Below are 57,671 nucleotides of genomic sequence, written 5' to 3'. Positions count from 1 at the left end.
TGGCGCATGTCTTCCGTAATGGTTTTATCGGCTTTAGGCTCTTTGAACAGTCCCTGCTTCATATCCGGGGTCATGGCCTGTTCCAGGTCAACATCCGGAACGTAAGCAACACCGTTTTTATAAGAAAAATACGGCTCCGAAACATCGGTTGCCCAACCTACGGAATAACCTTTCTTAATCGCGTTATCTACAATAGCTGTCAGATCTTTCATCGGTACATTCCAGTCAGAATCATGGCTCCAGTTATCCGGGATCGGCACTACGAATTTCTGGAAGTACGGATAATCTTTATACGATGACAATTCAACGTAATCTTCAGGATTAATGCCTACTACTTCCTTGGCAAAGGTTTTTGGCGTGTAAGATTTCCCTTCATATGTGAAGTTAGCGGGAACTTTTCCAAGGTATTCATCCAGGATCGCATCTACAGAAGACATCCAGTTGTCGGTAAGCTTGCCTTTCTGTGAAGCCTGAACGAGGCTGTCCAGTACCGGCTTCAGTTTTCCCTGCATTTCAGAGAAATTGTTCGTGGTCTGTCCGGATTTCAGTCCTGTATACGCTTCCTGAGGTACGGCGCCGTACTTTTTATACATATTGATTACGTCGTGAAGTTCACCGCCATCGCCCCAGTTGATGGCTCCGTTATTTAGGACGTACAGTTTTGCTTTGTCGTGGTAAGAATTCCTTGCCGTAAAGATTTCTGCCAGGTCCACCGGCTTCTTGCCCATACGCTGCATTTCAGATTCCAGGAAAGAGTTTCCGGAATAGCTCCAGCACGTGCCGGACGAGCCCTGGTTCTTCACCGAAGTGGCCCCTACATCCTTAAGGGTAGTAAACTGGAAATTGGCATTCTGGGATTGGTTGCTTTTCAGCTTGTTGATCAGGTCATCCTGTGCAAACATCATACTTCCTGCAGACAAAACAAAAAGTAATGAGATAAATTTAGTGTTTTTCATTACTGTAAAAAATTATATTATAAATAGTCGCTCATTTCTGAGATTCGTTACAGGCGGTAAAGTTAAATCTGTTCAGGTTGGATTTAAATGTTTTCATGCGTCATTGAGCTTCGGTATCATTTTTTTTGTGTTATTTTGAAAAAAAGTCAACCATGTTTCCAACCTTTCTGAAACAGTCTGCATCTATAGTAGTATAAGCCCCGATATATGGATAAAGAACTCCTGATGGAATGCAGGCGCAACAACCGGAATGCGCAGCGGCAGGTATATGAAAAACTTGCGGGAAAGCTGTATGCAGTCTGCAGGCGGTACCTTAAGAACGATGAAGATATCGAAGAAGTCCTTGCCGATACCTTTTTTAAAATATTTACGAAAATCAACCAGCTTCAGGATCTGGAAACCTTTGAGGCCTGGACGAAAAAAATTGCGGTGAACGAATGCCTTCAGAAACTCAGGGCGAATAAAAAACTGCATGTTTCCCTTGAGGAAAACCATATTATTGCTGACGAAGCTTATGAAGAAGCGTCTTTTGAAAAAGATATCCTGGGCCTGCTGCATTTTCTTCCGGAAGGCTGCAGGGCTATTTTCAACCTTTTTGCGATTGAAGGCTATCCGCATAAAGACATTGCGGTGATGCTCTCCATCAGCGAAGGGACCTCCAAATCACAGCTGAATTTCGCCAGGAAAAAATTACAGGAACTTTTAACCAGCAGGAACATTTAACTTTTACAACAATGGAAAACCAAAACGATATCGATACTACTTTCAGTGAAGCTTCCAAAGCTTCCGGAGAACCGGTTACTTTTCCGGGTTTTGAAAAAGTCTGGGATAAAGTGGACACGCAGCTCGATCAGCATCTTCATCCGGCACCAAAGAAAGTGCCGTCATGGATTCCGTACGGGATTGCAGCGAGCATCATTATCGGCAGCGGAATCTTTTTCCTGACCGGTAAAGACCAGGCAGATCATCAGTCGGTAACAAGCGTGACAGCGCAAAAACTGCCTCAGCCTTCAAAAATTGAAGCACAGGGTTCCCAGAATAGTCAGCTGGCAGATGTTACGGCTCCGGAAACTATTCAGAAAGAGAATTCCGGAAAGGCTTCTGAGAATATTGTAACAAGAAATATAGTCGTTCCTCCGCCTCTTTCAACATCGATGGGACAAAATGAAGCTGCAAGTACATCTGCCAGATCTTCTGTAGAGATTGATGATGATGACCATAGGTTCCGGCAATCCATAGCTGTTAATAGAAAAAAGAAGCAGGCATATGAAGAAGAACGAGAGGCCGATAAAGAAGTTATCGCAAAGAAGGTTTCAGGTGTTCAAATTACAACAGCGACTGCAAACTCTGGTATCAACAGCCTTTCAGCATCAGATAATGGTGTTTCCCGTAAAGGTTATCTTTCAGAAGTTGCACCGGCTTCCATAGCAGGCAACACGGAGGATCCGGATAAGCCGGCTTTCATCCAGATCTTATCTCCGGGGATCAGCATCAGGGTTGCTCCGGCTGAACAGGGAAATACACTCGCTATTCAGAGTTCAGATCCCGCATTTTCAGCAGAAGACTGCCTGTATATCATCAATAATGAATTGGCCGGCATCGGGAAGTTCAGGACTTTGAATGCCGGAAATATTAAATCCGTTACCGTCCTGACGGGCACAAAAGCTATTCTTCTGTATGGTAAAAAAGCTTCCCGCGGGATTGTCATCGCAGAAACCAGGGATTTTTCCTCAACAGAAGTAAAAAAGATCAGAAAAGCATTAAAAAAAGATTCTTTAGGAAACCCATAGACAACCTCTAATCCTAAACAAAACACTCCTTACAATTAAACTCTTCCAGGCGGAGAGCAGGATATCCTATGCCTCTATTTAAATCCAATAATTAAACCTTAACCACAATGAAAAAAGCCTGTATAACGCTTGCAGTCATGGCCTTTATGATCAGCTGCAAAACAAAAACACCTCCCTCAGCAGATGGGAAAACAAAAGTAAGCATCCGGAAAGACCACGATCAGGACGGCATCCCGAATAAAGATGACCAGTGTCCTGAAAAGCCCGGCCCTGTTGAGAACAACGGCTGCCCATGGCCGGATACGGATGGGGACGGAACCATTGATAAGGACGATGCATGCCCTGCTGTTGCCGGTCCGCCTGAAAATAACGGCTGTCCGTGGCCGGATACCGATGGCGACGGTATCCTGGATAAAGATGATTCCTGCCCGACCGTTCCCGGAATGCCGGAATACAACGGCTGCCCAAAACCCAAGGCGGTAACGGCTTCTGAAATATCCATTGGTGATGCAGCGGTCATGGGGTATGCACCTGGACTGAAGATTAGGGCTTCACAAAATACAGCATACATTAAAAAGGCTGCTGTGAAACACAAAGGAAAGCAACCGGTGAAAATCCAGCCGGACATTAATGATGAAGAATACAACAGGTTGGTGGAAAACCCGTTTGAGCTGACGAAAAACCAGCCGCTGTCCACTTTTTCCATTGATGTGGACAATGCTTCTTATTCCAATATCCGGAGGATGATCAATTACGGGTCTCCTGTGGATAAAGACGCCGTAAGGATTGAGGAAATGATCAATTATTTTAAATATGATTACCCTCAGCCTGAAGGAAACCGTCCTTTTTCAATAAGTACAGAATACAGCGATGCACCATGGAACCCAGGCAGTAAACTGTTGAAAATAGGACTTCAGGGGAAAAAGGTGCCGCTGGATAACCTCCCGGCCTCCAATATTACTTTCCTCATTGATGTTTCTGGTTCCATGAGCGATGAGAACAAGCTTCCTTTGCTCAAATCTTCTTTCAAAGTGTTACTGGACCAGCTGAGACCTCAGGATAAGGTAGGTATCGTGGTGTATGCAGGAAGCGCCGGAACAGTGTTGCCTCCAACCTCTGCCAAAGAAAAAGAAACGATCCTGCATGCACTGGAAAATCTTCAGGCCGGCGGAAGTACAGCCGGCGGCGAGGGGATAGAGCTGGCATATAAGCTGGCCGGGGAAAACTTTATCAAAGGCGGAAACAATAGGGTAGTGCTTGCTACGGACGGCGATTTCAACGTAGGCATTTCCTCAGAAAAGGGACTGGAACAACTGATCGAAGGGAAAAGGAAAACCGGCATTTTCCTTACCTGCCTGGGTTTCGGGATGGGAAATTACAAGGATAACCGCCTGGAAACCCTCGCCGACAAAGGCAACGGGAATTATGCATACATCGATAATCTTCAGGAAGCCAATAAATTCCTGGGAAAAGAGTTCGCCGGAAGCATGTATGCGATAGCCAAAGACGTAAAGATCCAGATTGAGTTCAATCCTAAGTTCGTCAAATCCTACCGGTTGATCGGATATGAAAACAGGAAGCTGAGAAATGAAGACTTTACCAATGATGCCATTGATGCCGGCGAATTAGGAAGCGGGCATACGGTAACGGCACTCTATGAAGTGATTCCAGTAGACGTCCATTCGGAATTCATTCCTAAAGAAAACATGCTGAAATATTCAGCATCGGTGAAAAACCCAAATTCAGGCAATGAACTGGCCACCATTAAATTCCGCTACAAAAAGCCGGACGGTGACAAGAGCCTTGAAATGATAAAAGTGATAAACAATGTACCGGTAAGCATAGAACAGTCAGGCCCTGATTTCAGGTTTGCATCTGCGGTAGCATGGTTCGGACTGATCCTCAGGGATTCTCAACTAATTAAAGACAAAGACCTCAAAGCGGTCGGGGCATTGGCCCGGGAAGGTAAAAACAGAGATGATGAAGGCTACAGATCGGAATTGATAAGGTTGGTGGATGTGTACAGGGGGATTCAGAAGTAGTGGTGGAGCTGCCTCCGGAAGGAGGCCGCTTTTTTGTCTGAAGAATGGTATTAGTTGAATTGTCCGGAAATCTGGATATCATATTTTTCTCAGCCGGTAAGCAAATTTGTGTATTTTTGAGTGCATTAAAAAACATATCATGAAAAACTTCTGTTATCCATTCAGGCTCATGCTGCTGTTATCCGTAACGGTAAGTACAGGACTTAGTGCGGGTACCCCTGAAAATGATCTGAAGATTTTCAGGAAACTTTCTGAAAAACTACAATCCGTAAAAACAATTTCCTATCATTATACAAGGGAATTTACTTATCCTGCGGAGGATTATCACAGCAAGTCAGAAGGTGAAATGTATGTGGATTTCAGTAAGGAAAATGATTTGGCAGGATTCCGGTATCAGTACAGAGATACAACAGGATTTTCTGTATTCAATAGTACTGAGCTTTTCGAAACTTCTGCAGAAGACAGGACAATTCAGATCAAAAATAAAGTTATGCCTTCAGATTTTGAAGGGCTTTCCGCGCTGTACAACTCAATCATCACGCTAAGGAATATTTTGCCGGCTGTTATCGGTGACCAAACCATTGTAAAGCAGGTTAAGGATACTTTGATCGGTAAGAAACCGTTCCATGTTCTGAATTTCCAAACCCAGGACCGGTATCCGGATTACCTTGGGAAAAGATTTACGGTAACCACAGAAAAGATAACGTTTTATAATAAAATAATCGTTGACAAAAAAAGTTTTCTGCCGGTAAGCTATATCCAGCTTAAAAAAGGAAGCAGGGATATTAACCGGACAGACTTCTCTCATATTGTTCTTAATCCCACAGAGCCTAAAGAAAACAGCTGGTATTACTCAACATACCTGAAAGAATACAAGGAGAAAAAAAGAGAATCGGTAAAACTGATTGATGCGGGTCAGGTCGCTCCTGATTTCAGTCTGGTACAAAATGAGACCGGCGAAAAAGTGAGTTTACAGCAGTTCCGAGGGCATCCCGTTTTGCTGGAATTCTGGATCAGGAACTGCAGTTACTGCATTAAAGCCGTTCCTGAACTCAATACATTGAATACCCGCTACGGAGTTTCCGGCTTAAAGATACTGGCCATCAATACCACGGACAGCCAACAGGCAATCCATCAGTTTGTAGCCCGGCATAAAGTTAATTATGATACCGTGAATGGAGATACATCGGTTAATGAAAACTACGGGGTCTCTGCATTCCCACAAATAATTCTTATTGATAAACAAGGCATTATATTATATTCCGGAGATCTGAATATCCCCGTTCTGGATGCAATGATCGGTAAAAATTTATAGCTGCCAGGACTGTTTAAGGACGGGAAATAAAAAAATATAATTGAACTTTCAATTATTATTGAAAGTTCAAGAAATATGATTATATTTGTAACAGGAATTGAAACTGATACCAACCGGATAGCGGCACGTTGACGTTCAAAAAGAAAAAGAAGACAATGAAACTTTCAGAAGCCAAAGAAAAATATATTCAGACCTGGGGAACCTTCGCCACCAACTGGGGGATCAACCGGACAATGGCCCAAGTGCATGCCCTGCTGATCTCTTCAGTAAAGCCGCTCTCCACCGATGAGGTGATGGAGCAATTGGAAATTTCAAGGGGAAATGCCAATATGAACCTACGCGCCCTCATGGACTGGGGAATCGTACGCAAGGAATTTGTAAAGGGCGACCGGAAAGAATATTTTGTGGCAGAGAAAGATATTTGGTTCCTGTTTAAACAAATTACCAAAGAAAGAAGGAAAAGGGAAATAGAGCCTGTGATTGCTTTCCTTGAAGAGCTGAAGGACATCGACGATAAGGATTCTGATGAAGCAAAAGAGTTCATCCGGCTGATGGATGATTTCAGTTCCGTAACGGGGAAGATCAACAATATTATGGACCTGGCGATCAAGAGCGACGACCACTGGCTGGTAGGGAAAATTACCAACCTGTTGAAATAGAAAGGATATCAGATCCTTTTTTATTTCAGTTTAATTTTCAAAAATTATTGAAAGTATAATATTTATAAGATGTTCAATATTATTTCTTATATCATTTTTCTGGCGGTAAGCTCATACATCACAGTGGATGTGGGAAGAAGGTGTTACCATGCCGGAATCTATTACCTGGACTATCTTATCCATGACCCGGAGCTTTGCCTCACCATCAACAGGATATTGCTGGGCTGTTACTACCTGATCAACCTGGGCTATATTGCCGTCAGCCTCACAACCTGGACGCCTATAAATTCCGCAGAACAGCTGCTGGCGGTAACAGCGGTACGCACCGGGAATATTCTCCTAATCCTCTGTGTCCTGCATTACATCAACCTGTTTACCCTTTATTTTTTAAGAAAAAAAATAATTCTAAAATAAAATATCATGACAGCAACTCTTTTAACCACCGCAACGTACAACTTTTCAGCGTACATGATTTACCTTCCGGTAGTGCTCATTCTCACCGTTACCGTTTCCCAGTTTCTGTTCAGGAACTCCAAAACATTCATGATGGACATTTTCCATCAGAAAGAGGATATTGCCATGGCCACCAATTCCCTGTTTAAAATCGGGTTTTACCTTCTGAACATCGGCTTCGCGCTCTGCATCATCGAACTGTACCGGATCGAAACGGTAGAAAGCCTGGTAGTAAGCCTGAGCGAAAAGATCGGTAAGTTTTCCATCTACCTCGGCATTATGATGTTCCTGAACCTTCTTTTATTCCTGAAAGGACGCAAACATGCCTCCCATAAAACCTACCCTTAAAAATGAAAAATATATTTTTTAAAGTCTGGATGTATTTTACATTTAAACTCCAGAACAAAAGAACCCGCGGGGATTTCCTGAATTTTTAAATCCCTGCCGGTATTAAAAGCAACGTTAAAAACATGCCGCTATGAAAAAGTTTATTGTTTTGGATTTCAATATCCAGTCGTACCTTATCCTGGCTTTTATTGCTATCCTCGTCATAGATATCGCCGTATTACATTCAGCCGCATCGGTGATGGTGTACTTCCTGATTGCCCTTGAGCACATAATCAGCTCCGCCAAAAGATTTTTTAATAAGCAATATGTTCGGCGTCCTGCCTTCAAAATCTATTACGGCATCAGCATGGTTTTTATGCTGTTGTTCCTGATCCTCATCATTGCCTGCAGTTTAAAACTTCAGGATTCAATAACCGGTTTTATGTTTGGTATGTTTGCGTTCGGTATATTCGGTACACCGGTTCTAGCCATCGCTTATTACCTGATTTGCTACCGGGATTACCGAAAGGTAAAGGAAACTGAAATGTTGAAGCGTAACCATAACTAAAAGCTATGCCTGCAATTATCCTCAAAACAAAGATCAATGCCGATATCCTTACCGTATTTGATCTGGCAAGGAATGTTGATGTTCACCGAAACTCAATGTCAGATACGGAAGAAATAGCCATTGCCGGCCGGACAACAGGACTGATTGAAACCGGTGAGACGGTTACCTGGAAAGCACGGCATCTGGGCATACAGCAGACACTCACTTCAAAAATCATCAGTATGGACAGACCATATGAATTTACCGATATCATGATTCAGGGTGTTTTCCGGTCTATGCACCACCAGCATATATTCAGATCTGAAGGAAAAGCAACAGTAATGACCGATATTTTTGATTTTGAATCCCCTTTCGGAATAATCGGCAAGGCCTTTAACGCACTTTATCTGACCCGTTATATGAGAAATATTCTGCTGGAGAGGAATCGTCACCTGAAACAATTCGCCGAAAGCATCCTGAAAACTCATGAAGGGTAGTTTATTATAGATTATAGATTATAGATTATAGATTATAGATTATAGATTATAGATTATAGATTATAGATTATAGATTATAGATTATAGATTATAGATTATAGATTATAGATTATAGATTATAGATTCATATTAAACACTATAAATTAATACATTATACATTAATACTCAACATATGAATTTCCTCAAAGCCGAATGGCGCAAATTAGTTATCTTTAATTACGAAATCGATCCAGAAATTTTAATCCCGTATCTGCCGGAAGGTACTGATCTGGATTTTTATCAGGGTACATGTTACGTTAGCCTCGTTGGATTTATGTTTTTGAATACCAGGCTGCTTGGAGTGTCTGTTCCTTTCCACCGCAACTTTGAAGAGGTCAACCTCCGGTTCTATGTAAAGAAAAAAGAAGGCAGCGATTGGAAGAGGGGGGTAGTGTTCATCAAAGAGATTGTGCCGAAGCCTGCTTTAAGCCTGGTCGCCAATTCCGTATATAAAGAACATTATCAGACGCTGCCCATGAACAACGCAATGAAGGCTAATGGAGATGAACTGCAGGTTCGGTACTCATGGAAGTACAGAAGCTGGCATTCGATGGAAGTGATTGCAGAAAACAGGGTATTGCCCATGGAATCAGACTCGGAATTTGAATTTATCACAGAACATTACTACGGGTTTTACGAAGATGAAAAACAGGACTTCGGAATATGAAGTATGCCATCCGAAATGGGACTGGTACAAGGTTAAAGACCATCAGCTTGACCTTGATTTCCAAAAGATGTACGGAACCGATTTTGCCTGCCTGAATGAGCAGCAGCCTGTTTCCGTTATGCTGGCAGAAGGCTCGCCGGTGGAAGTAAAGATCAAAAAATATGTCGCCTAGCGGATCCGGCTTGATTAATCATGGGGCATTAATGAATAGATCCCTAATAAGATCAACAGCATTGATCCATTCTTTACCTTTGATCAAACCCACCAATTGAACCTACCCTATACATTAATACATTGTACATTAATACAATATAATACATTATGAAAATTATCATTGCCGGCGGAACCGGATTTCTCGGAGACAGCTTAAAAAAGTTCTTTGCATCAAAAGGGCATAATGTACTCATTTTGACCCGTAAACCTGCACAGGAACATGAAATCTATTGGGATGCCCGCACCCTTGGAGATTGGAAAAATTACCTTGATGGTGCGGATGTACTGATCAACCTTACCGGAAAATCTGTCGACTGTCGGTATAACGAAAAGAACAGGCAGGAAATCTACGCTTCCAGGATTGAGAGCACAAGGATTTTACAGGAAGCTGTCGATCAATGCGTCCATCAGCCTAAAATATGGCTGAACGCAGCTTCTGCAACCATTTATGCCCATGCCGAGCAGCACCTGAATACGGAATCAAACGGTGTAATCGGGGATGATTTTTCCATGAACATCTGTAAAAGCTGGGAAGCTGAATTTTTCAATGCTGAAAATCAGGCCACCAGGAAAGCGGCTTTGAGGACTTCCATTGTGATGGGCAACAGCGGAGGCGCGTTTCCGAAACTGAAAACTGTTACAAAACTGTTCCTGGGCGGAAAGCAGGGTAGCGGTAGGCAGAAGGTAAGCTGGATCCATATTGATGATTTCTGTAGGGCGGTGGAATGGATCATTGATCATGAGGAGATGTCAGGCGCCATCAATGTTACTGCACCGCTGCCCCTGACGAATGCTGAAATGATGGACAAACTCAGAAATCGGATGAAAATACCTTTCGGACTAAATGCTGCAGTATGGCAACTGAAAATCGCTTCCTTCTTTTTACAGACTGAAACGGAACTTCTGCTGAAAAGCCGAAATGTATACCCTGAAAAGCTGTTGCAGAGTGGGTTCAGTTTTGCTTATCCGGATATGGAGATGGCTTTGAAGGATTTGATTAAATAGATTTGTTTGAGAATATATCAATGTATTAGTCGAATCCTAAAAACTTCAAGAAAGAAAAATGATTAAACAATTCCAGCTCGCCACCACATTCCAATCCCTACAGTTGTGAGATTATCGCAAGATGATTACTTTAGCGGAAAGTATTGTGTATGATCGGGAAGTGCAAAACGGCAGCCTTGTTTTTTTCTTTGTTGATGGGCTCTTCGGCCCTTTTTTCTCAGGCGCATAACGTGTCTGAAGGGTATCAGAAACCGGATGATCCGTTAGTGGTGCAGAACCTGGAACAGTGGCAGGACCTGAAGTTCGGACTGTTCATGCATTGGGGAACCTACAGTCAGTGGGGGATCGTTGAAAGCTGGAGCCTTTGTCCCGAAGATGAGTCTTGGACGCAGCGCAAACCGGAACATGGAGCAACCTACAATGAATATGTGGCGAATTATGAGCATCTCCAGGCCACCTTTAATCCGGTTCAGTTTAACCCGAAGAAATGGGCAGATGCAGCGAAAAAGGCAGGAATGAAGTATGTGGTATTTACCACCAAGCATCATGACGGCTTTGCGATGTTTGATACTGAGGAATCCGATTACAAAATTACTTCCCCGAAAACCCTGTTTTCCAAAAACCCGAAAGCGGATGTAACCAAAGAAATCTTCAATACATTCAGGGCGGACGGATTTAAGATCGGGGCCTACTTCTCTAAACCCGACTGGCATTCCGATGATTACTGGTGGCCGTATTTCCCGCCTAAAGACAGGAACGTGAATTACGACCCTAAAAAATATCCAGAACGCTGGGAAAACTTCAAAAAGTTTACGTTCAATCAGCTGAATGAGATCACTTCAAAATATGGGAAGATAGATATCCTGTGGCTGGACGGAGGCTGGGTACGACCTTTCAATACCATAGATCCTAAAGTGGAATGGCAGCGTACCATCAAAGTAGAGCAGGACATTGATATGGATAAAATAGGAACCATGGCACGCAGGAACCAGCCGGGAATCATCATCGTAGACCGGACTGTTCCAGGAAAATGGGAAAACTATGTGACACCCGAACAGGCTGTCCCGGAACATGCCCTTTCTATTCCGTGGGAAAGCTGCATCACGATGGGCGATTCCTTTTCCTATGTTCCGAACGACCGTTATAAATCTTCGCAGAAAATCATTGAAACCCTCATTAAAATCATCTCCAGGGGAGGGAATTACCTGATGAATATTGCTCCCGGTCCCAACGGGGATTATGATCCGGTGGTATATGAAAGGCTGAAGGAAATTGCCGGATGGATGGACGTGAACCAATCGGCCGTATTCGCTACCAGAAGCATTGCACCATACCATGATGGACAGGTGTATTATACGCGGAGCAAAGATGGCAAAACAGTGAATGTCTTCCATATCGATGAATCGTCGGATTATAAAGCTCCCTCAACCATCAGTTTTACCCTTCCTGAGCTATACAAGCCCAAAAAACTGAAAATATTGGGAACCTCCTCAAAAATCAGGTGGAGACAGTCCGGAAACCAAGTGGAAGTGACGGTTCCTAAAGATGCAAAATTTACCTATTCAACCGTAATTCAAATGACAGAATCATGAAGAGGTTCCGTTTTAAAGTAACAGGAGTTTTGATCCTCTTTCAGACCGTATTGGCCCAGGGGCAGAAGCCTTTATACAAAGATCCTAAGCAGCCGGTGGAAACCAGGGTCAAAGACCTGTTGAGCCGGATGACACCGGAGGAGAAGTTCTGGCAGTGTTTCATGATTCCCGGAGATCTGGACCATGTTCCTGAAGACCAGTATAGCCACGGCATTTTCGGATTGCAGGTAAGTGCTGCCAACATTGGTGGCGGTGCTGCCGGGCAGATGCTGAAATACAATGCCGATGAGAATGCGGAACGCCTGGCGGCCAAAATCAATGCGATTCAGAAATATTTTATAGAAAAATCAAGGCTGGGCATTCCTGTTATTCCTTTTGATGAAGCTTTACACGGACTGGTCAGGGAAGGAGCCACAGCTTTTCCGCAGGCGATCGCCCTTTCTGCCTCCTTTAATCCGGAATTGATGAAGGAAGTGGCTTCAGCTATTGCTCAGGAATCCCGGTTGAGGGGAATTCGCCAGATCCTGACCCCGGTGGTGAACTTAGCCAGTGACGTCCGATGGGGAAGGACTGAAGAGACCTATGGAGAAGATCCGTTTCTCACTTCGGTGATGGGAGTAAGTTTTGTCACTCCTTTTGAACAGGCCGGGATCATTACGACTCCAAAGCATTTTTTAGCCAATGTAGGTGAGGGAGGAAGGGGATTCTTACCCCATCCATTGGAGTAAAAGGTACCTGGAAGAAACCCATCTGGTTCCTTTTCATCAGGCTTTCAGCAAAGGAGGAAGCCGTTCGGTGATGACCGCATATAATCTCCTGGACGGAAGGCCTTCCACGGCAAATGAGTGGCTGCTGACACAAAAACTGAAAAAGGAATGGAACTTTAAAGGATTTGTGATCAGCGATGCCAGTGCGGTTGGAGGAGCTAATGTCCTGCATTTTACAGCCAAAGATTATGATGATGCCTCTGCACAGGCGATGAATGCCGGACTGGATGTAATCTTCCAGGCGGAGTACCAGCATTACAAACTCTTCATTCCGCCGTTTCTGGACGGAAGGATCAGTCAGCAACGGATCGATGATGCCGTTTCACGGGTTTTGAGAGCCAAATTCGAACTCGGATTATTTGAAAATCCGTATGTATCCGATAAAGAGATCAGGCAGCTGAAATTACTCGATCATAAGCCTGTTGCTGAAAAAGCGGCGATGGAATCTTTTGTCCTGCTGCAGAATAACAATCATACGCTTCCTGTTCCGGAAACGGTCAAACACATCCTGATCGTCGGTGCCGATGCAGAAGATGCAAGGCTGGGCGGGTATTCAGGTCCCGGAAACAGAAAAACAAGCATCCTGAACGGCATTAAAAAATTTACGGCAAACAAAAATATTACAATCGATTATTCCAGAGGAATTGATTGGGATGTCAAAACCCTGACTACCGTTCCGGCAGAATTCTTATCCGTTAATACCCTGAAAGGATTAAAAGGAAGTTATTTTGCAGATACGAATCTGAGCGGTGGTCCTGCTTTCGAGAGGCTGGACCAGCAGCTGAATTTCAAATGGACCCTCTATTCCCCAAATCCCGAAAAGCTTCAGCCTGACCAATACAGCGTACGCTGGAAAGGACAGCTCGAAGCACCGGCAACCGGTAAATACCTTGTAGGTCTTCGTGGAAACGACGGTTTCAGGATGTACCTTAACGGAAAGCTGATGATCGATCAATGGGAAAAGCTAAGCTATTCCATCAAAACCGTTGAAATTGATTTCGTAAAAGGCCAAAAGTATGATCTGACGGTTGAATTCCGTGAAGACCGAGGAGAAGCGAATATAGAACTGGTCTGGAATTACGGACTTAAAGACTATCAGAAAGATTTCAATGATGCTCTGAGGATGGCTCAGAATGCAGATTACATCATTATTGCGGCAGGCATTCATGAAGGGGAATTCCAGGATCGTTCGTCACTGAGCCTGCCAGGCAACCAGGAAGCATTCATCAGTGAAGTTTCCAAGCTGAATAAGCCGGTAACCGTAATATTAGTGGGAGGTTCAGCCATTAAGACAACCTCCTGGAAAGATAAGGCAGGAGCTATTTTAGATGTATGGTATCCCGGTGAAGAAGGTGGAAATGCAGTTGCCAAAGTCCTTTTCGGAGCGGAAAATCCTTCTGGTAAGCTTCCGCTGACCTTTCCGGTGGAAGAAGGCCAGCTCCCGCTAAGCTATAACCATCATCCCACCGGTAGAGGAAACGATTACTATGACCTGAGCGGAGAACCCTTGTATCCGTTCGGTTTCGGACTAAGCTATACAACATTTGAGATCTCAGACCTGAAACTCAACCGGTCAGATTATTCTCCGGCTGAAACCATAAAGGCGCAGGTGACGGTAAAAAATACGGGACTAAAAGCCGGCAGCGAAGTTGTGCAGCTGTATGTTAAAGACCTTCTGGCTTCGGTTTCAAGACCCGTTATTGAGCTGAAGGGCTTTCAGAAAGTCTATTTACAACCCGGAGAATCCAAACAGGTAACGATAGAGCTTCCTGTGCAGCAGCTTCAGTTCCTTGATGAAAAGATGAACTGGACCGTGGAGAAAGGGACGTATCGGATTATGGTAGGAAATTCGTCCAAAAACCTGCCGCTGAAACAAAACATTACTGTAACCAACTGATGAGGACTTTCATTTCATTTTTAGGATGTATTTTGTTGATTTCCTGTAAAAATTACCAGCCTGTCCTGGTATCCAGGGAAAAAATATTTACGGAAAACACAGCAGGATTCCGGCAGTGCCATGCGTCCACATTAACTGAAACAGAAAACGGTAATATTATTTGTTCATGGTTCGGTGGTGAACATGAAGGTGACCGTTCGGTAAAAATATGGCTGTCTGAATGGAATCATCAGAACTGGTCTGTTCCCAAAGCCGTTGCAGATGGAAAAGGATCCGGAAATACTGACTACCCTGCATGGAACCCGGTTTTATATACCCTTCCGAAAACAGATTCGGTATTTATGTTTTATAAAGCAGGTCCCAATCCGAGGGAATGGAGCTGCTGGTTAAAAACTTCCGCTGATGGCGGTAAAAATTGGTCACAGCCTGAAGAACTGAAAAGCCTTATAGGACCTGTAAAAAACCGTCCGCTGATGCTTCGGAACGGAGATCTTGTTTCACCTTCCAGCAAGGAATTCACGGAAAAAAACTGGAAAGTCCACCTGGAATGGAGTACTGACCGTGGAAAGACCTGGAAAGTTATTCCAGTTAACTATCAGCAAAAAGATGTACAGGTGATACAGCCCAGCATCATTGAGCACAAAAACGGTGTGCTTCAGCTCCTGGCACGGAGCCAACAGAACAAGGTGATGACTTCATTTTCCCATGACCATGGAAAGCAGTGGACTCTTTGGGAAGAAACGAACCTTGCCAATCCTAATTCAGGCACCGATGCCATCCGTCTGAAGAATAACTGGCTGCTTATGGTATATAATCCTGAAATCAGCGGGAAAAACTGGTGGGAAGGACGTACAAAGCTCAACGCAGCCATTTCGAAAGACGGTAAACAATGGAAAGATGTCCTGGTCCTGGAAAATGGCAAGGATGGCGATGAATATTCTTACCCCTCCGTTATCCAGGCTTCTGACGGGAAAGTCCATATTTCATACACCTGGAACAGGAAAAGTATCGTACATGCAGTTATCGAATGATATATCAAAGAATGAATGGTGAATGGATCAATTTACGTTGCCTTAGAAAGAGAATTTTTATTTTATATTGGTCAATCCTTTCTTAGCTATATCTTTTTCCTTTTTCATATTCTTTCTTTATTCCCTTTTTTACTTCTCTGTTTTTCATTATTTTGCTCAAAACAGGGAATGATTTTTGCAACATAGATAACGAAATAAAATATAATACTGTATTTTATCCATAAATCAAAATTATGCATCTATGAGAAAATACATTCTACCTTCTGTTATTGTAATTCTTGCAAGCTGTAAAGACCAGAAAAAGCAGGATGTTACAACCAAAAGTGAAGTGGCTACACAGACCGATACCTTAAAACTTCCGGCTCCGGATGAGAAAGGCGCTAAGAATAAGTTCAGCAATGTGATCGGCTGGCCGGCAGGAAAGGCTCCTACAGCTCCTGAAGGATTCACCGTTACCCGCTTTGCAGAAGATATCAAGAGTCCCCGGAATATGATCCAGGCGCCCAATGGCGATGTCTTCGTAGTGCTTTCCAATTCTGAGCGTTCCGCTACCGAAAAAGTTAAAAACGATATCAGCGGAAAGAGCAATGCGGAAGTAGGCGGTAAATCGGCCAACAGGATATTGGTATACAGGGATGCTAATAAAGATGGCATTCCGGAAACATCCTCCGTTTTTATTGACAACCTGAACCAGCCTTACGGAATGCTGATCATCAAAGATCAGTTCTATGTGGCCAATACAGATGGACTATGGGTATACCCCTATAAGCAGGGAGACCTGAAAATATCAGGTCCCGGAAAGAAAATGCTTAACCTTCCGGCTGGAGGCTACAACAATCACTGGACAAGAAATTTAATTGCGAATAAAGACCAGTCGAAAATATATGTTTCCGTAGGTTCCGGCAGTAATGTAGGGGAAAACGGAATGGAAAATGAAGTAAGAAGAGCCAATATACTGGAAATAAATCCTGATGGAAGCGGAGAGATTATATTTGCTTCGGGACTTAGGAATCCGGTTGGAATGAGTTGGAATCCGGTCACCGGAGCGTTGTGGACCGTAGTGAATGAACGGGATGAGCTGGGGGACGAACTGGTTCCGGATTACCTGACCAGTGTGAAGAAAGGTGCATTTTACGGCTGGCCGTATGCTTATTTCGGAAAGCATGAAGATCCCCGAAGAAAAGGAGAACGGCCTGACCTGGTTGCTAAGACCATCGTTCCTGATGTACCCCTCGGTTCCCATACGGCATCGCTGGGACTGGACTTTTATAAAGGAGCACAGTTTCCGCAAAAATATAAGAATGGGGCATTCATCGGACAGCATGGTTCCTGGAACCGCTCTTCGTTGGTAGGGTATCAGGTCGCATTTGTTCCGTTTGCCAATGGAAAAGCTTCAGGAACTTATGAACCATTTTTATCGGGATTTATTGCAGATAAAGAAAAAGGGGATGTATATGGCCGTCCTGTAGGGGTTTTGCAGCTCGCCGACGGATCTTTACTGGTAGCGGATGACGTAGGCGGAATTGTCTGGCGGGTATCCTACAGCAAAAAATAATTTAAAAATACAGAAGCAGCCTTACAGGTTGCTTTTTCGTTTCTTATCCGATATTTTTTCCTTAAATTCGCATAAAAATTTTATACTAATGAACTACGATATTATTGTCATCGGAAGTGGTCCTGGTGGATACGTTACAGCGATCAGAGCAGCACAGCTGGGTTTCAAAACTGCGATCATTGAAAAAGAAAACCTGGGAGGGATCTGCCTGAACTGGGGATGTATTCCTACTAAGGCTTTGCTGAAATCCGCTCAGGTATTTCATTACATCAATCATGCTGAAGATTACGGACTGAATAAGGTGGAAGGCAGCTTTGAATTCCCGAACGTTATTCAGAGAAGCCGTGGCGTAGCCAACAAAATGAGCAAAGGGATTGAATTCCTGATGAAGAAAAATAAGATCGATGTCATTCTGGGAACTGCAAAAGTTCAGAAAGGCAAAAAAGTTTCTGTAACGGATCAAGAAGGTAAGGTAACCGAATATACCGGTACCCATATCATCATCGCGACAGGAGCCCGTTCCAGAGAATTGCCGAACCTGCCTCAGGACGGTAAAAAAGTAATCGGATACAGACAGGCATTGTCTTTACCTGAGCAACCGAAATCTATGATCGTGGTAGGTTCCGGAGCCATCGGGGTGGAGTTTGCTGATTTCTATAATACGATGGGAACTAAAGTAACTGTTGTTGAATTCATGCCGAATATCGTTCCTGTAGAAGATGAGGAGATCTCTAAACATTTAGAGAAATCGCTTAAAAAGACCGGAATAGAGATCATGACCAATGCATCTGTAGAAAGTGTGGATACAAGCGGAGAAGGCGTAAAAGCTACTGTAAAAACAGCCAAAGGAAACATCACTCTTGAAGCGGATATCTTATTGTCTGCAGTAGGAATTGCTGCGAATATCGAGAATATCGGTCTTGAAGATGTCGGCATCCAGACAGATAAAGGAAGAGTATTGGTGAACGAATGGTATGAAACTTCAGTACCAGGATATTATGCGATTGGAGATATTATCCCTACCCAGGCTCTGGCGCACGTAGCGTCCGCAGAAGGAATTACCTGTGTGGAAAAGATCAAGGGAATGCACGTAGAGAAAATCGACTACGGCAATATTCCTGGATGTACATATTGCCATCCGGAAGTAGCTTCTGTAGGGCTTACTGAAAAACAGGCTAAAGAAAAGGGATATGAAATCAAAGTAGGGAAATTCCCGCTTTCTGCCAGCGGAAAAGCAACGGCTAACGGAAATACCGATGGATTCATCAAAGTGATTTTTGATGCCAAATACGGAGAATGGTTGGGTTGCCATATGATTGGTGACGGTGTTACCGATATGGTAGCAGAAGCTGTAGTAGCCAGAAAACTGGAGACTACAGGACATGAAATCATCAAATCCATCCACCCGCACCCAACGGTTTCCGAAGCGATCATGGAAGCTGCTGCTGCTGCTTACGGGGAGGTGATCCATATTTAAGCTTATATACTTAATATTACATATAAAGCCCGGATTTTTCCGGGCTTTTTTGTTGGTATGCACAAAACGCAGAATCAATGTCTGACAAACAGTGCGGTCACGTCAGTTCGAGTGTTTTTTCGTAGTGAAACGAAGAAAAATGTATCGAGAACCAGTGATTATCAAACAAAAGAAGGTTACCGCTTACACTAGTTTCTCGATACGCTCCATTTCATTTCGCACTCGAACAGACGGCGAATCGATTGTCTGACAATAATTGCAGCCCCAGTCAGTTCGAGTGTTTTTCGCAGCAAAACGAAGAAAAATGTATCGAGAACTGATGATTAACAAACAAAAGAACGTTATCACTTACACTAAGTTCTCCACACGCTACATTTCATGGTACACTCGAACAGACAGTCATAAACTTTTAACATAAATTTAGAAACCTTAAACCCCGTATCCAGGGATGTTTTCATACATTTATACCATGAATTTTGAAAAAACCGGACTTGTTTTATCCGGCGGAGGTACCAAAGGAATTGCCCATGCAGGAGTTCTGAAATTCTTACGCGAGAAAAACATAGAAATAGATATCCTTTCCTGCTGCAGTGCCGGTTCTATTGTTGGCTGCCTGCATGCGGTAGGCAAGACGCCGGAAGAAATTCTTGAGTTTTTCAAATCCGTATACTTTTTTAACTGGAAACATTTTGCATTCAACCAGCCAGGACTGGTCTCATCCGTAATTTTCAGGAATTACCTTAACCCCATTTTTGGGGATATGAAGCTGGGAGACCTGAATAAGGAAGTAAAGATCGTGGCAACAGAACTCATTAAAGGGACAGAAAAAGTTTTCGATCAAAACTTCAGGGTAGTAGACGCCATTATCGCCTCCTGTTCCATTCCTGGAATTACGACCCCTTATATCATTAATGATGAAATGTACTGTGATGGCGGAGTACTAAACAATTTTCCTGCTGACATCATCCGCGCAGACTGTGACAAACTGATCGGGGTCTTTGTTTCCCCTCCCCACGATATTAAAATTGATGATCTTAAATCCATCAAAGCCATTGTATCAAGATCCTATGACCTGTTGTCCTACCGGATTGAGAAAATTAAATTTGACCATTGCGATTGGTTTATCTCCTCACAGGAACTGTCTACATACGGTACATTTGAAAGGAGAAAGGAACGTCTGGAGCAGATATTCAATATTGGCTATCATGCAGCCGGAGAAAGTTTTGAAATGAGCCGGTTTTTTGCGGCTTTGCCTTCATCAGGAATTGCATAAAAAACTCCGGCTCAACAGAAGAACCGGAGGATATTATACTAACTTTTAACGGTGTAACCATTCTAGCTGGCCACTATATGGCCTTGCGGATCTATAACCTTTAGGGTATAGGGAGGTTTTTTTACAGAATCGGTCAGGTAATTCCTCCAGATCTGGTAGGTATAGCCTTCATTCTGAAATTCATAATAATAGTTTCCTCCGGTTCCGTCCGGGATTATTTCGCCATTGCTGATGATCATGCTTGGCTTCGAGGTAAGCTTGCCTTTAGCAGACCAGGATTGATACAGATATTGCTCGTTAGGCTGCTGGTCAATCCTTATCTTGAATTTTTTGGTTTTGATAATAACTGTTTTCGGGACTTTCTGTACGTATTCCTTCTGAACGGCATCAGTAGCATGGCTATTCGCATAGGATACTGAAGAAGCTGCTGTCAGGCAGATGGCTGCCAAAACTGTTTTGATCATTGGTGTGTATTTGATGGGTTATTCTTCTTATCCCGATCAAATATAAAGCCATTAGCCGGCAGTTGCGTCTTGGGTATAGCTGGTAAAGGCCTCTTCAAGGCTTTCAAACCTTCCTTTGAATTCATCGATCGGGCAGTCCTGGAGGATGTGCCCTTTATGGATAAGGATTACCCGGGAACACAGAGCTTCTACCTCCTGCATGATATGCGTGGAAAGGAGCACCGTCTTTTCCCGTCCTATTTCCCGGATGACATTCCTGATTTCAATAATCTGATTGGGATCAAGGCCATTGGTAGGTTCATCGAGGATCAGCAGGTCCGGCTGATGGATAATGGCCTGGGCAAGGCCCACCCTTTGTTTGTATCCTTTTGAAAGTTGCCCGATTTTTTTTGATCTTTCAGGTGTGATGCCCACAAGTTCAATGACATCTTCAATCCTTTGATCAGGAATCTGGTGGATATTGGCAATAAACTGCAGGTATTCCTTCACATACATTTCAAGGTACAGCGGATTGTTTTCAGGAAGGAACCCGATGCTTTTTTTACTTTCTATTTCATGTTCGGTAATGTTCTTTCCATTGAAAATGATTTCACCTTCATCTATTTTCAGCGCACCTACAATAGATTTCATAAGAGTTGATTTTCCGGCACCATTAGGGCCCAAAAGCCCGATGATTTCATTATTCCCGATCGAGATGTTGATATCGCTGAGAGCGGTCTGTTCTCCGAATTTTTTGGTCAGATGCTGTATTTGAAGGCTCATGATGAATAAAAGATCTTTTTGCAAAAATAAAATAAAAAAACTCATTCGCGAAGAATGAGCTTAAGTATATGATCAGATTACGATTATTTCCTTGATTTTTTGTTTTTTACGCTGTTAGCCGGAGTTGTAGAAGTGGCAGGAGAGGTATTGCCGACCTGTTTTTGTACTGCATTCTGGTTTATGGATGCAGGTTTGTCATACAGGGTAAATTTACCGTTGGTTCTTCCGAAGATTTTATCAATCTGTTTTTTGTTCAGGAATTGGGATTTTCCCATATACTTCCTGTTTTTATTAATGAACTGAATGATCTGAACGGTAGGCTGGCCATAATTTTTTTCATAATGCAGTTCAATAATATCATTGGGCATTTCCAGGACAATATTTCCGTCAGGTGTATCGATAAAACCATCGGTAATCATTTTATACAGTCCTGATACATCGCCGTTGACGTTCTGGAAGGAGATAGATCTGAAAGTATTGAGATTGGCCGTATTCAGGTCCTGGTAATTGATGGTGAATTTATCTCCCTTCTTATATAGGCCCACAGAATTATCTTTACCGATTTCTACCAGGCTCTCATTTTTCAGCACTTTAATCTGAGAGAAAACGGGAATACTGAGGATGAAAATGAAGAGTAAAATTATTTTTCTCATGTGGTTGATTTTTAATATTTTATAACTGTGGAATGGGCAAATTAATGAGTAAGATACTATAAAACAGTCCTGTACTTAAAGCAAAAATAATACTTTTTTTTAATATCGCATAGGCTTATATCAAGATCATATACAGAGCGCTATTGCTTTGATGATTAATTAATTTTCTGGTAATGAATTGTTTATATTTTAGATTGTATTCACTTTACATGATAAATGTTTGCAAAGAAGCAGATGTCGGGATTTGTAATACCTTAGCAGACAAATACTAAGCTTACTTACCATTTGAAACTGTTAATGCTTATTTTCCAATTGGAAAGTTAGGTCTTTTGATCTTGACATTATCAACATTCAGTCATTCATATTATTTTGGAATCGTCATAATTTTCAGAACAATTTGGTCATACAATCATTATTTTACAAAAGAAACGATACAAAAACGGAAAAGTATTTTTGGAGGTTTTTTAATCGATAAAAATTGTATAAAGGATACTACGATCATGTTTTAAAACTTATCTGTAGACTTTAGTGAAAATTTGTTAAATAATCCTTGTTTTTTTTTGATTATATGGAATAAATTTTGCTTCAAATGAAATCTGTTATAAATGCTGCTATAAGGTTCCTTCAGGAATCCCTTATCAATCGGCAGGCAAGCATTATATGGCTTTGATCAATATGGAAAGTGATTTCATCATCATCTTGTGATGCTTATGTTCTCAACATTATTTTCACAGGCAGTTATCTTACAAAAAGTTGTCAGATAAAGCCGAGCCACGTATCTGTTTGATTATATACATTAAGAATCTAAGGTATATAAATGCTTTAGAATGTGCTAAAGTTTACTGTTAAATGAATGAATAAGAACATTTGTGTCCTTGAGGACAGTGAAGATATCCTGGAGCTTATCCATATGGTTTTGGAGCAGGATTATCAGGTTTATGGTTTTCCTACGGTATCTGAATTCATGGCCGGACATTCGGAAGCAAACCCCGATTTATTCCTGCTTGATGTTATGTTACCGGACGGCAATGGCATTGAAGTATGCAATATCCTTAAAAAAAATGATGCATCAAAGCATATCCCGGTCATTATTATGACGGCCAATGCCGGGATCGAAAGTATGAAACAGCTGTGTTCAGCAGATGATTTTGTCTCAAAGCCTTTCGATATTGATGATCTGATCAACAGAATTGCCGTTCAGATTCAGAATTAACCAACGCTCCGTATCTATTATGTATCGTCCTACCAGACTGGAAAACACAGACCTCTTAAATATTCTCTGCCTTCATGCCGAACATCCGGTAGCGGTTTATACCGGTGAGGAAATCCGTATTGAACTGGCCAATCCTGCCATGCTGGCTGCCTGGGGCAAACCCGGGTCTGTGGTTGGGCTCACCCTGTCCGAAGCATTGCCGGAGATTTCAAATCAGCCTTTCGTAGGCATGCTTAAGGAAGTATGGAATACCGGGGTTGATAATATTGGAAAAGCCATCCCGGCAGAGTTGATGGTAGGTGGGAAACTTCAGTTGTTTTATTTTGATTATTCCTATGTTGCTGTTAAAAATGAAGAAGGAGCAGTGTATGCCATTTATCATACTGCAAAAGATGTCACCCAGGAAGTGCTTGATCAGGAAGAACTTCAGGTCGCGAGAAAACGCGAGGAACTTCTGGAAATAGAACAGACACTGAATGAGGAGCTTGCGGCAGCCAATGAAGAACTTCAGGCAACCAATGAGGAGCTTCATGCTACTCAGGAAAGTCTCAATGTTCTAAATCAGGAATTTGAGGCCAGGGTAGCCAAGCGTACGTCAGCACTTTCCCACTCAGAAAGCCGCCTGCGTTTCCTTTTATCGGATGCACCTATTGCCATAGCCGTTTTCCAAGGCAGGGAGCTCATCATAGAGTCGGCCAATAAAAAAGTGCTTGAAGTGTGGGGCAAATCGGAAGATGTTATAGGGTTGCCTCTGCATATCGCAGTTCCGGAACTTATCGGGCAGGAGTTTCTACAGATTCTGGATCATGTTTATATCAGCGGAAAAGCCTGGTACGGTAATGAGGTGAAAGCTTTTTTGAAACAGAAGGGGAAAATCGAGGAAGTCTATTGTAATTTTGTTTACCAGCCCCTCAAGGATGAGCTCGGGAAAGTCAATGGGATCATGCTTACAGCAGGCATAGTGACAGAACAGGTGCTGTCCAGAAATAAAATTCAGCTGCTGAATGAAGAGCTGCTTGCCATAAATGAGGAATTAAACAAATCCCAGGAACTTCTGCTGGCTTCAAATACAGATTTAAAAATCAGTGAGAACAGGCTTAATAATATCCTGAGCAATCTTCACGCACCGGTAGTAGTGTTAACAGGCCCAGACCATGTTATTTCCACCGTCAACCAGGCATTGCTCAAATTCTGGGATCGTAATAAGGAGGAAGTATTAGACAGGCCAATGCTTGAAGTATTCCCGGAACTTAAAAACCAGATTTTCCCATCGCTATGGAAAAAGGTGCTTGAAGAAGGATCAATGCTTCAAAAGCGCGAGCAGCAGGTGATATTCAAGGATAAGAAGACCGGTGGCGACCGGGTGTTATATGTAGATTACTTCTACCAGCCGATGACTGATCTCAGCGGGCGGATCACCGCTGTACTTGCCACGGTACTGGACGTAACTGAAAAGGTCAGGTCAAGGAAAATCGTTGAAGAGGCCGAAGCCAAACTCAGGCTTGCGATTGAGTCCTCTGAGCTTGGAACCTGGTTTATTGATGCAGAAAGTAATACCCTTACGGCATCTGAGAGGCTTAAGGAAATATTCGGCTTTTATTCTGATGAGGAAATGCCAATGGAGGCTGCGCTTGGGCAGATCACCCCGGAATTCAGGGAAAGTGTTACTGCTGAATTGCGCGAAGCATTGAAGTCAGGCGGTAATATAGACATGGAGTATTCCATTAAAGGGTACAGGGACGGCAATATCCGTTGGGTGCGCTCTACCGGCAAACTTTATAGCGGGGACATTTTTACCAAAGCCAATTTTTCAGGTACCATACAGGATATCACCCAGAAAAAACTGGAAGAGCAGCGTAAAGATGATTTCCTGAGTATTGCCAGCCACGAACTGAAAACACCGATTACCACCCTGAAAGGTTCGCTGCAGCTTCTAAGCCGTTACCGTGATAATATGCTTCATCCGATGGTTGTAAAACTGGTAGATCAGGCCAATGCCAGTGTAACGAAAATTACGGGGCTTATTGATGACCTCCTTAATACCACACGCACCAACGAAGGTCAGTTATTTCTCAACTACAGGTCCTTTAACCTCTACGAAATGCTTGAAACCTGTTGCAGCCACATCCGTATGAGGGAAAAGTACCGTTTGATTTTACATGGCAATAAAGACCTGTACATTGAAGCCGATGAAGCGCGTATTGATCAGGTAGTGGTCAACTTTGTGAATAATGCCGTTAAATATGCGCCTGATCAGCGTGAGATCCATCTTTCTGTGGAAGAATCAGGCGGCATGGTAAAGGTCTCCGTAAGAGATTTCGGACCGGGAATCCCGGCTGACAAAATTCCATATCTTTTTGACCGTTATTACCGTGTGGATTATTCCGGAGTACAGTATTCAGGGCTTGGGCTCGGGCTGTACATCAGTGCCGAAATCATTAAAAAGCACCATGGTCAAATAGGGGTCGACAGTGAACTGGGAAAAGGAAGTACTTTCTGGTTTACTTTACCGGTGCGCAAAGTATGATGCTGCGCCTTAGGCTTTCAATTTACTTTTAATATTTTTAGTAAACTCTGTCAGTTCGAGTGCGGAACGAAGTGGAGTGTATCGAGAACTTGTTGAAAAGAAGTATTCTTTTGTATGTTAATCACTGGTTCTCGATACATTTTTCTTCGTTTTACTACGAAAAACACTCGAACAGACGGCGCCGCACTTACCGATATATAATCGATTCTTCGTCAGTTTGAGTGCGGAACGAAGTAGAGCGTATCGAGAACTTGTTGAGTAGAGGCATTCTTTTGTATGTTAATCACTGGTTCTCGATACATTTTTCTTCGTTTCACTACGAAAAACACTCTAAAAGACGGGGCCGCATTGTTTATCAGAGATTAATTTCCGTCTCCGTCAGTTCGAGTGCGGAACGAAGTGGAGTGTATCGAGAACTTGTTGAAAAGAAGTATTCTTTTGTATGTTCATCACCGGTTCTCGATACATTTTTCTCCGTTTTACTACAAAAAACACTCGAACAGACGGTACTGCACTTACCGATATATAATCGATTCTTCGTCAGTTAGAGTTCGGAACACAGCGGAGCGTATCGAGAATTTGTTGTGAGTAGTAATCTTCCTTTCTTTGATAATCACCTGGATCCCAATACGCAATTATTGCATCTTTCCGAAAAAGCACTTACACTTTAAGATTCAGTTCCATCTGAATGTTGCAGCGCTGATAAGGCGTAGGCCTTCCGGAAATCTTCTGAAAGCCCAGCTTATAATATAGGCTTATGGCCGGTTTCAGGATGGTATTGCTTTCCAGGTAGATCTTTGATGCACCCGATGCTCTTGCTGCGTCTATGACTTTTTGCCCTAGCAGATAGCCTATATTTTTACCCTGGGCTTTGGGTGAAACTGCCATTTTAGCCATTTCAAAATCATATTCAGGATCATCCATCTTAATCAGGGCACAGACACCCACCGGTTCATTCTGGTAGAGGGCTACAAATATTTTCCCTCCCTGGTCCAGGATGTATTCCTCAGGGTGATCCAGAGCCTTATAATCTGCCTCTTCCATTTCAAAATAATTGGATATCCATTCTTCGTTCAGCGATCTGAATGCATTCTGGTATTGTGTGGAATACGGTACAATCTGAACATCCCGGCTCTCACGGATCTTTTTCTGTTCCTGCACTCTTTTGTAAAGCGGTTTCTGTTCCAGCAGGTGTTCCCATTCTGCAATGGCTTCCCAAAGGTTGTGTGCTGTTTCCTGTTCAATTTGCCTGATTGCGGCTTCTATATCTGCACATTGGCCTTCGATCATCCGTTTGGCAATTGCCTTTCCTTCATCGGTAAGTCCGGCAACATTCCGCCGTTTGTCTGTGGAAAGAAGGTTGTTTTCAACCAGTCCTGCTTTGGTCATTTCTTTGATGATCTGTGTCACCGAAGGTTGTGAGTGTCCGATCTCTTCTGCTATTTCCGTAATGGTTTTCGGACCTTCTTCAGAGAGAATAAAAAATACGGGAAACCATTTAGGCAAAAATGTTACTTTGTACAGTTCATAAATCTTGGAAGAATCCTCCGTAACTTTTGCCGTCAGTAAGCGTAACCTGCTTCCCAACGCCATCTTACCGGTTTTATTGAAAAAATCCATTTTAAAATAATTAATTATATAATTAGTTATGTAAATGTATGAACAAAATTTATTTCGACCAATAGTATAAAACAAATTTTAAGTTAAATTTATTTGGTTATTATTAAGATGTTAAAAATCACGGTTTTAAATTTATGATGCTATTAAACTATTGACATGTAATTCCATTCATTTTTTCTTTCTCAATCTGCCGGTCTCCCCATTGCTTAAGATGTTCAATAAAAGGAATCAGTTCACGTCCCGTTTCTGTAAGGCTGTATTCTACTTTGGGCGGGACTTCATGGTAGACTTTACGTGATAATAACATATCATTTTCCAGTTCGCGCAATGTCTGCGTCAGCATTTTTGGAGTGACATCTGTAAGTATCCTGCGCAGTTCACCGTAGCGCATGATGTTGTTAAGATGAAGGTAATAGATGATCCTTCCTTTGTATTTCCCACCGATTCTTTTGAAGGCGTAATCTACAGAGCACACCGGCTCATCAGCAAATTTTGTTTTCATTGTAAATTTTTCTCATTGATAATCAGCATTAGTATGCTTTAGGTATGTAGGATACCAAAAAGTGCATACTTGACTCAAATATACTGATAAAATAAATTTGTGTCAATAAAACAAGACGTTATGAGAGCAATTAAAGTAAACAACGGATATGGATTGGATCAGATCGAAATTACTGATTATCCTGTTCCTGAAGTAGGAGCAGACGAAGTGCTGGTAAAGGTGAATGCCATTTCTCTGAATCAGCTCGATATCATGGTTGCGGAAGGGATATTCGGAACTCCGCTGCCGCACATTCTGGGGTCTGATGCTTCAGGCGTGGTAGTACAGGTTGGACATTCTGTAAAGCACTTTGCCGTAGGTGACCGTATCTGTACCCACTTTATTCAGGACTGGCAGGATGGTGACCTTAAAGCTGAGTACCTTAAAAGCAGGTTGGGAACGGATGTAAATGGCGTGTTTTCAGAATATATCTGCCTTAGTGAGCGGGCTCTGGTTAAAATTCCAGACCACATGAGCTTCACAGAAGCATCGACACTACCTATTGCAGCTCTTGTTGCCTGGGAAGCTGTAGTGAACACAGTCGGCATCAAACCGGGCCAGAGCTTATTGGTACAGGGAACCGGCGGGGCTTCTGTTTTTGCTTTACAGATAGCGAAAATGATAGGTGCTAAAGTAATCATCACTTCAGGATCAGATGAAAAGCTTGAAGTTGCCCGGAAACTCGGTGCAGATATCACAGTCAACTACCGGCGGTACCCGGAATGGCAGCATCGGATCCTTGAGCTGACTGATGGGGAAGGTGCAGATGTTGCCGTAGAGATGTCCTGGGCTGAGCTGAATAAAACTGCTGAAGTCGTAAAACTGAATGGTAAAATTGCTGTAGTCGGGTTGCTGGGAGGTCAGTTTGCAGAATTATCTGCTTTTCCGGTGCTCCAGAAAAGCCTGACTATTCATGGGGTTCAGGTGGGTTCCAGAACATCGTTTGAAGATATGATCCGTGCATTTGGCGTGAATGCCATCAGACCTTATATAGACCGGGTATTTCCTGTCGAAGATATTGCTGAAGCTATGAAATATTTCAGGAACGGAAAGCATATCGGTAAAGTGGTACTTACTTTTTAACCTTGAAAGGCTGTCCGGATACGACAGCCTTATTCTATGTTACAAAAAGAAGTCCTAGGTCAGCCTTATTTATTTTTAAACAAGAGAATGGTATAGTCAAGAAGTCTTTGGTCTCCGTAATCTCCATGGCCCGGAATTACTATTTTTACGTTAGGATATTGTTTCTTAACTTTTTCAACTGTAGCTGACCATTCGGAGGTATTGGAGTCTCCCAGATATCCTTTGTCGGCATCCATCTCTTTGATCAGGCATCCTCCGAACATGATATTTTCCTCCGGAAAGTACCCTACCACATTGTCTCTGGTGTGTCCCTCACCGAAAAATCTGGCCGTAGCATATCCTTGTCCCACCTTAAGTCTGAGCGAATCCGAAAAAGCATGCTCCGGGACTGTATAATGATTTTTTCTGGCCAGCCTGATGGTTTCCGTATAGGCATAAGATGGGATCTTATGATTATGAAATGCCTGAAGCCCTCCTAGGCAGTCATTGTGGAAATGAGTCGGAACAATGGCAGTGATAGAACAGTGAAGCTTCTCCTGAACCCATCTGATCAGTTCTTCAGAATCTTTATCATGGACAGGCGTATCGAAAATAACGATCTCTTTGCCGTTTCTTACCATAAGTCCATTACAGGGTACATTCCCGAAGTCATCGGTCTGCAAAAAAGAAGTGTGCTCAAAAGTGTTTTTGGATATCTGTGTGATGACCAGATGATCAGAACGGTAGATAACAGAAGGTTTAAAAACTTGATTTTTCTGCGGATGGCAGCCTGATTGCAGCCATAAAAATAAAATGATGGCCAATGCATTAAAAATAGACTTCATAGATCATATAGGATTGATTGATACGGAATGTTCATAACTTACTTGAATCCATGCCTTGATTACCCTATAAACAGGATTATCGTGGATGCTTTTTTGGAGAGTGTTCACTGTTTTTAATTTTCAGCCCCAATTCGTAAAGCGCGTCGTAGAGATTGAAAAAAACGTCTTCTTCCTTTTCACTAAGTGAAGTATTGGCAAAAAGGATGACTGCAATTTCCTGGTTAAGATCAGAAAGCATAAAAGTTCTTACACCGGGATCAGAACCGTTATGGCCGATACGTTTTCCGCCCATTTTGGTCGCCCAGAAAATACCTGAATTTAATTTATCCGGGTTAACGTTATCCGGCTTATGGTCTCCTGTAAACTGAAACCTGAGCATCTCCCTGATATCCTTTTCCCTGAATAGCTGTTTTCCTTTATAAGAACCGTTTTGAAGAAGCAAGATAAAAAAACGCGATAAATCATCAACGGAAGTCCTTACGCCGCCGTCCGGATAAGTAACGCATCCATATAAAGGAATCTGCTTTATCGTACTGCTGTCCTTTGAATAAAGCCTGGTATGGGATTTCAGGTCAACCTCCGAAAGAAACCATCCGGTACGGGCCATTCCCAGCGGTTTAAAAATATATTTCCTGCTGTATTGATTCAGCTTCATTCCTGTCCGCAGTTCTACGATATAACCGGCCAATCCAGCTCCGATATTGGAGTATTCCCGGTATGTACCCGGTTCATGATCGATGAAGTTTTCCCTGCTGTAATATTTCCCGCCCGGAACAAAATAGTTTTTCAGGAAATCGCTTAAGGGCAGCTCAGCATCCTTGCCGTAGGTATACAGGCTGTCTGTATACAATGGATACCTGTCGGCAAGCCCCGAAGTATGGGTGGCTAAGTTCCGCAGGGTGATTTTAGAATCGGGATGATAAGGATTGATTATTTTAAACGGCAAATATGTATTGATATCTTCATCCAGCGAAACTTTTCCCTGTTCCACCGCTTTCATGATGCAGGCTCCTGTAATGGTCTTCGATACCGAAGCAATATTCATCAGGGTACTGGTCGTAAAAGGAATGCGATTTTCCCGGTCGGAAAAGCCATAGCCTTTTTTCCAGGCTACTTTTTTGTCAACGATCACAGCGGCACTCAGTCCCACAATGCCGGTACGGTTCATTTCCGTTGTGATGATGCTGTCTATATCATAACCTTTTGTTCCGGTTACTGTGGTTTGTGCACTGATATGGCTCATCATCAGAACCCCTACCGTTATCTGGAAAATTTTATTCATAAAAATCAATATAAAAATCCGTTTTACAAAACTAGCAAAACGGATTCGATAATTATCTCATCATGATTGGTTTTGGGGTGGACTTTCGTCCGTATAATGTATTAGCATTCAACCAGGTTTGTGTTTTTACTGATTGAATCCGGCTATTTTGATGTTGCTCAGAAATACCTTTGCTCCGTTACTGTACTGCCATGGGGCAGAAATATAAAAGTTCTTTCCTGCTGAAGGAGCAAAGAAAATCCCGTCAGCAATTTTCCTGTTGCCCAGGTATACGATCATCCTTTGGCCGTTTACTTCAAGATTTATATGCATAACGGTATTGAGGTAAGGTTCAAGGTCAAACGTATTGTTGGCAAATTTTTCAGGATTTTTGCTTCCTGTATTCACCATATTGGCATCATAATACTGAAGTTCCACATAGGCTCCGGAATTGCTGGTATATTCCTTCGTACTGTTGTCCGACGCAAAACCGAATGACAGCGGAGCGATATCTTTTATCTGATCACCCGTTGCCAGAAGATCGAAAGTGACCGTGAAATGTTCCGGATAGGGTATTGCTTTGGTAAGTTTGTAGACAGCTTTGTCTTCAATAGGCATCCATTTTCCGGAATGCCCCTTCAGCCCGGTTACCGCAGCCAGTCCGTTGCTTTTAATGGTACTTACGGTAGCTCCTGCAGTATAGCCTGAAAAATCTTCAGAAAAAAGGGGCATATTTCCCGGGATGAAAGGGGCTGATGCTTCAGCTTCTACCGCCTGGGTACTGTTTTTTTTAGGCATCACTTTATTTACGGCCTTTTCTGTTTTTTCTTTGGCTTTCTGCCATAATGTTCCCAGTTGTGCCTGTGAATACAGCGATGCAAACATCAGTAACAAGAAGACAGAACGGTTAGACAACTTTGCATGTAGCATATATCAATTGATTTGGTGGTAATGAATATGTGTTTTTTAATGAAGCTTCACTTTTACAATTTCACCGTTTTCCTTAACCTCAACGAAGGCCTCGATCCGGTCTTCATGGTTAACGCTGTACTGTTTAAGATCATAATAATTAGTGCGGTTATAACCGTCGGACGCAGTTCCTGTATATTCATGGTAATACTTATTTTCTGTGTAGGGCAGGAAACCCTGAAGAAAATATGTTCCAGGCTTCATTTCAGGAAAGGTAAATTCCCCGCTGCTGTTGGTAATCGCTTCCAGCCTGTATCGGTAGGCATCGTTGGAAAGATATACGTAACGTCTTTTCCTTGTATTTTCTTTTTCTTTCCTGAGCTGGTACCATGCATTGAAATACGGGGTCACCGGCAGAAGGACCACCCTGATCTGGTTGGCTAAGATACGATCACCAAGAAGTGGTTTTATTCCCCATCCATTTTTTTGCTTGGTAAATGCTACTCCTTTAATGGTTGCACTTCCTCTGGCCAGCATCTTCTTAGCCTGAAGGGAATCAAATGAAACCTGCGGATAGAAAACTTCCTGTTTGTCTTTTTTTTCAGGCTCCCTGTATTGGGCAGCCACAGCCACCGGAAATACAGTACCGGCCGCTATCATCAGAGTTAAAAATGTGTTTTTCATAATTTTTTGCAATTTGTTTTACGGATTGATCATGGTGTCGTAAGGAAGGTTAAAAGATCCTTCAGTAACATTGACAACATCACCATTGATAGACCTTAACTTTCCTGATAATGTGCCTCTGATACCCTCTTTGCTTATCGTTTCTATGTTGACGCTGAATACATCATCGCCATAAGATGTACTGTATACAAGAGTCTCTTCTTTTGTTTGAATGGCATAGCGTGCAATCATTCCCTCTTCAGCCGGAGTGGTGTAGGTCCCTGCACTAATATTGCCACCAATTCTCCATATTTCAAAATCAAGAGACGGGGAGGGCAGGCTGCCGTCTGTAGGGTAAGAGTTCTCATATCCCCCGATAACAATATGTTCCCAACGGTTGTCATCTCCTCCGCCCTGGAATTTGGCATTATGAAAATTTACCTTTCTTCCGTCAATGGCTGCCCGGAAATAATAATTGCCAGAATCTCCCGCGGTATCATCATCTTTAGAACAGGAAATCATTCCGGATCCTAAGAAGGTTAGGCTCAGAAAAATACCCAGTACGGAAAGCCGGAGCCTATATTCCGTCAGGACTTTTTTCAGGATTGAGGAATTCATATTTTTAAGTGTTAATGAGGTTTAACACAAAGCTAGGGCAAGAAAAACCGATATGAAATACCGGCTTAACGGTATTTTTTTTCTACTGATTTTTAAGTAGTTTTTTACACAAATTAATGAAAATGAAGCATCATGAAGATTTTTGCCGCATATTTACATCTGATAATAAAAGAGAGACGATCGTCTTTTTTAAATATTGATGCGAGAAAATGAAAAATTATTATTGGATTCTGATGTTCTTTTGGCTTCCTGTGCGATTAATGGCGCAGCAGCAGATTCCATTGGATGAAATAAAGTATCTTGACAGTCTGCAGAACATCTTATGGTCTGAAAAGCCGGATACCCTTAAGGCTGATGCCTGCTTTGCACTGGTGGATTACTGGAAATTCAGGGATACCGTAAAAAGCAGGGCGAACCTGGTAGCAGGCAAAAAGCTGGCACAGAAGTATCCCTATTACCGCGCTGTCATTCCTTTTTACGAAGGTCAGTATTATTTCAGCTCAGATCCTGCAAAGGCTTCTGCAGCATTTAAAAAATCCATACAGGAACTGGCTTCTTTCCATGATAAAAGAGCATATGAAAAACTGGCTTCTGCCTGGTACAATTATGCTCTCATGAATAAAGATGAGAAAGGATACGATTTCATTACCGGAATTACCATCGGAAAAGCAATTCCTTATGCTGAAAAAGCCGGTAATCCGGTGATGAAGGGACACTTTTATACCCAGCTCGCTACCATATTAATGAACAATGCCCAATTTGGTAAAGCGTCAGATTATAATCAGAAAGCTGTTGAACTGCTTGAAAAAACAGCCCCTGCATCCAGTACCCTTCTTTTTGCTTATCTGAGCGGTGTAAGCATATACTGTTATACTGCACAGGGTGAAAAGGCGCTGACGATGTTGCAGAAAGCAAAAAAACTACTTCTGCCGTATCCGAATTCGATCAACAACACCCTTTATTATTACAATGAAACATTGTATTATACAACGATCAATGCATTGGACAAAGCGTTGAAAAGCGCTGATCTGGGGATTGCTCTGGCAGAGAAATTCCATCAGAACCAGCTGCACCAGCAGCTTGTATTCAGGAAGTACAATATCTACAGCCAACAGAAAAATTTTAAGGATGCAAGAAAAATCCTGATGGATATTGTAAAAGACCGGACGTTAATGCGCAATAGCCTGGATAAGGCAATGATTTATGGTGAACTTGCCAAAACCAATGAGCAGCTTAAAGATTATCAGTCGGCATACCAATGGCTGAACCTGCAACGGAAGATAACAGACAGCATCAATAGCAGCGAAAGCAAACTGAAAATCAACGAGCTGGAAACCAAATACCGTACAGCCCAAAGCCGCCAGAAAATTGCCGCTTTACAGGCCCAAAACCGTCAGGCAGCCCTAAATACCAAAAATGAGCGGCTGTACAGAGGTATTCTGAGCATTGGATGCCTCCTGCTTTTTGCCGTATTGGGATTTGCGATCCTCAGTGCCCGGAATAAGCGCAGGCTTGCCGAACAAAAAGAAATCAATTATCGTCAGCAATTGAGTGAAATGGAGCAGAAACAACAGCTGAAGGTGGCCAAAGCCATGCTGGATGGAGAAGAGCTTGAACGCGAACGTATCGCGCGGGATTTACATGACGGCCTCGGCGGAATGTTGGCCGGAGTAAAGATCAACCTATCCTCATGGGCCGAAGACCAGTCTGATGTATGGGAAGATAAAAAATTCCGGAGGACGGTTGGCCAGCTTGATGAAGCGGTAAGCGAGCTGCGGCGTATTGCCAGGAACATGGTGCCGGATACTCTTTTGAAATTCGGGCTGGAGACAGCACTGAAAGACCTGTGTGAATTTTACATGCGCGACGGACTGGAAATTTCATGTGAATCGTTCGGCATCAGGAAAGATATTCCCCTTAATGTGCAGCTGAATATTTACCGCATCATTCAGGAGCTGATTTCCAATTCCATCCGGCATTCCGGAGCTGCCAATATCCTGATGCAGTGCAGCCAGAACGGATCCACTATTTTTATTACTTTTGAAGATGACGGCTCTGGTTTTGATCCTGATACCCTTAAGGGAGGAAAAGGAATGGGCCTTGACAACCTGAATAACCGGATTGCCTATCTGAAAGGACATCTGGAGATTCTCTCTGCGCCGGATGAGGGAACTACGATTAATATAGAACTTAGCACAACTACAGATGGATAAATTACGCACTGTGATCGTTGATGATCATCCTATTGTGATTGAAGGGCTCAGAAACCTTCTTTCCCATGAAGAAAATATTGACATTGTGGAAGGCTTCTGCAAAGGCCGCGAACTGCTCAGCTATATGAAAGCCCACCGTACAGACCTGGTGCTGCTGGATATCACCCTGCCGGATATTAATGGCATGGATCTTTGCCTGATGATCAAGGAAGTGTCTGAAAATACCCTTATCCTCATCCTCAGCAACCATACGGAGCGGAGCATCATTTTGCAGACCATACAGAACGGAGCCAGTGGCTACCTGCTTAAAAACAGTTCACTTCCTGAACTCAGGAAGTGTATTGAAGAGGCTGTAAAAGGAAATATATGCTACAGCCGTGAGGTCATTGAAATCATCAGCCGTCCATCAAAAAATGTTACTGAAGGACCCCCGAAACTCACACGGCGGGAAAAGCAGATCCTGGCCATGCTTGCTGAAGGGAAAACAAGCCAGATCATAGGTGAAGAGCTTTTCCTCAGCCCGCTGACCATCGATACCCACCGCCGGAACCTGATCCAGAAATTCGCGGTGAAAAATGTCGCAGAGCTAATGATGGCCGCAAGCAGGCTGGGAGTTGTGGGGTGATATCGTTTGATGCGAGGCTACAGGGAACTTCATCCTAACCTTTTTAAATTCTTTATGTGAAGGTAATTCACTACATTCGTGAAGGAAACACATTAATAATAAGAACGATGAATCCTATACAGGTGAAAAGAATTGTTGCTAATATCAAAATAGCAGATACCGCTGCTGCTGAGGTTTTTTATGGTGAAATACTCGGCCTAAAAGTGTTGATGGATCATGGCTGGATTACAACTTATGGTAATAATGAAAAAACAGATGTGCAAGTGAGCTTCGCAACAGAGGGAGGCTCCGGAACGGAAGTCCCGGATCTGTCTGTAGAAGTCAATGATGTGGATGCCGTTTACTATCGGATGAAAGAATCAGGGTTTTCTGTGGAGTACGGACCCGTAGATGAGCCCTGGAAGGTACGGCGGTTTTACGTCCGGGATCCATTCGGGAAACTCATCAATATCCTGCAGCACAAAAATTAGTGATGAGAGCAATCAATACCTTATCCTTATGATAGCCAGAAAAGAAATTTTAACAGACAGGCTTATAATCAATGAGCTTCAGGCGCATGATCATTTATTTATTCTTGAGTTGGTCAATTCTCCCGGATGGCTGGAGTTTATCGGCGACAGAAATATACAGACACCAGATGATGCGGTAGATTATATCGAAAAAATTACAGGCAGCCCCCATATTAAATACTGGACGGTAAGGCTGAAGGCTGATGATCATCCGGCAGGCATTATTACGCTTATTAAAAGGGATTATCTTGAGTATTATGATATCGGATTTGCTTTTCTGCCGGAATACACCGGAGCAGGATATTCCTCAGAAGCTACCAGAGCTGTACTGGAAACACTTCCGGAAGAGGTATTGTCAGATAAAATCGTGGCTGTGACAACTGAAGAGAACAGCCGTTCGGTCAGGCTTCTGGAAAAGCTGAAGTTTACTTTTGAGAGCAGGGTAGAGGCAGATGGAAAAATACTGTTGCAGTATGCTTTAAATACAGATGAGATCCGGATCGGAAAAATCATCCGCTCGTTTTTCAGTCTCTTTGACAATACTTTGCAGGAACCGGATTTCAGGTCGATACATGACATATGCTCTGCTTCTGTGAGCATCATCAGGGCATCCGGTGAGCATGCAGACCTGTATGGACTGGAATCTTTTATTGAGCCCAGGAAAAAAATGCTGACTGACGGTACCTTGCAGCAATTCAGTGAATTTGAAACAGATGAGGAAACCAGGATCAGGGGAAACATAGCGCAGCGTTATTCAAAATACTCCAAAAAAGGGTGGCTTAACGGAGATTATTTTGAAGGCAGCGGCCATAAGTTTTTTCATCTGAGGAAGGATACTGATGGCTGGAAGATTGCGCATGTAATCTGGGAAGATGAAGTTTAACACCACTAAAGATAATATTCACATTTATCTACGAATGTTTCGAATTCCCTGTTCCTGTTATGAAGTACCGGGCCGTGGCCGAAACAGATAATTCTTGGGTTCAGGTGTTTCAGTTTTTTCAGTGAATGTATGTTCGCCTGTCCGTCAGACGTAAAAATACCCGGCGGCAGGTGAAGTCCTGTACAAGTGGTCAGAAGGTTCATGTTGGTTGCTGCATCCCCGATGATCAGGATACCATCCCTTTCCCTGAAGAAAGAAATGTGGCCGGATGAATGTCCGGGTGTTTCAATAACGGTGAAATTGCCAAGAACATCATTTTCCCTAAGAGTCCTCGTTACCGGATGTCCTTTTCCTGCCCAGTATTTTTGCTGGAACCTGGCAATTATATTTCTTTTTGAAGGATAATCCACTGTGGCCAGGCCGGATTCTGCCCTGGAAACTTCCTTTTCATGGCAATACAAAGGTATCCGGAACTCTGTACAGATTACGTCACTGCAACCCTGATGGTCAGGATGGGCATGGGTAAGGGCATGGCTGCCGACCGGGATTTCTTTTAATGCACGGATGATCCTGTGATGCGAATTTTTAATCCCGGAATCTATCAGGACACCTTCAATAATATAACAGTTGATGCCGTTTCTGGGCATCAGAGGAATGTGGAATACGTCTTCAGTGATTTTCTGCATGCTTTTATTTTCTTCAAAAATACTGGGTGCAGCAGCATTATAAAAAGGACATTTGTCCTAAAATGAAGGATTGGATAGTTCCTTGCGTATCCTAGTCAACGTTCTTTGGGTTATGCCCAGATAAGAGGCGAGGTGCTCAACCTTGACTCTCCGGACAATTTCAGGCGAATGCTCCAGAATATGAACGTATTTTTCTTTGGCTGATTGGTTACTGTAATGAATCAGGTAACGCTCCTTTTCACTATATTCCTGTTCGAGCATCACATTTATAACGGACTGCCATGATGGAATTGTCTTTAAAATATCCTGGTAGTTCTGCCGGCTGATCGAAAGCAGATGGCATTTCTCAATGGCCTGGATACTTTTCAACGAGGGCTTATAGAACATAAAACTTTCAAAAGAAGTGACCAGCTGATTTTCAAATTTAAAACAAGTAATATTTTCTTCTCCATCAGGTAATGTTGAAAAGGCTCTTAGAGCCCCTTTACAAACAAATGCAATCTGCCCGCAAACCATCTCCTCCGAAAGGAAAAATTCATCTTTCCTCAACCCAATCGGCCTGAATAAGGATAAGCAAAAACGTACTTCCTGATCATCCAAAATTTCTAACCGGGTTAAAAAATCAGATAACTGACTGTACATATTCTTAATGATATCTTCTTTGAGCATAAATAAAGTATTAAAATTTCTGCTGTTGCCTGAATTCACTTACGCTGGGCCAGTTGATATGTAAAAGCTGTTTTTTTATCCGTCACATCCCAGGAGGCCAATTCAGCCGACACCTCTTTCGGATGCTTTTTGCTGATGTCATGAAGGGCATTTCCTATTGATTTCCTAAGATATTCGCTGTCATCCGACTTATTTGAACTGATCAGTGCAATGGCGATCAGCGGATGCTCTCTGAAATAGGGACGGCTTGTCCAGATCCTCAGTCCTTCTGTAACCGCTCTCTTAACATTGGGATTAGGGTCAGACAGCCATCTTTTTATGACAGTCAGGCTTTCCTCATATCCGGTGGACCGGCAGTAATCATCAAAGGCTTTAGCAAGCATTTCCTGTACCCGCCAGTTCCGGTCGTCTGCAACCCTTGTCTCAAGGATATGAAGTGCTTCCGGATGATTTGGGGAAAGCTGTCCCAAAAGATAAGCAGCCAGCATTCTTACCTGGTAGCTGTCGTCAGCAAGATATTGTAGGGCCAGGTTAAAATGCTGTTCCTGATGATCTGTTAAAACCTGATCCCCGGCTGCTATAATATGTTTAAAGCCATGTTCAATCTGCCTGATGCGGTCAATGATTTTTTCATCCATTGGGCTCTGTTTTTTGAGGATAACTGTTGCTGAACTTATAACTTAATCTGGTAAATTCTTGATTCTTCACCCCATGGATGATACCCCTGTCCAATATAGCTAAAGCCATATTTCTCGTAATACCCCATATGATCCGTACAGAGGTTTAACCTGGCAAAACCTGTTTCTCTTGCGTCGTTTTTAGCTTGTTCAATAAGCAGTCTTCCGTAATTATTCCCTCTATGCTTCTCATCAATGAACATCGCACACAGCCAGGGATACAGGTCCATGCGGCTGATAAAATCGTTGGTAATCAGTCCGGCACAGCCAATTATTTCATTGTCTTTTTCTAACAGGTACCATTGAGGTAATGCCTGTTCTGCATCAATGCAATGGGAGATGCAGTCTTCATAAATGATAGGGGATACTTCGGCCCAGCTGTCCTGAAAGTATTGAATGGCTTTGTCTTTGTAGTCAGGATTTTTTCTTATGGATATGATGTTCATTAAATCATGGGTTAAGATTTATTTGCGGATTAAAATTACGAAAACAAATCTTAAAGAGGAGTGGATCCATATTGATTGATATCATTTACTTTCCTTTCCCGATCAGCAAGCGATAAATAGCCAAGCAGCCCGGAATCATAGGGAGAACTGCGGTCCACATACCCGGGAAATAATACTTACCTGTAGTTTTGAAATAAAAATTAGGCATATTCTGAATTGAGGTGCCATCAATGATTGTGGTTACAGTATGCGGGTCGTGCGGCAGCAGGTCCGGAGCGATCAGCGGGAAAATAAAATGCGTAAACTCTGCCACACCTGGGCCGATAAATATAAACCAGGCTACAAAACCCGCTATAGGAATTTTGTAATACAGTCCGAGCGAAGTCAGGGTGTAGATTACTGGGCCGATAAGGGCAAAGACCATCAGGAAACTTTTTTCACTCCACGGGATCCCGAACAGCCGGCTCATGGCCGGTGCAAACCCCATCAGGTATTCTTCAACAATATGAATCTGGAGTCCGGCAACGGTAAGGATAAACAGCGGCAGGATAATGCCGGGTTCAACAGGCTTTCTCAGATAGGTAAAATACCAGCAAAAGAGGCCGATCAATGCTGATCCCCCAACAATGACAACGGGAGCAAGCCCAATGGATAGGTAGCCCATGACGGGAGCAACAATGGTAAAAATACTTGCGATAAGAAAGCTTAATTTCTGACTGGATGATAAAGGCTTTTTCATAATGGTTTGATTTCCTCCGAAGGTACCTCCCTTATATCATCCTGCATTTATCAAATGATAAAAAACTACTTCATGGCGCGGATCCTGCTCAAGGATACCTGCGTAATGCCCAGGTAAGAAGCCAGATCTGCAAGGCTGATCCGCTGTAAAAGCGCTCCGTTTTCTTTCACGAACTTATGTTAAGCCACATACGCCTTTTCTTCCAGCATGCCACCCATTCTGTCCATCATATTCATGGTGGCCAGTGAAAGAAGCTTTCTGTAAAATGTTTCTATAGAATGATACTTTGTGCAAAAGATTTCCAGGTCATCATGATTAAGGCAGGTAACAACCGTATCTTCAAGTGCCATAACAGAAAATGCAGACGGCTGCTGAAGCACAAAACTGTCAAGGACCGTGAACATATTTCCCTCAGGAAAGAAGCGCATGATGAATTCACGGGTATCCGTGTAAAAAAAGGTTTTTACCAGGCCGGTGTCTATGAAATAGATCCGTTTGCAGACCTTTCCTGCTTCCAGGATCGATTCGCCTTTCCGGTATTGTTTTTCACACAGCTTGGAAGCCATAATGTCTTTTACTTCCTGTTCCAGATGAGAAAGGGAGGAGACAAAATTGAGAAAGTCTGCTTTCAAATTTTCATGGCTGCTCATACACTGAATGTAAATTGCTTATTTAATGCCATTGTAAGATTGATTAGCTTAATTATGAAGGAATTAAGGCTAAAATTTATATAAATCTGCAACCATCAGTTATTGCTTATTAACACTCCACGTGCCATTGCTGTTCCCCATTTTCCAGGTTCCGGTGTGGGTTTCCATATTTCCGTACAGAGTAAATCCGGACTTGGGTGATGAAGTAACCTGAAGGCTTGCCCCGGAGAAAATGTCTGTATAATACCTATCCTCCACACCGTTGGAAGACCGGATCACTTCTACGGATCCGCTTTTTTTAATGTCAAGGATCAGGCTCCCGCTTTCATCTCCGCTGTAGTTGCCTACCCACCTTCCCATATAAGCGGATGTCTGGGCTTCCTGTTCCTTCTTTAACTGCATATTATCAATAATCTGCTCACAGGAATTAAAGATCATTACAGTCAATGCACTTAGAAAAAGTAGTTTTATAGGCTTCATGGCTTAAAAATTTTATTGTGTTACCGTGTTAAAACGCGGTTTTATTTTGTGGTTAAAGTAATAAAATATTCTTATACAGTTGAAATAGAAGATGAAATTTTGATCAAAATTTGTTTACAGGATATGATTTTGTTGAAAGTGCTGATAGACAAGCTGATGATCAGTTTTTATTTTTGAGTAATCTATATAGTTTTAAACCGATCATCCTGCATTTCACCTCTCAATTTCTACACTTCAGGCACAAAAAACGACTGCAGGATACATCTGTGTTTACTTTTGTCCTGAATTTCAAGAAAAGCAGAAATGAAGCACATCAGAAACTATAGCATCCTGAATACAGCGTTTTGTATAGTCATTTTACTACTGGTCCAAAGCTGTAAAGATGGAAACCTGAACAATCAGGCCATGCAGGCAGAAGCTGTACAGGCAGAAGTGCTTATGTTGCATCCCGGAGAAGCAGTAGTAGAGCAGGCTTTTCCGGCCAGTATACAGGGGAAAGAAAATGTTCAGCTGCGGCCCCAGATCAGTGGGTATATCGATAAAATATATGCAGATGAAGGAGCTTTTGTAAAAGCCGGGCAGCCTCTGTTCAGGATTAACGCCAATGTGTACCAGGAGCAGAAAAATACGGCTATTGCCGCGTTAGGAATGGCAAAATCACAGCTTGCCTCTGCAAGACTGGAACTGGATAAATATAAAGTCCTGAGTGAAAATAAAGTGGTGGCAGATTTTCAGTATCGTAAAGCTAAAACCAATTATGAAAATGCACTGGCTGCAGTAAAACAGCAGCAGGCCCTTGTTGCATCTGCTGATCTCAATTTAGGTTTCTCTGTCATTAAAGCACCTGTCAGCGGCTACATCGGCAGAATCCCCAACAGGATCGGTGCACTGGTAAGCCCTAATGATACGCAGGCCTTAACAACCCTTTCACAAGTCAGTGAGATTTACGTGTATTTTTCCCTTCCTGAAAAAGAAATCCTGAACATCAATGCGTCCCGTCCGGGAAAAACCTTAATTGAGAAACTGAAAAGTTTTCAGGATATCACTTTATTGCTTGCTGACGGTAAGCCGTACACCCATACCGGAAAAATTGATATGATGGACGGGCAATTCGATCCGAATACCGGTTCAGTGTCGCTGCGGGCATCATTCCCGAATCCGGAAGGATTACTCCGTAACGGAAATACCGGCCGTATCGTGCTGAGGACTAACGAACAGAATGTTTATAAAATTCCGCTTTTGGCAACTTATGAAGTCCAGGATAAGATATTTATAGGGTTGGTCAACCGTCAGAACAAAGTGATAAGACTTGCGTTGAAAGACTATATCCGGTCAGGTAATTTTTATCTGCTCAGATCCGGCTTTAAACCCGGAGACCGCATCATTGCCAACGAGCTGGCTTCTATTCCTGAAAATTCGGTCATCAATCCAAAAGCTTTCAAGTAAACTGCTGAATTATGCTGAACAAAATTATTAAAAGACCCGTTCTGGCAACGGTCATTTCCATCATACTTGTGCTGCTGGGCGTTGTAGGTCTGCAACGCATCCCGATGACGCAATTTCCGGAGATTGCTCCGCCTACCGTTTTTGTATCCGGTGTTTATCCCGGAGCCAATGCAGAAAGTGTGATCCGCTCTGTAATTACACCGTTGGAGCAGGCCATCAACGGGGTAGAAAACATGCAGTATATGACTTCCAGTGCTTCGAATGACGGCGGGTTTTCTATTACCATTGTTTTTAAGCAAGGGGTAAATCCGGACCAGGCGGCCGTCAATGTTCAGAACCGTGTTGCCCAAGTCAATGCCCAGCTTCCTGCAGAGGTAATCCGTTTGGGGCTGACTACGACCAAGCAGCAGACCAGCAACCTGATGGTAGTGAATATCAACAGTGAGAAACCGGAACTGTATGACGAAGCTTTCCTTCAGAATTATGCCAATATTAACCTGGTTCCAGAACTGAAAAGGATTCCCGGGGTAGGAAATGTTACACTTTACGGGGCTAAAGACTATTCCGTCCGCGTATGGATTAATCCGTCGAAACTGGCCGCTTACGGCCTCGTTCCTTCCGATGTGGAAACGGCGATCCAGAACTACAGCTTTGAATCTTCTCCCGGGGCTCTGGGAGAAGAATCGGATGCCCAGCTGCAGTATGTATTGCGGTACAAAGGAAAACTGAATAAGCCTGAAGAATTTGAAAAGATCATTTTGCGCTCGAAAACGGACGGCTCTGTCTTGCGGCTGACGGATGTGGCCAGGATTGAATTCGGGCTGTCCAATTATTCCAGCGATACTTTTACGGATGGAAAGCCTTCAGTGGTGTTTTCCGTCATCCAGGCCAGTGGTTCCAATGCCAACGAAATAGCCATCAAAGTAGAAGAGTCATTGAAAAAATTCCAGGCCGGCGTGCCGGACGGCATCAAGTTCGAGATCATCCAGAATACGAAAGACCGTCTGGATGCGTCCATCTCACAGATGAAGTCCACGCTGATCGAAGCTTTTGTATTGGTATTCATTGTAGTATTGGTTTTCCTCCAGGATTTCAGGTCAACCATTATTCCGGCTATTGCCGTTCCCGTATCCATCATCGGGACCATCTTTTTCATGTACCTGATCGGATTCTCAGTCAATGTGCTCACGCTGTTTGCCTTGGTACTTGCTATTGGAATTGTAGTGGATGATGCCATTGTTGTGGTAGAAGCCATCCATGCAAAAATGGAAGAAACCGGTGAGAATGCCAGAACGGCAACGGCTTCGGCCATGAGTGAAATCAGCGGGGCTATTATTTCGATTACCCTCGTGATGTCGGCCGTATTTCTTCCCGTAGGTTTTATGGAAGGTCCCGCCGGTGTTTTTTATAAACAGTTCTCTTATACACTTGCCATTGCGATTCTTATTTCAGCTGTCAATGCCCTGACCCTAAGCCCGGCGTTATGTGCTTTACTGCTGAAGAACCATCATCCTGAAAGTGAAGGGGAAAACAAAAAGTTTAACCCAAAGGTTTGTCAGTGCTTTCAATGCCAGTTTTGAGCGGCTGACTGATAAATATGTAGGTACCATTCGGTTTTTAGGAAAAAGAAAGATCATTGCCCTTGGAGCATTAGCTTTCATTGCTTTTGGTGCGTTCTTCCTGATGAACAATGCGCAGAAAGGGTTTATACCAGAGGAGGACGACAATAACCTCACTTTCGTGGTCAACCTTCAGGCCGGTGCCAACCTGCAATACATCACGCGCGAAATGGAAAAAGCGACGGAAATTGTCCGCCGGATGCCCGAAGTAAAAAGTATCAGCACTGTTTCCGGATTTAACCTGTTCAGTTCAGCGGCTTCACCCAACTCCGCCATGGGGTTTATCACCCTTAAAAATCCTAAAGAAAGAGGAGAAGTATCGGATATGAACAAGGTGATGGAAAAAATACAGGCTGCAGTAAAAGGAAAAATTAAGGGAGAATTCATGATTTTCAGAAATCCGGCAGTAGAAGGATTCGGAAATGCAGGAGGTGTGGAATTGGTGCTTCAGGACCGGGCTTCAGGAAGTATTGCCGATTTTGAAAAGATCAGCAGGAAAGTGATCGATGCTTTAAGCAAAAGACCGGAGATCGGAACTGCATTCACCAGTTTCCGAAGTGATTACCCGCAGTATGAAGTGATGCTGGATGAAGACAAAGCACAGCAACTGGGCCTTACGCCCAAAGAAATCATGGATGTAATGCAGCTGTACCTGACCGGTTCCCAAACGACAGATTTTATCCGTTTTGGAAGATTATACCGTGTCAACGTAAGGTCTGAAGCGGAATTTAGAAAAAACGAAGCTTCTCTGGACAACATTATGATCCGCAACCGCGACAATAAGATGGTTCCGGTTTCTACACTGGTCAGCCTTAAAAAAGTCTACGGGCCTCAGGTAATCAGCCGGTATAACCTCTACAACAGCATCTCCGTGAATGCAAATGCTGCCGGCGGAGCCAGCACAGGAAAGGTCATGAGCGTCATTGATGAGGTGCTGCAAAAAGAACTGCCGAAAGGCTACAGTTATGAATATGGGGGTCTCAGCTTGCAGGAGCGTAATTCCGGTTCGCAGATGATCTTTATTTTCGGGCTGAGCATCCTGTTCGTTTACTTCCTGCTATCTGCCCAGTATGAAAGTTACCTGTTGCCCCTTGCCGTAATGCTGTCCCTGCCGACAGGGATTTTAGGGGTTTTTATCGCCACAGGATTAGCCGGCATTGATAATAATATTTATGTCCAGATCGCATTGATCATGCTGGTAGGGCTTTTGGCTAAAAATGCTATCCTGATTGTGGAATTTGCCATCCGGCAGCGCAAAGCAGGACTGTCTGTCTTTGAAGCCGGCATAGCAGGGGCGAAAATGCGTCTGCGTCCGATCCTGATGACCTCTTTTGCGTTTGTTGCCGGACTCATACCGCTGATGTTTGCCAAAGGCGGGACCGCGATGGGGAACAAGTCCATCAGCATCAGTGCCGCCGGAGGAATGTTAAGCGGCGTGATCCTGGGAGTGGTTGTGATCCCGGTTCTGTATATGGTGTTCCAGTGGTTGCAGGATAAAGTATCAATCAATAAAAACCAGAGAGATGAAAACACTCACACAATATAGTTTAACAGTCATTGTCGTTTGCGGGTTGTTACAATCCTGTAAAGTAACCCAGGATTATCAACGGCCAGAACTTGGCCTGCCTGCATCATTTAACGGGTCTGCGGACAGTATCAAAACAGCCGAAATTCCGGCTTACCGGGACTTTTTCAAGGACCGGGAACTGATTGTCCTGCTGGATCAGGTGATGGCGAAAAATCCGGATCTGCTTGTTGCTTCGGAGGAAATCCTGGCTTCTGAAGCCCAGCTGAAAAGTGTAAAACTGAATTACCTTCCGGATATCAGCTTACAAGTTAACACCGGGATACAGCGGCTGTCCAAAAACAGCATGCAGGCTTCGTTTGGCGGCGGACTGCTCTTTCAGGAATATAATTTTGCGCCAGTGGTTTCCTGGGATGTCGATTTCTGGGGAAAGCTCAAGAAACAACGAGAAGAATCGCTGGCGAACTACCTCGGCAGGACTGAAAACAGGCGAGCATTGCGTGTACAGCTGATCGCACAGACGGCACAGGCCTATTACAACCTCCTGAGTCTGGATGAGCAGCTGAAAATTACCCGACAGGTCGAAAAAAGCATGCAGGAAACCGTTGCGATGCTGAAAACCCAATATGCAGTAGGCGATGTTACAGCACTGGCCATCAAACAGGCAGAAGCCCAACTGGCAGAAACCCGTACATTGATCCCGGATATCACAGCCAGCATCAAAGCACAGGAAAATGCCTTACAGACTCTGGCAGGCAATTATCCTGATGCTGTTAAACGCTCCGGGCAGTTTGGGAATCATGTCTTTGAAGCAGATCTTGAAACAGGAGTTCCGGCTGACCTCCTGGCCCACCGCCCGGATGTAAAACAGCAGGAACTATTATTGCAGGCGGCTTCCGCAAGGGTAGGTATAGCCAAAACCGAATTTTACCCCAGCATGAAAATTACGGCACAGGGCGGTTCCAATGCTACTAACCTGGCTAGTTGGTTTTCCATTCCGGGATCCCTGTTCGGAACTGCTGCTGCAGGATTAACACAGCCGCTGTTCAACAGGCGAAGTATCCGTTCAGGCTATGAACAGGCCGTTCACCAACGGGAAGCCGCAGTACATACGTTCCGGAAATCGGTTTTGATAGCAGTAGAAGAGGTGAGTACAGCTATGAACAATATTATCCAGGTAAAGGAGCAACTGTATGAAGTAAACAACCGTAAAAAAGCAATGGATAAAGCTATTGACAATGCACAGATGCTCTACCGATACGGAGAGGCAAATTACCTGGAAGTTTTAACGGTACAGCAAAGTGCTTTCCAGGCGGAGCTGGCCTATACGGCAGCGGCACAGAAAGAAATAATTACCTATATTGCTCTTTACAAATCTTTAGGCGGAAATTAATGAATATTCAGAGCAGGGAAAATATAGGTTTGTTTGGGAAAAGGCTTTTCCAGTGGAGTGGCGTGCCGGTCTCACTGGGGCTGGCTATCCTGATCCAGTACCTTCTGAACCCTTCCAGCAAATGGTGGGATTTCTATAGTGAAGCGGCGTGGTTTGAAATCGCGCTGACACTTTCCGGAAGCATACTGATGTATGCCATCCTTTTCGGTGTCATTCGACTGCTCTCCGGATGGGTACACCGTCGAGCAGTGTACGGCAATAATATCCTTGTCCATTTTATCATTACCACCATCGTAGTCATCGCCTGTATGTGCCTGCTATTATATTTGGAAGACGCTGTGTATAACTGGATATGGCCCGGACCTTCAGTGGATGACATAGAAACGGAACTGGCGATCCGGGCTTACCTGGTAGTCAATATCGTGGTTGCTGCATTTGTCAACAGTTTTTATTATTCATTTTTCTTTTTTGCCCGCTGGAAAGCGAAGGTAATTGAAACCGCCAGGCTGGAACTGCTTTCCCATCAGCTGAAAGAAAATGCGCTCCAGGCTGAATTGCAGGTATTGAAGCTTCAGCTGGATCCTCATTTCCTGTTCAATAATTTCAGCATCCTTACCCAGCTGATTGAAACGGACCGGAATGCCGCGCAAGAGTTCCTTTCCAATTTATCAAGGGTGTACCGCTATATCCTGACTACCGCTAAAAAAGATGTGGTAACGCTGGCAGAAGAGATGAAATTTGTAGACCTGTATTTCCATCTGATCAGGATACGGCATGGGGAAACCATTCAGCTTTCGGTGCAGATTACAGAAGAAGATAAAAGAAAAGGGATTCCGCCGGTCACTTTACAGCTGTTGCTGGAAAATGCCATCAAGCATAATATTTCCACGCTCAGGCAGCCGCTGAAGCTGTCTTTGGAAAGTCTCGGAAACGGTAAGATTGCCGTGAGGAATAATCTGCAGCGCATCAATATCGATTATAAAAGCATCGGATTGGGATTAAAAAATATCCGCGAACGATATCTGTTATTGGACAATGTAACCCCTGAAATCGTAGAAACCCCGACCTCTTTTGAGGTAGTTTTACCTTTATTGAATTTATAACGGAATAGTATGGAGTATATCATCATAGAAGACGAGCAGCATAATGCAGAATTACTGAAGAGTATGGTCGAGAAAACAACGGGTCAGGCCAATCTGCTAGCCGTTCTTCCCACCGTACAAGACAGTGTGGACTGGCTGGTTTCCCACAGTCAGCCTGATGTCATCTTTATGGATATCCGGCTTGCGGATGGTTTATCATTTGAGATTTTTAGAAGAGCAGATGTTCAGGCACCGGTCATCTTTACTACAGCGTACGATGAATATGCTTTGCAGGCTTTCAAAGTATACGGAGCAGCTTATCTTCTGAAACCTATTGTCCGGGAAGAGTTGGAAGAGGCCCTTGAAAAAGTGATCCATACCCGTTCTCAGTTGTCAGGAGAGGATGCGGGCGCAATCCTGGAAATGCTGAAAACCCGGCAGAAAACCTACCGGAACCGTTTTCTGCTGCATTACCGGGAAACGTATAAGATAATACCCACCGAAGAGATCGATTATATCTGCCTGGAGAATAAGATCGTCTATTTCGTGCTGCTGGATGGCAGTTCTGTTGCTGTTCCGTATACGCTTGATGAACTGGAAGAGCAACTGGATCCGCAGTTTTTCTTCCGGGTGAACCGGCAGTATATCCTGCATGTTAACAGTATAGAAAGCATCCACAAGTATTTTGGTGAAAAAGCAAAAATCATGTTGAAAAGAAACCGGGATGCGGAAATCATCGTCAGCCGCATCAGGATGCCGCAGTTTAAACTGTGGCTGGACAGATAATATATTTAGTCATGTGTTATGAAAAAGGATTCTCCTATGCGGTTGGATGAAGAACATAATCAAAATGAACTTACCCTAGCAGGTACTGGCTGGCAGAAGCGTTACTGGTTTATTTTTTCCGGACAGGCTTTTTCCATTATCGGTTCCGCGCTCACACAGTTTGTGTTGATGTGGTGGATTGCCGATACTACCGGAAGTGTAAGCAAACTTGCTATGGCCGGAACGGTTGCCCTGTTGCCGCAGGCATTGTTGAGCCCTGTCGGAGGCGTATTTGCGGACCGGTACAGCCGGAGGTTGATTATGATCCTTGCCGATGCGGTAAGCGCAATCTGTATGGCAGGACTCATGCTTTTATTTATCACAGATAGTATAGAATTATGGCACATTTACATCATGATGGGCATTAGGGGAGCGATGCAGGCTTTTCAGGCTCCGGCGGCCGAAGCCAGTGCTGCAATGATTGTTCCTGAAGACTTTCTGCCGCGTGCTGCGGGCTTGAACCAGATCCTGTACGGAGCCACCCTTATAGCGAGTGCTCCGATGGGCGCACTGGCGGTAAGCGTCATGCCTTTAGGCTGGGCGTTGAGCATTGACGTTTTCACCGCCTTGCTGGGCATTGCACCGCTATTCTTTTTTTCGATTCCGCAATACAGGAAACCAAGGAATGGTCAGCAGCTTCTACATAATATCGTATCTGAGTTAAAGGAAGGAATTATTCTCGTATGGAATGATCAGGGACTGAAAAGGCTTTTTCTTTTGCTCGGCTGCATCGTACTCATCATTATGCCTACTTTTACGTTTGTGCCGCTTCTGATAAAGGACTATTTTAAGGGGAGTGTCAGGGAAGTAGGCATCATGGAAGGACTTGCCGGAGTGGGTATGATTGGGGGAGGAATTATCATCACCCTTATAGCTCCGAAGCGTAAAATGATATGGATTCTTACCGGATTGGGCTTATCCTGCTTCGCCATCAGTTTTGTGGCATTGATGCCTGCCGATCAGTTCTGGCTGTCCGTATTCTGGTGGGCAATCAGTTCACTGACTTTTATTTTTGCCAATGCCCCTTTAACAGCATTATTACAGACAGTGATTCCTAATCACATCCAGGGCAGGGTATTGTCTTTACTGAATATGATTATGGGACTTGCAGCGCCTTTAGGCCTTCTTATTGCTAACCCTCTCGGAGAATGGCTGGGAATACGTGGACTGTTTATCGGTATAGGATTCTTAGGCGGAATGGTTGCTTTTTCAGGATTTGCTTCGCGCCGGCTGCGGAATCTGGAAAAGGATGAAGTTAAACTCTGACCATTCGAATAGCATTATCTATTGATTTCAACAGACGCATTCTTATAGAAGTTTAAACTAACTTTTATTTTATTAAAAAATAATAAAAGCAATCACTTCCCGATTTCCTGAAGTATAAATCCGGCCCTTTCAGAAACGGCAGTTTGGGGAATTTCAATTACTCTGTACCCAAGATGGCGGTAGAGCGTATCCATTACTTCAAAGGTTTTGATAGCTTCCTCAAAAGTTTGCTTGCGTTCTTCATCATTGATGTAAATGTCTTTCCATGGATGTGTTATAAAGACTTTCTCATAATAACGGTATTGTTGTGCAGCAAGCCACATGGCTTCCGGTACGGGGATCTGGCAAAGCAGAAGGTAACCAATAGCATCGGGTAAACCACGGTCGAAAAAAGTAAGGCTGTCATGGCGGTCTGCGCAGTTAAAATCTTCAATGGCCTGATGGAACATTTCCTCAGCAAATCCTTTCCGGTCTTTCCATGGAAGCCGGTCTCCACAGGTTTCAGCCTGGTTCCTGATGATATTCCTTCCGGATTCCGGTACAGTGGAGTATCCCATTTCTTTCAGGGTGTCGATAATTGAGGTCTTGCCCATTCCGGGCCCTCCGGTGACGATTATTTTCATGTTTTCTCTCTGATTTGTATAATGGTGGTATTGATATGATGTTCTGTGATTTTTGAAACACAATGCGGTTATCATGCTGTTTCAGGCAAAGCCTGCCAAATGTCTTTGCTCATATTCAGGATCAGAATACAACTTAATGCGTATATTGTGGGAGACCGGGCTAACGGAAAAAGTGGAAACATTTTTTGAGCCCTATAGAATTCTTCGGATCAAAATTAAAAAAAATGGAGCACTTTTCAAAAACCAGCATTGATATGTTTAACCCCCTGACCGATCAGGAGTTTTTGGAGATTAAAGATTTGTTTCACCATCAGAAGCTGAAGAGAGGGGACTATGTTTTCAGGGAAGGCGATAAGGTTAGCCATGTCTATTTTATATCCTCCGGACTGGTTAAGCTGTTTTATTCAGATGAAGAAGCGAAAGAATGTATTCTGTCTTTTGCTTTTGAAAACTGGTGGGAAACAGATTTTTCTGCATTTTACCATCAGGTTCCGGCGGTGTCTAACCTTCAGTGCATTGAAGATAGCGAAATCTACAGCCTGCATTATGAGGACTACCGGATGCTTATTGAACGTTACCCTCATGTATCCGGATATTTTCTTGATAAGTCTGTTAAAGGGCATATAGCCAATCAAAGAAGGATCCTTTCACTGCTCACGTTATCCCCGAAAAAGAAGTATGAACAGTTTTTACAGCTTTATCCTGCGCTGGTTCAAAGGATTCCGAAATCGTTGTTGTCACTGTATCTCGGTGTTTCAAGGGAAACCCTGAGCAGGCTGTACAAAAGCGGAAATCAATAAAGTGATCTGCGTCACAGCCATAATGCCTATAATATCTGCAGTTTTGTATCCTAATTGTAAACACTCATTCAATGGAAAAACAGGTGATCAATCCATGGACCTGGCAGGAGGAAAGAAATTATGTTCAGGCTGTGGAAGTAAGGAATGTTGAAAGCACTTTGTATGTTTCCGGCCAGACTGCCATCAGTGACGATGGCATTTCAAGTGACCGGGATATGCGGTCGCAACTGCTCCATACCATCCGGAATCTTGAAAAGGTAATCCGGGAAGCGGGGTATGAACTGAACCATATTGTGCGGCTGAATATATACACCACTTCAGCATCAGAACTTTTTGAAAATTTCGGGATTGTACAGGAATGGCTCACTGACAACGGGATCAGGCAGGCTTCTACCGTGCTGGAGGTAAAAAGCCTTTTTGAAACCCTGAAAGTGGAACTGGAAGCTACAGCAGTTAAATAAGCAGTATCCATTTTTAAATGTAAAGCCTTGTAATTAAACAAGGCTTTATGGCTTCATCACTTATGCTTTAATTTTCAACCAAAGATAGATAGGATGATATTACCTGCTTCCTTGCGGATTACCGTAAATTATTATTGAAATTTTGCTTCAGGCAGAGACATTTCCTGACATAAGATTATTGTAAAATCTTGCCTGGGATTAATTATCCAACTTTTATTATACATTTGTTTTATTGAACTTTACACGGGTCAGTCATAAAAATTAATCTATCATCATGCAGGAATTTGTAGATTTTCTAATCCGGTCCGGTCATTTCTCTAATGATGACCTGCAAATGATCCTTTCCAAATTCCATGTGAAAACAGTGCGGAAGGGGCAGCTGTTGTTAAAAAAGGGACAGGTAGCAAGCCGGTATTATTATATCAGGAGCGGAGCCCTGCGTTTTGTGTATAGCGAAGACCGGGAACTAACCGCCTGGGTAGTACTGCCGGATGAATTTTTTACGGAGATCACCAGCTTTAAACATCAGGAGCCGACCCGTTTTAATGTGGAAGCCATTGAAGAAACCGAACTGTATTACATTGAAAAGGCCGATATGGAATTATTGTATCGTGAACTTCCCGCCTGGCAGGAATTCGGGAGGAAAATCTGGGAATCTATGGCCATACGCATGATCGACGAAATTATCCGTTTCCAGACCCTTACAGTGGAAGAGCGCTATCTTGAGTTTTTAAAGAAACCAGGTTTCATGCAGCGGGTATCTGTAAAACAGTTGGCTTCTTATCTCGGCATTACGCCCAATGCGCTGAGCCGCATCCGGAAAAACATCCGCTGAGAAGGCCTGATAAACTACCAATTGGTAGTTTCGCGGCTTCCGATAATTCATAGTTTTGGCATATGAACAATATGACAATTATGAAAAAAACAATTTTGGTTGCCGGTGCCACCGGGAGCCTTGGAGAAAAAATCTGCCGTGAACTGATCAGTCGGGGAGCAGAAGTGAAAGCCTTAGTACGCACGGAAAGCGATGCAGAAAAAGTGAATGCGCTGGAGAATCTAGGCGTTAATGTTATTCAAGTGGATTTTAATGCTTCTTCCATGCTGGAGTCTGCCTGTTCCGGCGTATCCTGTGTAGTATCTGCACTCGCAGGGCTGCACAACGTTATCGTAGAAACACAGGCTAAACTTCTGGAGGCTGCCGTTAAAGCAGGTGTACCACGTTTCATCCCCTCTGATTTCTGTACTGATTATACGCAGCTGCCTGAAGGATGCAACCGTAATTTCGATTTGCGCAAAACTTTTGCAGCCCTTATCGATAGCCGCCCTATTCAGGCTACTTCCGTTTTCAATGGAGCTTTTGCCTATGTCCTGCAATACGATATTCCGCTTATGAATACAAAAAACCGCACCATTGCTTATTACGAGGGTAAATCCGGATGGGAAATTGATTTCACCACCCTGGATGATACAGCTGCTTTTACAGCCGCCGCGGCATTGGATGATGCTGCTCCGCGCTACCTGCGCATTGCCGGATTCCGGATAAGTCCGGAAGATCTTGTTCCGCTCACTGAAAGCGTATTCGGAACACCGTTTGAACTTCAGAATCAGGGATCAATGGAAGGGTTTATGGATACAATTACAAAAATCAGGAAACAGCATCCCGAAGGAGAACACCAGCTGTATCCTGCGTGGCAGCAGATGCAGTACCTGTACAGTATGTTTGCCGCCCATCACCATACGCTGGATAACGGGAGATATTCGGATTTGACCTGGACCACTGCCGAAGAGGCTTTAACAAGAAAATAAATATCCATTAACCTTAATTTCACTGCTATGCACACTGAATATACAGACGAAGAACTGATCAAAAACTGGGAAGGATTTACCAATCATACTATTGATGTGAACGGAATAAAGCTCCATTATGTGGAAGGAGGCAGCGGATCTCCTCTGATCTGCCTTCCGGGATGGCCGCAAACCTGGTATTCATTCCATAGAATTGCTCCACAATTAGCTAAACATTTCCGGGTCTTTGTGGTGGATATCCGGGGAATGGGCAGTTCTGCAACGCCTGATTCCGGATACGACAAAAAAACGATGGCATCGGATATTTATGAGATTATCCTTCAGTTGGGCCTTCATGAGGCTTTTGTGCTGGGCCATGATATCGGCGGTATGGTAGCGATGAGCTTGGCCTATAATTATCCTCAGGTAGTCTCCGGATTGATTGTTGCCGATGGCCTTCATCCCAATGAAGGCATGCTCCAGATGCCGCTGATCCCGGCTGCCGGTACATTCGGGGATAAGATAGATCCTGTTCATCCTTATACCTGGTGGATGGGCTTCAACCAGGTCCGGGGACTTCCCGAAAAGCTTCTGGAAGGCCGGTACTATAATCTTTTAGACTGGCTCTTCCGGTATGTCATGATTGATGAAAGCAAAATGTCTGAATTTGAAAAAGAAGCCTATGCTGCTGTCTACAATCAGCCCGAACGCATCCGCGCATCCAATGCCTGGTACCAGGCTTTCAGCCAGGATATTGAAGACAGCAAAAATTACAGTAAACTTACCATGCCTGTAATGGGAATGGCCAGCAATGTTTCCTACGGCTTTTACCAATATGCGCTTCCTATGGCTGCTGAGCAGTATGAACTTGTGCATTTGGCGGATACCGGTCATTATATGTTTGAAGAAAATCTGGAGGCTGTCATTGAAATCGTATGTTCCTACCTAATGAGACAAAGTGTATAAAAAAGCCGGGAATTGAGATTTCTCAATTCCCGGCTTGATAACATTTGGTAAGCCCTTTTATCGCGTAGTGTAACCTCCGTTAGCAAAGATGGTCTGTCCGGTGATCCACCATCCTTCGGTTACCAGAAACTCTACCAATGGCGCAATATCTTTGATGTCGGTAAGGCCACCCAGAGCGGATGCCGATTTGTGGTAAGCTACTGCATCTTCGGATTCCTGGCCATAGAAAAACGGTGTGTCCATCGGGCCGGGAGCTACTGCTGTAACAGAAATTCCCCTTCCTCCGAATTCTTTGGAAGCCGCTCTTGTAAAATGCTCTACCGGTGCTTTCAATCCTTCGTAAGTTGAATAAAGACCTGTGTAAGCTGCCAGGAGCGAAGTAACAATCGTACAGATTTTTCCGTTGTCATTCAGTTTTTTACCAGCTTCCTGAATGAAGAAGTAAGCGACTTTGGAATTAATGTCGCTCATGCTGTCATATTCTTTTTCGGTAGTATCTACGAATGGTTTTTTCAGGACTTTTCCTACCGTATTGATGGCGATATCCACACCTCCGAATGCGTTGACTGCTTCATCAAAAAGTTTGGAAATATTAGAAATATCGGTAAGATCGCCCTGAAGCAGAATTGCTTCTGCTCCTACTGCTTTTACCTCCTGTAGCGTTTTTTCGGCATCGTCTTTTGTACTGTCACTATTGTAATGAATGACTAATTTTGCTCCTTTTGCGGCAAAATCCCTGCTTAATAATCCGCCAAGGTTCTTAGCACCTCCGGCGATTAATACTACTTTTCCATTAACATCATGTCTTGTCATAATATTTGTTTTTTGTGTTGAAATTTATCTGTTACAAATATCTTAAAGACAGAAGTTTTATTTATGGTGAACTTTCCCGAACTTTTATTTTTTGTTTTCTTTTCTAAATTGCCCCGGAGTTTGCTTAACAAATTTTTTAAAGAATTTAGAAAAGTTAGATGGATCGTAAGTGAGCATTTTGGCAATGTCTGCTATAGAAGAATTGGTATGCAGCAGGAGATGTTTTGCCTGATCTATAATTTTGGCATCATAGAAATGGCAGGGATGATTTCCGGTTTCTTTTTGAACAGTATCTGTAAGATGATTGTGGGACACTGCAATGGCTGCGGCAATCTGATTGAGCTCCATGAAATCTGAAGTTTCACCGTTGATCACATCGCTGATGTGGCGGTCTAAAAATTCAAAATACCGCTCCGTTATTTCCGTGCTTCTTTTTTTTGGTGTATTCTCATCTTTTTCCATTGGCAGTGATAATGAATGTTCAATTTTACGAAAATTCTGAAAATTTTATATGGTGAACTTTTAGGGTTTTTCTAAAATGATAGATATAATAGCCGGAATTTTACACCTTAAATAAGACTTTGTAATTGGTGTATAATAAATGTATTTTGAATCCGTGGAAAATAAAGACATCAGGATATGTGATTTGTTGGTCAGGATAAGCGGGGAAGCATTACCAGACTACAGCATTGTAGATTTTTGGGAAGCAGATCTTACAGCAATAGGTATCCAGACAGGAGGTAAGTTGGTGTACATATCTACTTATACTTCTAATGAACCCTGTCAATATACTGTTATTATAGAAGAATCGGACACAGGTAGGGTATTGGAAAAAATAAATGAATGTCCATATGATTGCCTTATAGACATAATGAAGAATTTCTGATGATTAAATTTTAGGTGTTGTATTGTGTTGATTTTCATTGCGTTATTAATTTGGCTTTAATGAGTTTTAATGTTTTCTGCCGTTTGTAAAATAGAATTCCGGATGCAGATAATGTCCGGAAAATATAAGTAAGAAGTAAAAAAAATAGCGGGTGCTGCTACAGAATATAGAAATTCTTATTACATTTGCAGCTCAATCTCATTTTGAGTTATTAAGTTATTGAAAAATTCATCCCCGGCCTTGGTCGGGGATTTTTGATTATACAGCCTGAATGAGACTATCTGTTGATCCTGTACCGAGGCAAGTTGATCTCCTGGGCCTGTGGATAAGGTTTTCTTGAAGTCATGCTTACATCTTCACGGAT

Annotated in this window: 59 protein-coding genes and 1 pseudogene (2 of these 60 cut by a window edge); 38 read left to right on the top strand and 22 right to left on the bottom strand. The window is 43.2% G+C overall.

The features are described from left to right. Positions 1-956: the 5' portion of a C1 family peptidase gene (locus QE404_RS09410; protein ID WP_307449770.1), read on the bottom strand. Its footprint begins 250 nt before the window's first position; 956 of the gene's 1,206 nt are visible here — the first part of the coding sequence; it begins with the start codon at positions 954-956; the stop codon falls past the left edge of the window. Positions 957-1,163: 207 nt separating this feature from the next. Here QE404_RS09410 and QE404_RS09405 point away from each other — a divergent pair, with 207 nt between their 5' ends. The 19 genes from QE404_RS09405 (at position 1,164) to QE404_RS09315 (ending at position 20,102) form a co-directional block, all read left to right on the top strand. Next, complete coding sequence (locus QE404_RS09405; RefSeq protein WP_307449767.1) at positions 1,164-1,679, top strand: RNA polymerase sigma factor; 516 nt, start codon at positions 1,164-1,166, stop codon at positions 1,677-1,679. A gap of 11 nt (positions 1,680-1,690) precedes the next feature. Next, complete coding sequence (locus QE404_RS09400; protein ID WP_307449765.1) at positions 1,691-2,746, top strand: hypothetical protein; 1,056 nt, start codon at positions 1,691-1,693, stop codon at positions 2,744-2,746. Positions 2,747-2,853: 107 nt separating this feature from the next. After that, a complete protein-coding gene (locus tag QE404_RS09395) occupies positions 2,854-4,788 on the top strand; it encodes a vWA domain-containing protein (protein WP_307449763.1) in 1,935 nt (644 codons plus the stop codon). A gap of 139 nt (positions 4,789-4,927) precedes the next feature. After that, positions 4,928-6,103, top strand: coding sequence for a TlpA family protein disulfide reductase (locus QE404_RS09390; protein WP_307449760.1), 1,176 nt, complete (start codon positions 4,928-4,930; stop codon positions 6,101-6,103). Positions 6,104-6,258: 155 nt separating this feature from the next. Beyond that, positions 6,259-6,762, top strand: coding sequence for a GbsR/MarR family transcriptional regulator (locus QE404_RS09385; protein WP_307449757.1), 504 nt, complete (start codon positions 6,259-6,261; stop codon positions 6,760-6,762). Positions 6,763-6,831: 69 nt separating this feature from the next. After that, entirely contained in the window at positions 6,832-7,176 is a 345-nt protein-coding gene (locus QE404_RS09380) for a hypothetical protein (protein WP_307449754.1), read from the top strand. A gap of 6 nt (positions 7,177-7,182) precedes the next feature. Further along, positions 7,183-7,563 (top strand): hypothetical protein, encoded by a 381-nt coding sequence (locus QE404_RS09375; protein ID WP_307449751.1) that lies wholly within the window; start codon positions 7,183-7,185, stop codon positions 7,561-7,563. A 130-nt stretch (positions 7,564-7,693) separates the two neighbouring features. Beyond that, a complete protein-coding gene (locus tag QE404_RS09370) occupies positions 7,694-8,110 on the top strand; it encodes a hypothetical protein (RefSeq protein WP_307449748.1) in 417 nt (138 codons plus the stop codon). A gap of 5 nt (positions 8,111-8,115) precedes the next feature. Beyond that, positions 8,116-8,586: an SRPBCC family protein gene (locus QE404_RS09365; RefSeq protein ID WP_307449745.1), complete on the top strand. Its 471-nt coding sequence runs from the start codon at positions 8,116-8,118 to the stop codon at positions 8,584-8,586. 172 nt (positions 8,587-8,758) lie between these two features. Continuing rightward, positions 8,759-9,292: a YqjF family protein gene (locus QE404_RS09360; RefSeq protein ID WP_307449742.1), complete on the top strand. Its 534-nt coding sequence runs from the start codon at positions 8,759-8,761 to the stop codon at positions 9,290-9,292. Then, positions 9,267-9,464, top strand: a complete 198-nt coding sequence (locus tag QE404_RS09355) for a hypothetical protein (protein WP_307449736.1) — start codon at positions 9,267-9,269, stop codon at positions 9,462-9,464. The genes QE404_RS09360 and QE404_RS09355 overlap by 26 nt, the downstream gene beginning before the upstream one ends. Before the next feature lie 149 nt (positions 9,465-9,613). Next, entirely contained in the window at positions 9,614-10,510 is an 897-nt protein-coding gene (locus tag QE404_RS09350) for a TIGR01777 family oxidoreductase (RefSeq protein ID WP_307449734.1), read from the top strand. A gap of 149 nt (positions 10,511-10,659) precedes the next feature. Continuing rightward, complete coding sequence (locus tag QE404_RS09345) at positions 10,660-12,102, top strand: alpha-L-fucosidase (protein WP_307449729.1); 1,443 nt, start codon at positions 10,660-10,662, stop codon at positions 12,100-12,102. Next, on the top strand, positions 12,099-12,830 hold the full coding sequence (locus QE404_RS09340; protein WP_307453839.1) for a glycoside hydrolase family 3 N-terminal domain-containing protein: 732 nt from the start codon (positions 12,099-12,101) through the stop codon (positions 12,828-12,830). Before QE404_RS09345 ends, QE404_RS09340 begins: the two co-directional genes overlap by 4 nt. After that, positions 12,790-14,766 carry a glycoside hydrolase family 3 C-terminal domain-containing protein gene (locus tag QE404_RS09335; protein ID WP_307453837.1) on the top strand — a complete coding sequence of 659 codons (1,977 nt, stop codon included), beginning with the start codon at positions 12,790-12,792 and terminating at the stop codon, positions 14,764-14,766. Before QE404_RS09340 ends, QE404_RS09335 begins: the two co-directional genes overlap by 41 nt. Then, positions 14,766-15,797 carry a sialidase family protein gene (locus QE404_RS09330; RefSeq protein WP_307449724.1) on the top strand — a complete coding sequence of 344 codons (1,032 nt, stop codon included), beginning with the start codon at positions 14,766-14,768 and terminating at the stop codon, positions 15,795-15,797. Before QE404_RS09335 ends, QE404_RS09330 begins: the two co-directional genes overlap by 1 nt. Positions 15,798-16,038: 241 nt before the next feature. Beyond that, positions 16,039-17,352: a PQQ-dependent sugar dehydrogenase gene (locus QE404_RS09325; RefSeq protein ID WP_307449721.1), complete on the top strand. Its 1,314-nt coding sequence runs from the start codon at positions 16,039-16,041 to the stop codon at positions 17,350-17,352. A gap of 88 nt (positions 17,353-17,440) precedes the next feature. Next, the gene (gene lpdA / locus QE404_RS09320; RefSeq protein ID WP_307449717.1) at positions 17,441-18,829 is read left to right on the top strand and encodes a dihydrolipoyl dehydrogenase; all 1,389 of its coding nucleotides are present in this window, start codon (positions 17,441-17,443) and stop codon (positions 18,827-18,829) included. Positions 18,830-19,298: 469 nt separating this feature from the next. After that, positions 19,299-20,102, top strand: coding sequence for a patatin-like phospholipase family protein (locus tag QE404_RS09315; protein WP_307449715.1), 804 nt, complete (start codon positions 19,299-19,301; stop codon positions 20,100-20,102). A gap of 62 nt (positions 20,103-20,164) precedes the next feature. Here QE404_RS09315 and QE404_RS09310 read toward each other — a convergent pair whose 3' ends face one another. The 3 genes from QE404_RS09310 to QE404_RS09300 form a co-directional block, all read right to left on the bottom strand. Further along, complete coding sequence (locus QE404_RS09310) at positions 20,165-20,566, bottom strand: hypothetical protein (RefSeq protein WP_307449712.1); 402 nt, start codon at positions 20,564-20,566, stop codon at positions 20,165-20,167. A gap of 51 nt (positions 20,567-20,617) precedes the next feature. Beyond that, positions 20,618-21,328, bottom strand: a complete 711-nt coding sequence (locus tag QE404_RS09305) for an ABC transporter ATP-binding protein (protein ID WP_307449709.1) — start codon at positions 21,326-21,328, stop codon at positions 20,618-20,620. A gap of 83 nt (positions 21,329-21,411) precedes the next feature. After that, positions 21,412-21,981, bottom strand: coding sequence for a hypothetical protein (locus QE404_RS09300; protein ID WP_307449706.1), 570 nt, complete (start codon positions 21,979-21,981; stop codon positions 21,412-21,414). A gap of 853 nt (positions 21,982-22,834) precedes the next feature. Here QE404_RS09300 and QE404_RS09295 point away from each other — a divergent pair. Both QE404_RS09295 and QE404_RS09290 read left to right on the top strand, forming a co-directional pair. Beyond that, a complete protein-coding gene (locus tag QE404_RS09295; RefSeq protein ID WP_307449704.1) occupies positions 22,835-23,194 on the top strand; it encodes a response regulator transcription factor in 360 nt (119 codons plus the stop codon). Between the two features lie 19 nt (positions 23,195-23,213). Beyond that, positions 23,214-25,721: a PAS domain-containing sensor histidine kinase gene (locus QE404_RS09290; RefSeq protein ID WP_307449701.1), complete on the top strand. Its 2,508-nt coding sequence runs from the start codon at positions 23,214-23,216 to the stop codon at positions 25,719-25,721. 660 nt (positions 25,722-26,381) lie between these two features. On the opposite strand, the gene QE404_RS09285 is transcribed toward QE404_RS09290, so the two are convergent. Both QE404_RS09285 and QE404_RS09280 read right to left on the bottom strand, forming a co-directional pair. Continuing rightward, the gene (locus tag QE404_RS09285; RefSeq protein ID WP_307449698.1) at positions 26,382-27,341 is read right to left on the bottom strand and encodes a bifunctional helix-turn-helix transcriptional regulator/GNAT family N-acetyltransferase; all 960 of its coding nucleotides are present in this window, start codon (positions 27,339-27,341) and stop codon (positions 26,382-26,384) included. Between the two features lie 148 nt (positions 27,342-27,489). Then, positions 27,490-27,843: a winged helix-turn-helix transcriptional regulator gene (locus QE404_RS09280; protein ID WP_307449696.1), complete on the bottom strand. Its 354-nt coding sequence runs from the start codon at positions 27,841-27,843 to the stop codon at positions 27,490-27,492. A 120-nt stretch (positions 27,844-27,963) separates the two neighbouring features. Here QE404_RS09280 and QE404_RS09275 point away from each other — a divergent pair, with 120 nt between their 5' ends. Further along, on the top strand, positions 27,964-28,965 hold the full coding sequence (locus tag QE404_RS09275; RefSeq protein WP_307449694.1) for a zinc-dependent alcohol dehydrogenase family protein: 1,002 nt from the start codon (positions 27,964-27,966) through the stop codon (positions 28,963-28,965). Positions 28,966-29,030: 65 nt separating this feature from the next. Here the strand turns inward: QE404_RS09275 and bla are convergent, their stop codons facing one another. The 5 genes from bla to QE404_RS09250 form a co-directional block, all read right to left on the bottom strand. Next, on the bottom strand, positions 29,031-29,789 hold the full coding sequence (bla, locus tag QE404_RS09270) for a subclass B1 metallo-beta-lactamase (protein ID WP_307449691.1): 759 nt from the start codon (positions 29,787-29,789) through the stop codon (positions 29,031-29,033). A gap of 76 nt (positions 29,790-29,865) precedes the next feature. Next, entirely contained in the window at positions 29,866-31,071 is a 1,206-nt protein-coding gene (locus tag QE404_RS09265; protein WP_307449689.1) for a serine hydrolase domain-containing protein, read from the bottom strand. 126 nt (positions 31,072-31,197) lie between these two features. Then, the gene (locus QE404_RS09260) at positions 31,198-31,980 is read right to left on the bottom strand and encodes a hypothetical protein (RefSeq protein WP_307449686.1); all 783 of its coding nucleotides are present in this window, start codon (positions 31,978-31,980) and stop codon (positions 31,198-31,200) included. A 36-nt stretch (positions 31,981-32,016) separates the two neighbouring features. Then, positions 32,017-32,643, bottom strand: coding sequence for a carboxypeptidase-like regulatory domain-containing protein (locus QE404_RS09255; protein ID WP_307449683.1), 627 nt, complete (start codon positions 32,641-32,643; stop codon positions 32,017-32,019). Between the two features lie 18 nt (positions 32,644-32,661). Beyond that, positions 32,662-33,240, bottom strand: coding sequence for a hypothetical protein (locus tag QE404_RS09250; protein ID WP_307449680.1), 579 nt, complete (start codon positions 33,238-33,240; stop codon positions 32,662-32,664). A gap of 209 nt (positions 33,241-33,449) precedes the next feature. On the opposite strand from QE404_RS09250, the gene QE404_RS09245 reads away from it, so the two are divergent. The 4 genes from QE404_RS09245 (at position 33,450) to QE404_RS09230 (ending at position 37,470) form a co-directional block, all read left to right on the top strand. Then, complete coding sequence (locus QE404_RS09245) at positions 33,450-35,453, top strand: tetratricopeptide repeat-containing sensor histidine kinase (RefSeq protein WP_307449678.1); 2,004 nt, start codon at positions 33,450-33,452, stop codon at positions 35,451-35,453. Further along, entirely contained in the window at positions 35,446-36,078 is a 633-nt protein-coding gene (locus QE404_RS09240; protein ID WP_307449675.1) for a response regulator, read from the top strand. The genes QE404_RS09245 and QE404_RS09240 overlap by 8 nt, the downstream gene beginning before the upstream one ends. A 107-nt stretch (positions 36,079-36,185) precedes the next feature. Continuing rightward, positions 36,186-36,548, top strand: a complete 363-nt coding sequence (locus tag QE404_RS09235; RefSeq protein WP_307449672.1) for a VOC family protein — start codon at positions 36,186-36,188, stop codon at positions 36,546-36,548. Between the two features lie 28 nt (positions 36,549-36,576). Next, positions 36,577-37,470, top strand: coding sequence for a GNAT family N-acetyltransferase (locus tag QE404_RS09230; protein WP_307449669.1), 894 nt, complete (start codon positions 36,577-36,579; stop codon positions 37,468-37,470). Between the two features lie 5 nt (positions 37,471-37,475). Here QE404_RS09230 and QE404_RS09225 read toward each other — a convergent pair whose 3' ends face one another. The 7 genes from QE404_RS09225 to QE404_RS09195 all read right to left on the bottom strand — a co-directional run bounded on the left by QE404_RS09225 (position 37,476) and on the right by QE404_RS09195 (position 41,817). Next, positions 37,476-38,156, bottom strand: coding sequence for an MBL fold metallo-hydrolase (locus QE404_RS09225; RefSeq protein WP_307449666.1), 681 nt, complete (start codon positions 38,154-38,156; stop codon positions 37,476-37,478). A 57-nt stretch (positions 38,157-38,213) separates the two neighbouring features. Further along, the gene (locus QE404_RS09220; RefSeq protein ID WP_307449663.1) at positions 38,214-38,825 is read right to left on the bottom strand and encodes a Crp/Fnr family transcriptional regulator; all 612 of its coding nucleotides are present in this window, start codon (positions 38,823-38,825) and stop codon (positions 38,214-38,216) included. 35 nt (positions 38,826-38,860) lie between these two features. After that, positions 38,861-39,463 (bottom strand): DNA alkylation repair protein, encoded by a 603-nt coding sequence (locus tag QE404_RS09215; RefSeq protein ID WP_307449660.1) that lies wholly within the window; start codon positions 39,461-39,463, stop codon positions 38,861-38,863. Positions 39,464-39,498: 35 nt separating this feature from the next. Beyond that, positions 39,499-39,948, bottom strand: coding sequence for a GNAT family N-acetyltransferase (locus QE404_RS09210; protein ID WP_307449657.1), 450 nt, complete (start codon positions 39,946-39,948; stop codon positions 39,499-39,501). 85 nt (positions 39,949-40,033) lie between these two features. Next, a complete protein-coding gene (locus tag QE404_RS09205; protein WP_307449654.1) occupies positions 40,034-40,687 on the bottom strand; it encodes a hypothetical protein in 654 nt (217 codons plus the stop codon). 179 nt (positions 40,688-40,866) lie between these two features. Then, on the bottom strand, positions 40,867-41,337 hold the full coding sequence (locus QE404_RS09200) for a Crp/Fnr family transcriptional regulator (protein ID WP_307449651.1): 471 nt from the start codon (positions 41,335-41,337) through the stop codon (positions 40,867-40,869). Between the two features lie 99 nt (positions 41,338-41,436). After that, positions 41,437-41,817 carry a hypothetical protein gene (locus QE404_RS09195; protein ID WP_307449648.1) on the bottom strand — a complete coding sequence of 127 codons (381 nt, stop codon included), beginning with the start codon at positions 41,815-41,817 and terminating at the stop codon, positions 41,437-41,439. A gap of 303 nt (positions 41,818-42,120) precedes the next feature. Here QE404_RS09195 and QE404_RS09190 point away from each other — a divergent pair, with 303 nt between their 5' ends. From QE404_RS09190 to QE404_RS09165, 6 genes and pseudogenes are all read left to right on the top strand, one after another. Continuing rightward, the gene (locus QE404_RS09190; protein WP_307449645.1) at positions 42,121-43,263 is read left to right on the top strand and encodes an efflux RND transporter periplasmic adaptor subunit; all 1,143 of its coding nucleotides are present in this window, start codon (positions 42,121-42,123) and stop codon (positions 43,261-43,263) included. 11 nt (positions 43,264-43,274) lie between these two features. Beyond that, positions 43,275-46,428, top strand: a pseudogene (locus tag QE404_RS09185) (efflux RND transporter permease subunit). Then, entirely contained in the window at positions 46,406-47,800 is a 1,395-nt protein-coding gene (locus tag QE404_RS09180) for an efflux transporter outer membrane subunit (protein WP_307449640.1), read from the top strand. Before QE404_RS09185 ends, QE404_RS09180 begins: the two are co-directional and overlap by 23 nt. Next, complete coding sequence (locus tag QE404_RS09175) at positions 47,800-48,903, top strand: sensor histidine kinase (protein ID WP_307449637.1); 1,104 nt, start codon at positions 47,800-47,802, stop codon at positions 48,901-48,903. Before QE404_RS09180 ends, QE404_RS09175 begins: the two co-directional genes overlap by 1 nt. Positions 48,904-48,912: 9 nt before the next feature. Beyond that, on the top strand, positions 48,913-49,668 hold the full coding sequence (locus QE404_RS09170; RefSeq protein ID WP_307449633.1) for a LytR/AlgR family response regulator transcription factor: 756 nt from the start codon (positions 48,913-48,915) through the stop codon (positions 49,666-49,668). Positions 49,669-49,686: 18 nt separating this feature from the next. Next, a complete protein-coding gene (locus tag QE404_RS09165) occupies positions 49,687-50,973 on the top strand; it encodes an MFS transporter (RefSeq protein ID WP_307449631.1) in 1,287 nt (428 codons plus the stop codon). Between the two features lie 92 nt (positions 50,974-51,065). Here the strand turns inward: QE404_RS09165 and QE404_RS09160 are convergent, their stop codons facing one another. Beyond that, on the bottom strand, positions 51,066-51,596 hold the full coding sequence (locus QE404_RS09160; RefSeq protein WP_307449628.1) for an AAA family ATPase: 531 nt from the start codon (positions 51,594-51,596) through the stop codon (positions 51,066-51,068). A gap of 224 nt (positions 51,597-51,820) precedes the next feature. Between QE404_RS09160 and QE404_RS09155 the strand changes: the two genes are divergently transcribed. The 5 genes from QE404_RS09155 to QE404_RS09135 all read left to right on the top strand — a co-directional run bounded on the left by QE404_RS09155 (position 51,821) and on the right by QE404_RS09135 (position 55,608). Continuing rightward, on the top strand, positions 51,821-52,396 hold the full coding sequence (locus QE404_RS09155) for a Crp/Fnr family transcriptional regulator (RefSeq protein ID WP_307449626.1): 576 nt from the start codon (positions 51,821-51,823) through the stop codon (positions 52,394-52,396). 71 nt (positions 52,397-52,467) lie between these two features. Further along, positions 52,468-52,857 carry a RidA family protein gene (locus tag QE404_RS09150; protein WP_307453835.1) on the top strand — a complete coding sequence of 130 codons (390 nt, stop codon included), beginning with the start codon at positions 52,468-52,470 and terminating at the stop codon, positions 52,855-52,857. A gap of 274 nt (positions 52,858-53,131) precedes the next feature. Then, a complete protein-coding gene (locus QE404_RS09145; RefSeq protein WP_307449623.1) occupies positions 53,132-53,692 on the top strand; it encodes a Crp/Fnr family transcriptional regulator in 561 nt (186 codons plus the stop codon). An 80-nt stretch (positions 53,693-53,772) separates the two neighbouring features. Next, positions 53,773-54,663 (top strand): SDR family NAD(P)-dependent oxidoreductase, encoded by an 891-nt coding sequence (locus QE404_RS09140; RefSeq protein WP_307449620.1) that lies wholly within the window; start codon positions 53,773-53,775, stop codon positions 54,661-54,663. 27 nt (positions 54,664-54,690) lie between these two features. Continuing rightward, positions 54,691-55,608: an alpha/beta hydrolase gene (locus QE404_RS09135; protein ID WP_307449618.1), complete on the top strand. Its 918-nt coding sequence runs from the start codon at positions 54,691-54,693 to the stop codon at positions 55,606-55,608. A 57-nt stretch (positions 55,609-55,665) separates the two neighbouring features. Here the strand turns inward: QE404_RS09135 and QE404_RS09130 are convergent, their stop codons facing one another. Then, the gene (locus QE404_RS09130; protein ID WP_307449616.1) at positions 55,666-56,421 is read right to left on the bottom strand and encodes an SDR family oxidoreductase; all 756 of its coding nucleotides are present in this window, start codon (positions 56,419-56,421) and stop codon (positions 55,666-55,668) included. Between the two features lie 84 nt (positions 56,422-56,505). Further along, on the bottom strand, positions 56,506-56,883 hold the full coding sequence (locus QE404_RS09125; RefSeq protein ID WP_307449614.1) for a helix-turn-helix domain-containing protein: 378 nt from the start codon (positions 56,881-56,883) through the stop codon (positions 56,506-56,508). Positions 56,884-57,037: 154 nt separating this feature from the next. Between QE404_RS09125 and QE404_RS09120 the strand changes: the two genes are divergently transcribed. Further along, positions 57,038-57,307, top strand: a complete 270-nt coding sequence (locus QE404_RS09120; RefSeq protein ID WP_307449611.1) for a hypothetical protein — start codon at positions 57,038-57,040, stop codon at positions 57,305-57,307. Between the two features lie 277 nt (positions 57,308-57,584). Here QE404_RS09120 and QE404_RS09115 read toward each other — a convergent pair whose 3' ends face one another. Next, on the bottom strand, positions 57,585-57,671 hold the final stretch of the coding sequence (locus QE404_RS09115; RefSeq protein WP_307449609.1) for a DNA polymerase III subunit alpha. Its footprint extends 2,970 nt past the window's final position; only the last 87 of its 3,057 coding nucleotides appear in the window; its start codon lies beyond the right edge, outside the window; its stop codon occupies positions 57,585-57,587.

Origin of the sequence: Chryseobacterium camelliae (assembly GCF_030818575.1) — a bacterium.
Lineage (GTDB): Bacteria > Bacteroidota > Bacteroidia > Flavobacteriales > Weeksellaceae > Chryseobacterium > Chryseobacterium camelliae_A.
The sequence above is the reverse complement of the archived record's forward strand: the minus strand, read 5'-3'. Positions and strand labels throughout refer to the sequence as shown.

Coding starts and splice junctions, on each gene's coding strand:
- QE404_RS09355 (WP_307449736.1), top strand. CDS start 9,267: ATGAAAAACAGGACTTCGGAATATGAAGTATGCCATCCGAAATGGGAC.
- QE404_RS09215 (WP_307449660.1), bottom strand. CDS start 39,463: ATGGATGAAAAAATCATTGACCGCATCAGGCAGATTGAACATGGCTTT.
- QE404_RS09370 (WP_307449748.1), top strand. CDS start 7,694: ATGAAAAAGTTTATTGTTTTGGATTTCAATATCCAGTCGTACCTTATC.
- QE404_RS09405 (WP_307449767.1), top strand. CDS start 1,164: ATGGATAAAGAACTCCTGATGGAATGCAGGCGCAACAACCGGAATGCG.
- QE404_RS09310 (WP_307449712.1), bottom strand. CDS start 20,566: ATGATCAAAACAGTTTTGGCAGCCATCTGCCTGACAGCAGCTTCTTCA.
- QE404_RS09345 (WP_307449729.1), top strand. CDS start 10,660: ATGATCGGGAAGTGCAAAACGGCAGCCTTGTTTTTTTCTTTGTTGATG.
- lpdA (WP_307449717.1), top strand. CDS start 17,441: ATGAACTACGATATTATTGTCATCGGAAGTGGTCCTGGTGGATACGTT.
- QE404_RS09230 (WP_307449669.1), top strand. CDS start 36,577: ATGATAGCCAGAAAAGAAATTTTAACAGACAGGCTTATAATCAATGAG.
- QE404_RS09305 (WP_307449709.1), bottom strand. CDS start 21,328: ATGAGCCTTCAAATACAGCATCTGACCAAAAAATTCGGAGAACAGACC.
- QE404_RS09385 (WP_307449757.1), top strand. CDS start 6,259: ATGAAACTTTCAGAAGCCAAAGAAAAATATATTCAGACCTGGGGAACC.
- QE404_RS09210 (WP_307449657.1), bottom strand. CDS start 39,948: ATGAACATCATATCCATAAGAAAAAATCCTGACTACAAAGACAAAGCC.
- QE404_RS09380 (WP_307449754.1), top strand. CDS start 6,832: ATGTTCAATATTATTTCTTATATCATTTTTCTGGCGGTAAGCTCATAC.
- QE404_RS09170 (WP_307449633.1), top strand. CDS start 48,913: ATGGAGTATATCATCATAGAAGACGAGCAGCATAATGCAGAATTACTG.
- QE404_RS09155 (WP_307449626.1), top strand. CDS start 51,821: ATGGAGCACTTTTCAAAAACCAGCATTGATATGTTTAACCCCCTGACC.
- QE404_RS09325 (WP_307449721.1), top strand. CDS start 16,039: ATGAGAAAATACATTCTACCTTCTGTTATTGTAATTCTTGCAAGCTGT.
- QE404_RS09150 (WP_307453835.1), top strand. CDS start 52,468: ATGGAAAAACAGGTGATCAATCCATGGACCTGGCAGGAGGAAAGAAAT.
- QE404_RS09205 (WP_307449654.1), bottom strand. CDS start 40,687: ATGAAAAAGCCTTTATCATCCAGTCAGAAATTAAGCTTTCTTATCGCA.
- QE404_RS09365 (WP_307449745.1), top strand. CDS start 8,116: ATGCCTGCAATTATCCTCAAAACAAAGATCAATGCCGATATCCTTACC.
- QE404_RS09265 (WP_307449689.1), bottom strand. CDS start 31,071: ATGAATAAAATTTTCCAGATAACGGTAGGGGTTCTGATGATGAGCCAT.
- QE404_RS09160 (WP_307449628.1), bottom strand. CDS start 51,596: ATGAAAATAATCGTCACCGGAGGGCCCGGAATGGGCAAGACCTCAATT.
- QE404_RS09375 (WP_307449751.1), top strand. CDS start 7,183: ATGACAGCAACTCTTTTAACCACCGCAACGTACAACTTTTCAGCGTAC.
- QE404_RS09240 (WP_307449675.1), top strand. CDS start 35,446: ATGGATAAATTACGCACTGTGATCGTTGATGATCATCCTATTGTGATT.
- QE404_RS09260 (WP_307449686.1), bottom strand. CDS start 31,980: ATGCTACATGCAAAGTTGTCTAACCGTTCTGTCTTCTTGTTACTGATG.
- QE404_RS09395 (WP_307449763.1), top strand. CDS start 2,854: ATGAAAAAAGCCTGTATAACGCTTGCAGTCATGGCCTTTATGATCAGC.
- QE404_RS09350 (WP_307449734.1), top strand. CDS start 9,614: ATGAAAATTATCATTGCCGGCGGAACCGGATTTCTCGGAGACAGCTTA.
- QE404_RS09200 (WP_307449651.1), bottom strand. CDS start 41,337: ATGAGCAGCCATGAAAATTTGAAAGCAGACTTTCTCAATTTTGTCTCC.
- QE404_RS09220 (WP_307449663.1), bottom strand. CDS start 38,825: ATGCTCAAAGAAGATATCATTAAGAATATGTACAGTCAGTTATCTGAT.
- QE404_RS09285 (WP_307449698.1), bottom strand. CDS start 27,341: ATGGATTTTTTCAATAAAACCGGTAAGATGGCGTTGGGAAGCAGGTTA.
- QE404_RS09315 (WP_307449715.1), top strand. CDS start 19,299: ATGAATTTTGAAAAAACCGGACTTGTTTTATCCGGCGGAGGTACCAAA.
- QE404_RS09145 (WP_307449623.1), top strand. CDS start 53,132: ATGCAGGAATTTGTAGATTTTCTAATCCGGTCCGGTCATTTCTCTAAT.
- QE404_RS09280 (WP_307449696.1), bottom strand. CDS start 27,843: ATGAAAACAAAATTTGCTGATGAGCCGGTGTGCTCTGTAGATTACGCC.
- QE404_RS09245 (WP_307449678.1), top strand. CDS start 33,450: ATGAAAAATTATTATTGGATTCTGATGTTCTTTTGGCTTCCTGTGCGA.
- QE404_RS09290 (WP_307449701.1), top strand. CDS start 23,214: ATGTATCGTCCTACCAGACTGGAAAACACAGACCTCTTAAATATTCTC.
- QE404_RS09255 (WP_307449683.1), bottom strand. CDS start 32,643: ATGAAAAACACATTTTTAACTCTGATGATAGCGGCCGGTACTGTATTT.
- QE404_RS09180 (WP_307449640.1), top strand. CDS start 46,406: ATGAAAACACTCACACAATATAGTTTAACAGTCATTGTCGTTTGCGGG.
- QE404_RS09295 (WP_307449704.1), top strand. CDS start 22,835: ATGAATAAGAACATTTGTGTCCTTGAGGACAGTGAAGATATCCTGGAG.
- QE404_RS09190 (WP_307449645.1), top strand. CDS start 42,121: ATGAAGCACATCAGAAACTATAGCATCCTGAATACAGCGTTTTGTATA.
- QE404_RS09130 (WP_307449616.1), bottom strand. CDS start 56,421: ATGACAAGACATGATGTTAATGGAAAAGTAGTATTAATCGCCGGAGGT.
- QE404_RS09400 (WP_307449765.1), top strand. CDS start 1,691: ATGGAAAACCAAAACGATATCGATACTACTTTCAGTGAAGCTTCCAAA.
- QE404_RS09225 (WP_307449666.1), bottom strand. CDS start 38,156: ATGCAGAAAATCACTGAAGACGTATTCCACATTCCTCTGATGCCCAGA.
- QE404_RS09330 (WP_307449724.1), top strand. CDS start 14,766: ATGAGGACTTTCATTTCATTTTTAGGATGTATTTTGTTGATTTCCTGT.
- QE404_RS09135 (WP_307449618.1), top strand. CDS start 54,691: ATGCACACTGAATATACAGACGAAGAACTGATCAAAAACTGGGAAGGA.
- QE404_RS09235 (WP_307449672.1), top strand. CDS start 36,186: ATGAATCCTATACAGGTGAAAAGAATTGTTGCTAATATCAAAATAGCA.
- QE404_RS09275 (WP_307449694.1), top strand. CDS start 27,964: ATGAGAGCAATTAAAGTAAACAACGGATATGGATTGGATCAGATCGAA.
- QE404_RS09140 (WP_307449620.1), top strand. CDS start 53,773: ATGAAAAAAACAATTTTGGTTGCCGGTGCCACCGGGAGCCTTGGAGAA.
- QE404_RS09175 (WP_307449637.1), top strand. CDS start 47,800: ATGAATATTCAGAGCAGGGAAAATATAGGTTTGTTTGGGAAAAGGCTT.
- QE404_RS09250 (WP_307449680.1), bottom strand. CDS start 33,240: ATGAATTCCTCAATCCTGAAAAAAGTCCTGACGGAATATAGGCTCCGG.
- QE404_RS09300 (WP_307449706.1), bottom strand. CDS start 21,981: ATGAGAAAAATAATTTTACTCTTCATTTTCATCCTCAGTATTCCCGTT.
- QE404_RS09390 (WP_307449760.1), top strand. CDS start 4,928: ATGAAAAACTTCTGTTATCCATTCAGGCTCATGCTGCTGTTATCCGTA.
- QE404_RS09165 (WP_307449631.1), top strand. CDS start 49,687: ATGAAAAAGGATTCTCCTATGCGGTTGGATGAAGAACATAATCAAAAT.
- QE404_RS09340 (WP_307453839.1), top strand. CDS start 12,099: ATGAAGAGGTTCCGTTTTAAAGTAACAGGAGTTTTGATCCTCTTTCAG.
- QE404_RS09360 (WP_307449742.1), top strand. CDS start 8,759: ATGAATTTCCTCAAAGCCGAATGGCGCAAATTAGTTATCTTTAATTAC.
- QE404_RS09125 (WP_307449614.1), bottom strand. CDS start 56,883: ATGGAAAAAGATGAGAATACACCAAAAAAAAGAAGCACGGAAATAACG.
- bla (WP_307449691.1), bottom strand. CDS start 29,789: ATGAAGTCTATTTTTAATGCATTGGCCATCATTTTATTTTTATGGCTG.
- QE404_RS09195 (WP_307449648.1), bottom strand. CDS start 41,817: ATGAAGCCTATAAAACTACTTTTTCTAAGTGCATTGACTGTAATGATC.